The sequence below is a fragment of the Guyparkeria hydrothermalis genome, from assembly GCF_023555385.1.
GTDB lineage: Bacteria > Pseudomonadota > Gammaproteobacteria > Halothiobacillales > Halothiobacillaceae > Guyparkeria > Guyparkeria hydrothermalis_A.
In genome coordinates this window covers 226,904-283,702 of sequence record NZ_JAJSED010000001.1, presented here as the reverse complement: position 1 = coordinate 283,702, position 56,799 = coordinate 226,904, and the positions used below count along the sequence as shown (strand labels likewise).

The window sequence follows — 56,799 nt, the reverse complement described above, 5'->3', positions numbered from 1 at the left end:
CCCCCGGCACCCGCTTCGATGACATCCCCGACGACTGGTACTGCCCGCTCTGCGGCGTCACCAAGGCCGACTTCATGCCCCTGCACGAGTACGCCGCAAAGCGCGCGGCCGAGGCCGACGCTCCGCGTCCCCGTGCGGCCCGCGGCGGTGTCGGTGGTCCGGATGCGGTGGTCATCGTCGGTGCCGGCATTGCGGGCTGGACCGTCGCCGAGGAACTGCGCGCCCGCGATCCCGATCGGCCGATCACCCTGATCAGCAACGACGAGGCGGCCGCCTACACCAAGCCCGGCCTGTCGATGGCGATCGGCCTGGGGCGCGCACCGGCCGAGCTGATCGAACAGAGCGGGCCGGCGAAGGCGGCCGAACTGGGCATCACCCTGCAGCCCAATACCGCCGTGATCTCGCTCAATCTCAAAGGCAAACGCCTGCTGACCACGCGCGGTCCGGTTCACTACGGCGATCTGGTCCTCGCGCTCGGTGCCCGACAGCGCTTCCGCGCCTTCGACGGCGACGCGGTCGGCCGGATCACGCGACTCAACCACCTGGCCGCCTACCGGCGCCTACGCGATCGTCTCGACGGCGAAAGCCGGCACGTGACCCTGATCGGTGCCGGCCTGATCGGCGTGGAGCTGGCCGAGGATCTGACCGCCGGAGGCCATCGGGTCACGCTGCTGGATCTGGGCGAACGGGTCCTCGACCGCCTGGCCCCGGCCACACTGGGAACCGAACTGGGCGATCACCTGGCCGCCAAGGGCGTCGATTTCCGCCCGCACGCCAGCCTCAGACGCCTCGACCATCACGACGGGCGGCTGAAGATCACGCTCACCAACGGCGGCGAACTGATCACCGACGAGGTCATCTCGGCGATGGGGCTGGTGCCCAACACCGATCTCGCCCGACGGGCGGGACTGGTCACCAATCGCGGCATCGTGGCCTCCGCGCAGACGATGCAGACCAGCGACAGCCACGTCTACGCGGTGGGCGACTGCGCCGAGATCGGGGGGCGAAGCTACTTCTTCATCGAGCCGATCCGTCGCATGGCACAGAGCGCGGCGGCCCATCTTGCCGGCGGATCCGAGCCGTTCGACCACCGCCCGGCCGCGATCCGGGTGAAGACCCCGAGCCTGCCGATCATGCTGTGCCCGCCGGATCGCAACCGCGCCGACCTCGGCCACTGGGCGGCACGCCCCGTGGCGGACGGGCAGCGCAACGACTTCTTGAGCCGCGGTGAGCTGATCGGTTACGCCCTTTCCGGCCCGGCGGTCAGTGAACACGAATCGCTTTACCGGGATGTCAGCCGACATGCCGGCCAGTGAGGCCGAATCGCCGACCTCGTCCCTGCCCCGTTGGGGCACCACCATCAGGAGCGCCGCATGAGCAACCCCGTCATCGAACCCACCGAACTACAGCAACTGATCCAGACCACGCCGCATGTCGTGATCGACACACGCAATCCGGAGGCCTATGCCGCCGGGCACCTGCCGGGTGCCGTCAACATCCCGGAAATCTTCACCTTTCTCGCCAACTCGACCCCCGAGGGGCTCGCGGAACTGGAAACACAGTTCAGCGAGAAGTTCGGCGCCGCGGGCCTTGACGGCGAGAAGGTCGCGGTCCTCTACGAGGATGCGATGGACACGGGCTTCGGCCAGTCCTGTCGTGGACTGTTCCTGCTCGAGCATCTCGGGTACCCGAAGGACAAGATCCGCATCCTGCATGGCGGCTTTCAGGGATGGGTCGCCGCGGGGCTGCCAGTGACCGACGACGTCCCCTCACCCACCCCGGCCACGTTCCCGCTGGACACCGGCGCGAGCGACGTGATGCTCGACAAGGATGACGTCCTGGCCGCCCTGTCCTCGGATCACGTCACGCTGCTCGACGTGCGCGACGTCGACGAATGGGTTGCCGAGAGCTCCTCGCCCTACGGCAGGGACTTCTGCCCGCGCAAGGGACGGCTGCCCGAGGCCGTCTGGATCGAGTGGTACCGCTTCATGAAACCGGGCGCGGTCGCCCGCTTCAAATCCCCCACCGAAATCCGGGCCGAGTGCGACAGTGTCGGCATCACGCCGGACTCGGAGGTGTATCTGTACTGCTTCAAGGGCGCGCGGGCGTCGAACACCCTGGTTGCCCTGCGCTCGGCCGGCATCGAGAAGGTCCGCCTCTACTTCGGCTCGTGGAACGAATGGTCGCGCGATCCGAGTCTGCCGATCGAGGAAGGCCTGCCCTACGTGGCCTGACATACCACCTTCCCGTCCTGAGGAGCCCGGCATGCCGGGCTTTTTTTCAGGGCCGCCACGTTTTCGCTTGAACTCGCCTGCGGACTGGAGGACAAACGACTAACGCCGCCACCTCGGAGACTTCATCGTGCATTCGCTCACCCTCTACGACTTCCCGCTATCCGGTAACTGCCACAAGGTGAGGTTGCTGCTCTCGATGCTGGGCATGGACTATCAACGCGTCACGGTCGACGTGGTCAACAACGAAACCGCCTCGCCCGAATTCACCCGCATCAACCCGCGTGGGCAGGTGCCGTTCCTGGTCGATGACGATGTGCGAATCTGGGACTCGATGGCGATCCTGGTCTACCTCGCCCGGCGCTACGGCAGCCGGGACTGGCTGCCAGACGATCCCGCGGACGAGGCGCGCGTGATGCAGTGGGTGGCCGTGGCCGGGGACGAGCTGCTCTACGGGCTGGCGCGGGCACGGGCGGTCTGGCGGCTCAAGCGCCCCTTCAACCGGGAACAGTGCCAGCAGGAAGGTCGCCAGGGACTGGCGCTGATGGAATCGCGGCTGGCTCACGCCGACTGGCTGGCCGGCAAGCGCGCCACCATCGCCGACTTGGCCTGCTACCCCTACGTGGCCCTGGCCGACGAGGCAGGTGTGTCGCTCGAACCCTACCCCGGCGTGCGTGCCTGGCTGTCACGCGTCGAGGCCCTGCCCGGCTGGGTGCCGCTCCTCGACGAGGACGCCGGGTAGCCGCCAAGGGGGCCGGATGCAGCGGTCAGGAACCGTCTAGAAGCTCCTCGGCACGCTCCTTCAACGGCCCGGGAATTGCCGCGGCACGCTCGATGGCCCCGCGCGCGGCCTCGCCCTCCCCGAGCGAACGCAGCAGCAGACCGAGGTTGAGCCAGGCGGCAGCAAATCCCGGATCGGCTTCTGTGGCACGACGGAATGCCGTGACCGCATCGCGCGACTCGCCACTCGCTACCAGGGCATTGCCCAGCCCGAACTGCGCCAGGGCGAGATCAGGACGACGTTCGGCCAACGCCCGCCATGCCGGTAGCGCCTCCTCGCTGCCCTGCACCGACTCGAATGCGGCCACTGCCTGGGCCGCGGGGCGCCCCACCGGGGAGGCGGGGAGCTCGCCCGGTGGCAAGGCGACAAATGCCCAACGATCGGAACGCGCCCAGGTGTTGTCGAAGCGGCCCATCCCCATTTCCATGCGCGGCGTCTCGCCGCTATGCAGGATGAGGCTCTCCTCGTCGAGGTCATAGCCGATGACCACCGCGTAGTGCCACGCGGGCCACCAGGGCAGCGACAGGTTCTGCAGTACGGCAACCGGGTGCCCGGCTGCCGTTTCGGCGATGAGCCAGTCCGTCGTGCCCGGAATGACGTACGGCACCAGCCCGTGCCGGCGCGTCGTCGCCAGCATCTCCGGCTGCACGCTGCCCTCGCGTCCGGGCAGGAAGACCTGCGGGATCAGCTCGTCGACCTCCGCCGGACGGTCAGCCTCCGCCAGCAGCATGGCTAGAGTGGCCGGCCCGCACTGGTAGTCGCGCTGGCCGTGGAACGGCACGTCCTCGATGACGTGGCGCTCGGGCACCGCCGTGCGCGTCTCCTCGGACAACGGCGGCGTCGTGGCACAGCCGCCCAGCAGAGCGGCCATCCCCAGAAATAGGAAAGCGCCCGTCCAGCGGGCGCTTTTGAACAGTCGAGTTCGCATGCTTGCGATAGCCCGTTATCAGTTGGTGAACGGGAAGACGTTGGTCAGGCCCAGCAGGTCGGTGACCAGCAGGATGACGAACACGGCGAACAGAACGCCGACGACGCTGCTCGCGCCGGCAGGCATCTGATCGAGACGTTCGTTCATCTGCTGCACTTCCTGGTCGGAGAGTGCCGCAACACGCTGCTCGACCTCGGCCGGATCGACGCCCTGAGCGACCAGCTGGTTACGCACGTCGTCACGGCTCAGCAACTCGGCGATGCGCTCACGATCGGCAGACGCCTGATCGGCACTCATCGCTTCCTGGGTGGTGACCATCCCGTCGACCACGGCAGACGGTGCGGCCATCGCCGGCATGCTGCCCATGGTGAACGAAGCGATCACGAACGGAGTGACAATTCGAGCAACTCGTTTCATGGTGAAATCCCTCTGGGTTGAAGACAGGTTCGGGCCGACGCCATTGGCGACCGCCGGCCGAGCATGATCGCGACTCACGCGATCAACGGGTGAACGGGAAGACGTGGGTCAGACCAGCGAGGTCAGTCATCAGCAGGATCAGGAACGCCACGAACAGCGCGCCAACCACGGCATTGGCACCGGCGGGCATCTGGTCGAGACGTTCGTTCATCTGGCGCACTTCCTCGTCGGAAAGTGCCGCAACCCGCTGCTCGACCTCGGCCGGAGCGACGCCCTGCGCGACCAACTGATTGCGCACGTCATCACGGTTCAGCAACTCGGCGATGCGCTCGCGGTCGGCGCTTGTCCGGTCGGCGCTCATTGCTTCCTGGGTGGTGACCATCCCATCGACCACGGCAGACGGCGTAGCCATCGCCGGCATGCTGCCCATGGTGAACGAGGCAATCACGAACGGACTGACGATTCTGGCGACTCGTTTCATCACGTATCCCTCTGGTTGGTTCCACATTCGGCCCGGCGAACCGGGCTTTCCTTTGGTTCGTTCTATTGCTGGCCCGGAAGACCGGACTCCCCTTAGTGTAGGCAAGACACTGGAGGTTCAATCGAACCGCTGGATCGAGGGTCGTTGTGGGGCTGCCCGTTTCAGGTGGGTCGCAGGCCGAGCTTGTCCAGCCGATAGCGGAACTGCCGGGGCGTCATGCCCAGCCGGGCGGCCGCCTGCGTCTTGTTGCCGCCGGTCTGATCGAGCGCCTGCAACAGGGCCTCCGACTCGTCCTCTCGCACCCAACGATAGCTCCGTGCCGGGGGCGTTCCCGACCCACCCGACGCCCCGGCGGTGGCCGTACCGGCTTCTCCCCACACGGGCGCATCTGCCGGACGAGGGGCCGGTTCGGCAGCGGGTCGCGGCGCGGCGCCGGCTTCGAGGTGATCGGCCACGTGCGACTCGTGGGTGAGGATCAGTTCGATGTCGGCAACGGTGATCCAGCCGTTCTGTGCGACCAGCACCGCCCGTTTGATCACGTTCTCGAGCTGACGGATGTTCCCCGGCCAATTGTAGGCGGCCAGCCGGTCGAGCACGCCGGCCTCGAAGGCCGCATTGCGGTCGAATTCCTGGCTGGCCACCTGCAGGAAATGCCGGGCGAGCAGCTTCACGTCCCCCTCGCGCTCGCGCAACGGCGGCAGGTGAATGGGGAAGACATTGAGGCGATAGAACAGGTCGATGCGGAAACGGCCCTGATTGACCGCCTCCTGCAGGTTCTTGTGGGTCGCGGCGATGATGCGCACGTCCACGGGAATGTCCTTGGTGCCGCCAACGCGGTGGATGGTCTGCTTCTCCAGCACGTGCAGCAGTTTCGACTGCAGATCGAAGGCGAGATCGCCGATCTCGTCGAGAAACAGCGTGCCGCCCGATGCCAGCTCCACGCTGCCCTTCTTCGCGCTCACCGCACCGGTGAACGCGCCCTTCTCGTGACCGAACAGCTCGGATTCAAGCAGCTGGTCGGGAATGGCCGCGCAGTTGATCGCAATGAACGGCCCGTCGCAGCGCGGGCTGGTCAGGTGCACCATGCGGGCGAAGCGCTCCTTGCCGGTACCCGACTCGCCGTTGAGCAGCACCGTCGCCTGGGTGGGCGAGACGTGCAGCGTCTGGCGCACGGCCTGGCGCAGTGCCGGGCTCTCGCCGAGGATGCCGTGTGCACCCTCCTGGCTGGAAGAAAGCGCCTGGCGCAGCGTCTGGTTTTCCTGCGCCAGCGCGGCGGTCTGCTCGCGGATCAGGTCGTCGACCTTGAGGACACGCGCAATCAGGGCGGCCATGATCCGCAGCAGGGTGATATCGCGGTGCAAAGGCCGGTGACGCTCGCGGATGCGGTGTGCTCCCAGCACGCCCATCGGCTGATCCTCGTTGAGGATTGGCACGGCGAGAAACGCCACCGTCTCCGGCGGCAAGGCATCGCGGTCGACCGCCCGCGTCAGGTAAACCGGCTCCTCATCGATATCCTGGACCACGGCCACCTGGCCGGTACGCATCACCCGCCCGGTCACGCCCTCGCCCACCCGGTAGCGCCCGCGCTCGCGCTCGGCGGCCACCAGGCCGTAGGAATAGCGGATCTCCATGAACTCGCCGCTGGCATCGGGCAGCACCACCCGGCCGCGGTTGAGCCCCGTGATCTGCGAGAGCAGGCGCAGCATGCGGCCGATCACGGTATCGGGATCGTTCATGTGCGAGAGCTGCTGCGTCGCCTCGTGGACGACCAGCAGTTCGGCATCGGCGCTGTCGGCACGCGACGGACTGGCAATGGGGGCGGCTTGGGGCATGGCGGGCACTCCGGTTCGGTGATACCGGCATGACTGCAAGAAGCAGGCCTGCGACTTTGTCTGCCATTGGCGGGCATTGTGCAGCGATCGGCCGCGAACGCGCGCACCAGAAGCGGGACGCATGGCTGCGGCACGCCTCATCGTGGTGCGAAAAGTGGACAATTGCGGCAAATTGGAGCCGATTAAGCAAGAACGCGTGGCATGGCACGGCATCTGCAACTCCATGGTCGTCACTCACCGACCGAGAGCGAAAACCATGTCCGCATTCGATAACCCGTTCGATCCCAACAAATCCCTGCACCGCGGCTGCACCTGCGGCAAGCACGCCAGCCAAGCCGACCACAATGCCGCGCTGGCCGCCAGTCCGAATCCGACGGACGAGGAAGCCGCCCTGAATCGCGCCGTCGAATCCTCGGTCATGCGATCGCTGTTCCCGGAAGACCGGACTCGTCGCAATTTCCTCAAGGCCGTGGGCGTGAGCACCGCGATGGCCGCTGTCTCGACCTTCTTCCCGATGGCCGCCGCCAAGGCCGTGGCCGCCGATCCGGTCGGCCCGCTGGAGAAGAAGAAGCTCAAGGTCGGCTTCATTCCGATCACCTGCGCCACCCCGATCATCATGGCCCACCCGATGGGCTTCTACGAGCGAGAAGGGCTTGATGTCGAGGTGGTCAAGACCGCCGGCTGGGCGCTGATCCGCGACAACGTCGCAAACGGCCAGCTCGACGCCTCGCACATGCTCTCGCCGATGCCGATCTCGGCCTCGCTGGGCATCGGTGCCCGTCAGCAGGACACCTACGTCGCCACCATCCAGAACATCAATGGCCAGGCGATCACGATGCACAACAAGCACAAGGAGAATCGTGACCCGAGCAACTGGAAGGGCATGACCTTCGGCATCCCCTACGACCACTCGATGCACAACCTGCTGCTGCGCTACTACCTGGCCGAGCACGGTGTCGACCCGGACAAGGACGTCAAGCTCAAGGTCATCGCCCCGCCGGAGATGGTCGCCAACCTCAAGGCCGGCAATATCGACGGCTTCCTCGGCCCCGAGCCGTTCAACCAGCGTGCGGTCTACGAGGGCGCCGGCTTCATCCACGTGCTCTCGAAAGACCTCTGGGACGGCCACCCCTGCTGTGCCTTCGGCGCGACGAAGAGCTTCGTCGAGGAGAACCCCAACACCTTCTCCGCGCTGTTCCGCGCCATCGCCAGCGCCACGGTCTACGCGCACAAGAAGGAGAACCGGCCCGAGATCATCGACGCGATCGCGCCGGCCAACTACCTCAACCAGCCGAAGATCGTGCTCGACCAGGTCATGACCGGCCGCTACGCCGACGGCCTGGGCAACATCATCGAGGAGCCGGAGCGCGCCGATTTCGACCCGTTCCCGTGGGAGTCGATGGGCGTGTGGATCCTCACTCAGATGAAGCGCTGGGGCTACATCAAGGAAGACATCGACTACGCCGACATCGCCGAGGACATCTTCCGTGCCACCGACGCCCGCAAGCGTCTGGCCGAGATGGGCCTGCCGGTGCCGGAGGTCAACAGCAAGAAGCACACGATCATGGGCAAGGTCTTCGACCCGACCACCCCGCAGGCCTACCTCGAATCCTTCGAGATCGGGAGGAGCTAAGCCATGAGCCAGTCAATGACCTTCCGGGCCAGCATCGTCTCGATCCTGATCCTGCTGGTCTTCCTCGGCGCCTGGTGGGGGGCCACCCTGCCGACCCAGGTCGACCTCGGCGACATGGATCCCGAGTACGCCAAGATGATGGGCCTGGACACCGTCCAGGAGTCCGACATCCCCACGCCCGGGGATATCGGCTCGGCCATCTGGACGCACCTGTCCGACCCGTTCTACGTCGCCGGCTCCAACGACATGGGCATCGGCATCCAGCTGGCCTACTCGCTCTGGCGGGTGCTGGCCGGCTTCGCGCTCGCCGCGCTGGTCGCCGTGCCGCTGGGGTTCCTGATCGGCATGTCGCCGCTGATGCGCAAGGCCCTCGACCCGTACATCCAGGTGATGAAGCCGATCTCGCCGCTCGCCTGGATGCCGCTGGCCCTGTACATCATCCAGGACGCGTCGATCTCCTCGATCTTCGTGATCTTCATCTGCTCGATCTGGCCGATGCTGGTCAACACCGCCTACGGCGTCGCCGCGGTGCGTGACGACTGGCTCGCGGTCGCCAAGACGCTGGAAGTCGGCCCGCTGCGCAAGGCCTTCAAGGTGATCCTGCCGGCCGCCGCGCCGACCATCCTCACCGGCATGCGCATCTCGATGGGCATCGCCTGGCTGGTCATCGTCGCCGCGGAGATGCTCGTCGGCGGCACCGGCATCGGCTACTTCATCTGGAACGAGTGGAACAACCTCGATCTCGCCAACGTGATCTTCGCCATCCTGCTGATCGGCGTGGTCGGCATGATCCTCGACCTGATCTTCGGCCTGCTCGGCAAGGTCGTCAGCTATAAGGAGGTCTGAGCATGACTACTCCCGCTTTCATCCAGGTCGACAACCTGGAACGGACCTTTCCCGGCCCGATGGGCCAGGATCCGGTCACCGTCTTCCGCAACCTCAACTTCACGATCGAACAGGGCGAGTTCGTCTGCCTGATCGGCCACTCGGGTTGCGGCAAGTCCACCATCCTCAACATCCTCGCCGGGCTGGACGAGGCCTCCGCCGGCTACGTGTTCATGGAGAACAAGGAAGTGACCGGCCCGGGGCTCGAGCGCGGGGTGGTCTTCCAGGGGCACGCCCTGATGCCGTGGCTGACGGTGCGCGAGAACGTCGCCTTCGCGGTCAAGTCGCGCTTCAAGGACAAGTCCCGGGACGAGATCAACGCCCATGTGGAGAAGTTCGTCGACATGGTCGGCCTGTCGCACGCGATCGACAAGAAACCCCATCAGCTCTCCGGCGGCATGCGCCAGCGGGTCGGGATTGCCCGCGCCTTCGCCATCGAGCCGAAGATGCTTCTCATGGACGAGCCGTTCGGGGCGCTGGACGCGCTCACCCGCGGGGTGATCCAGGACGAGCTGCTGGAGATCTGCCGGGCAACCGGCCAGACGGTGTTCATGATCACTCACGACGTCGACGAGGCGATCCTGCTGGCCGACAAGATCCTCTTGATGACCAACGGTCCGCTCGCCGAGGTGGCCGAATGCGCGGAGAACCCGCTCACCAAGCCGCGATCACGCCAGGAGATGCACCACGACGCGCACTACTACCCGTTCCGCAACCACCTGATGGACTTCTTGGTGAACGGGCCGAGCACCGCCTACGCGGACAAGCTCGAGGGCGACGCCCCGCCACCGGTGGAGGCACCCGCCGACGGGCCGCGTCACGTGGTCAACGGCTGACCCCAGCCCCAACACGACACGACAATCCGGCCCCCGCGGCCGGATTTTTTGTGCAAGACGCACTAGCCCTCGCGCACCTGCCGGGCGACGGTCTCGACGGTCTGCTGGTCCTCGGGGCGGTAGACGATCAAACGCACCTGCTTGAGACGGCGCGGCCGGTACGCGGTGATCTCCTCGAGAATCAGGCGCGCGCCGGTGGCCAGGTCGAAGCCGGCCACTCCGCAACCCAGCGGCGGGATCACCAGCGAGCCGCAACCGAGCTCGTCGGCCTTCTCGAGCGTGTTGCGCACCGCGTCACGGATACTATCCTCGGTGGCGCGACCGTCGCCGTAGTGAGGCATCGCCGCGGCATGGATCACCCAGCGGGCCGGGAGGTCGAAGGCGTCGGTCACGGCCACGCCGCCGAGTGGCACCGGGCCCTGTGCCATCGCCTGTTCGTTGATGGGGCCGTTCGCCCCCTCGCGCAGCGCCCCGGCGACTCCGCTGCCCATCGCGAGCGACGTGCCGGCGGCATTGACCAGACAATCCGCTGCCTCGCTGGCGATATCACCTTGTATGATCGTGAAGTCCATGATCCCCTCCGGGATGTGATGTCCCCGGAGTCTGGACCCCGGAAGCCCGGAAGTGAAACCGGAGGGGATCCTTTCGGTCGTATTCGGGTCGAGCCGGCTCGTTTTCGATCCGGTCCCGACGACTCAACTCAACCATCGGTAGCCGACACGCATGCATCGAGGACGCCCCCTGGCGGCGCTTGCCGCCCTGCTCTCCCTGCTGGCCTCACTGGCCGGGCCCAATGCCCTGGCCGCCAACGCGACCACAGACGTCCACGAAGCCACCCTGGACAACGGTCTCAAGGTGCTGGTGCTGCCCGACGACCGGGCGCCAGTCGTCACCCACCAGATCTGGTACAAGGTCGGCTCGGCGGACGAGCCCGGCGGCATTACCGGCATCGCCCACATGTTCGAACACATGATGTTCAAGGGCACCGAAAAGCTCGACCCGGGCGAGTTCTCCGAGATCATCGCGCGCCTCGGGGGCGACGAGAACGCCTTCACCGGCCGGGATTTCACCGCCTACTACCAGACCCTGGCCGCCGGCGAACTCGAAACGATGATGCGCTGGGAGGCCGACCGGATGGCCAACCTCGCCCTCGATGCCGAGGAGTTCGCCCGCGAGAAGGAAGTGGTCAAGGAAGAGTGGCGTTCACGGGTGCGTGACAACCCCACCGCTCGGCTCGACCAGCTTCTCTACGCCACCGCGTTCACCAGCAGCGGCTATCACCACCCAGTGATTGGCTGGAAGACGGACATCGATGCCTACACGATCGACGACCTGCGGAACTGGTACCAAACGCACTACGCGCCCAACAATGCCACGTTGGTCGTCGTCGGCGACGTCGATCCCGAACAGGTAATCGAACTGGCGCGCCGCCACTACGGTCAGGTCGAACAGCGCGACCTGCCGCCGGCCAAGCCGCGCGAGGAGAAGGCCCAGCACGGCACCAAGCGGGCCAGCCTGATCATCCCGGCCAAGCTGCCGCACCTGTCGATGGGCTACAAGGCGCCCTCGCTGGTGACCGCCGAGGATCACAAGACCGCTTACGCACTCGCCGTGGCCGCCGGCATTCTCGCCGGGGATTCCGGAGCCCGCCTGAACAACGACCTGGTCCGCGCCGGCAAGCTCTCGGCCGCCTCGGCGGGCTACAACCTCAACGCGCGGGAGACCACGCTCTTCACCCTCGATGCCACGCCGCGCGAGGGCCAGTCGCTCGACGAGGTCGAGACGCTCCTGCGCGAGCAGATCGAGCGCCTGAAGAACGAGCCGGTCGGCGAGGACGAGCTCGATCGCATCAAGGCCCAGGTGGTCGCCTCGGACATCTACGAGCGTGATTCGCTGTTCTACCAGGGCATGACGCTGGGCATGTACGAGACAACCGGCCTCGACTACCGGCTAGCCGACCAGTTCGTCGAAGGCATCCGCGCGATCACGCCCGCCGACGTGCAGGACGTGGCCCAGACCTATCTGCGGGACGAGACACTCACCGTGACCACTCTCGAACCGCAGGCGAGCGGCGGCCAGCCGGCCGGTTCGACCCCCAGCCAGACCACCGGAGGTGCGACTCGTGACTGACTCCTCCCGCCAGACCCTGCGACTGATCCCGGTTCTCGTCGTCGCCCTGTTCGCCAGCACGAGCGCACACGCCGAGAGCGTGCTGCCGCTGCAAACCTGGGAGACGGACAACGGCGCGCAGGTGCTCTTCTACGCCACCGACACCCTGCCGATGGTCGATGCCCGCGTGATCCTCGATGCCGGCAGCGCCCGCGACCCGGCCGACAAGGCCGGCACCGCGAGTCTGACGGCAAGCCTGCTCGAGGAAGGCACCACCAAGCGTGACGCCAAGGCGATCGCCGACGGCTTCGCCCGCGTTGGCGCGCAGTTCTCCGTCAGCGCCAATCTGGAGTCCACCGCCGTCAGGCTGCGCAGCCTGACCGAGTCGGACTGGCTCTGGCCGGCCGTCGACCTGATGGCGGAGGTGATCGCCGAACCGGCCTTTGCCCCGGACGACGTCGAACGCGAGCGCGAGCGCCAGCTACGAGCAATCGAGGCGCGCCAGCAGTCGGCCTCATCGGTGGCTCACGATGCCCTGCGGCGCGCCGCCTTCGGAGATCATCCCTACGGCCACCCGACCCAGGGCAGCCCGGACAGCGTCAAGGGCATCAACCGTGACGACATGCAGGCCTTCCACGAGCGCCTTTTCGTCGCGCGCAACGCCATCGTGGTGATCGTCGGCGACCTCGACCGCAAACAAGCCGAACGGCTCGGCGAGCGTCTCACCGCCAAACTCCCCGCCGGCGAGGCCCCGGCCGCACTGCCGTCGGTGCCGCCAATCGAAGAATCGAAGACCGTAAGGGTCGACTTCCCGTCCGAACAGTCGACCGTCCTGATGGCCTTCGACGGGATTCCGCGCAAGCACGAGGATTACCAGCCACTGAACGTGGGCAACCATATCCTCGGCGGTAGCGGCTTTGCCTCGCGCTTGATGTCCGAGCTGCGCGAGAAGCGCGGTCTGGCCTACAGCACCTACAGCTACCTGATGCCGTTGCGCGCCGGGGGCCGCTTCGTGATGGGTATCCAGACGCGCAGCGACCAGGTCGAGCATGCCCTGTCACTGATGACCGACGAGTTGAGCGACTTCATCGGGGACGGGCCGGACGAGAAAGAACTCGCCGACGCGCAGGCGAACCTGATCGGTGGTTTCCCGATGCGGCTGAACAGCAACAGCAAGATTACCGAGCAGATCGGCGCCCTTGCTTTTCTCGGCCTGCCGCTCGATTATTTCGATCGCTACACGGATCGCGTACAAGCCGTGGAGGCCGGGGAAATCCAGTCCGCCTTCGACCGGCACATCGAACCCGAAAGGCGCATCGTGGTCATTGTCGGGCCAAAGGGTGAAGAGAATTCGGCCCGGCACGACGACAACTAGCGGGGAACTTGCCCGTAAAACGGCAATCGAAACGCACTGAAACGCCGGAAGAGGAAGCCCCGGCTGACAAACCCATACCGGAGAAACATTCATGTCAGTACGTATTCCAACCCTGTTGGCCGCACTGATTCTGCCTGCCACCGCTGCGATGGGCGGAGACCTGCACAAGGATGCGGCCATTGGTGGCGCTGTCGGCGGTGCACTGGGCGGCGTTGTCGGTGCCGAAGTCGGTGGTCGCGAAGGCGCGATCGTCGGTTCGGGCATCGGTGCGGCTGCCGGCACGGCCGTGACGACCCGCGATTACGACGATCACGATGGCCATCGCTATCGCGAGCGGCACTACCACGAGAACCGTCACTCGCATCCGAGCCGGTTCTGTCCACCGGGACAGGCCAAGAAAGGCCGCTGCTGATCCGGTATCAAGTAAGCGAAAACAGAAACGCCCCCGGACATAACCCGGGGGCGTTTTTCGTTGGTGGGCTATCCCGTCAGTCGTCTTGACGGGATGCCCTGTCGCTTTCCTTCTCGGTGTCCCGCCGTTCCCCGTTTATGACCGGCTTGGCCGACGAGAGCAGGCGCAAACTGACGAACGTCACCACAGAGAGCAGCAGGGCGACCTCGAAGTGATTCCAGGCCACGGCAACGCCAATCCCGCCGGTCGCCCATAGACTGGCCGCCGTGGCCGTGCCGGTGGTGTAGTCCCTGTTCTTCAGGATCGCCCCACCGCCAATGAAACCCATGCCGGTGATGATCCCCTCGAAGACCCGCGCCTCGGCCGTGCTGGATTCGAGCACATTGATCCCCAGCAGCATGTACGCGCAGCTGGCGACTGCCACCAGGGGAAAGGTCCGCAGACCCGCGGAGCGCGAATGCCGCTCGCGTTCGAAGCCCACGGGAAGCGCCAGCACGTAGGCCGCGGCCAGAAAACTTAGGTTCCAGTAGACCGAGGACCAGTCGATGTCGAATGTCATTCGGCAACTCCCCGGTGACTGATTAGAGCGACCCGCTCACTCGATTCGAGCGCTCCCGAAGGAGCTCTTCGGCACGATGCTTCTCGTCCTCGTCGTGAGCGTGAGCGACGACCGTCCACTCGCCGTGCGTCGTCGCGTGCCGGGTCTCAACGACCGACCGCTCATGATCCAGTCGGACAGTGACCACACCGGCACCGATCATGCCGATCAGGCCACCGATCACGGCCAGAATACCGTACACCCAGCCCGGCCGGGTCTGCGCGAAATCGAACCCTGCGCCCACCAGAATGCCGGCCAGGATCAGGCCGACGACCGCACCGATCACGGCAAGCCCTGCGTGGGAACGAAGAAGGGTCCGGAAGATATCGGACGACTCCGGCTCCAGCTTGGCCGCCCACTCGGGGTCGTTCGGCTCGACCACGTCGATCTGCTCATTCGAAAGGCCGCCCTTGGCCGCCAGCGCGATCGCCGCGTCTCGGGCCCCTTGCTCGTCGTGAAAGACGGCATCGACCACGTGAGGAAAACGTTCGCTGATCATTTCGGCATGTCCCATGACTCACCCTCCTCTGTTGCGATCCCAAGTAATACGGATCGAAATAATCCGTATCCACATCGTGGGATAACTACAACAGAGCGTAGTTCAGACACCGCCCTCCTCGCAGGGAGCTGGCTACCGATTGATCAATCGCGCTTGAACCGGCTCACCAGTTCGTGCAATTCCGCGGCGATATGTTCGAGCTGGTGGATGGTTTCGTTGGCCGTTGACGAACGCTCCAGGCTGGAACCGGCCAGCGAGGAGATGTTCTGCACCTGCTGGTCCACCTCGCCGGAGACCGTCGCCTGCTCCTCGACGGCTGCCGCCATCGACGTGGCCATGTCGCGGATCGAATCGACCGCCTCGGCAATGCCGTCGAGCATCTCTTCCGACTCGCGCACTCGCCCCACGCCGTCCGTCGCCGCCTCCCGACCACGCTTCGCCACGGTTACCGAGGCCTCGGCCTGCTCGGTCAGGACGTTGATGATCTCGTGGATGTCGCGGGTGGATTCCTGCGTACGGCGCGCCAGGTGCCGCACCTCTTCGGCCACCACGGCAAAGCCGCGTCCGTGCTCGCCGGCCCGGGCCGCCTCGATGGCCGCGTTCAGGGCCAGCAGATTCGTCTGATCGGCAATCTGATTGATCAACCCGGCTGCCGCAGCGATCTCGGCGGTCTGCCGCGAAACCCCCTCGACGGCATCGCCAATCGCATTGACGGTCTCCTGCAGATCGACGATCGACTCGCGTGTGCGGGTCGAGAGATGACGTCCTTCCTCGACCATCTCGGCGGAGCGGCCCGCCTCGTCCGCGGTCCGCTGCACGTGGCGGGATACCTCGCCAATGGTGGTGGACATCTCGTGCATGGCGGCGGCGACCTGCTCGGTCTCCGTCTGCTGCCGCGCGATTTCCTGCTTCGCCTGGCTCGAGTGGTCCAGCCCCTCGCTCGACTGCCGGTTGACCCGCCAGGAGGCATCCTGGATCCGGGTGAGCACCGTAATCATGCGCGCCTGCTCGCTCTTGATCCCCACCTTGAGGCGCCCCAACCACCCGCTGTCATCCGTGTAGGAGGCAACGGCCAGCGGGTGCTGAAATGCATGCGGAAGTTGCTCGTCCAGCGCACGCACCATGCGTCCGGCCTGCAGACGACTCGTCAGTGCGTAGACCACGCCGGCGCCGCCGAAAGTCACCGCCCCCGGCACGATGCCCCCGGCCAGCAGCGCCACCGCGCTGGCCAGCAGCCCGGCCGCGCCCACGGCGTCGTGACCCTGCAGTTTTCCGGAGCGGGTCGACCGCCCGCGATTGATGCGGCGGTAGAGCTCTTCCGCCCGCCGGACATCGTCGCGCGAGGGACAGGAGCGTACCGATTCGTAGCCGACGATCTCACCACCTTCGGTGATCGGCGTGACGTAGGCATCCACCCAGTAGAAGTCACCGTTCTTGGCGCGGTTCTTCACCAGCCCCATCCACGGCTGGCCCGCCCGGAGGTGCTCCCACATGACCTTGAAGGCTTGCGGCGGCATGTCCGGGTGACGAACGATGTTGTGCGGCTGACCGATCAGCTCGTCGCGGTCATAACCACTAATGGCCACGAACGCATCGTTGCAGTGGGTGATCCGCCCCTTGCGGTCCGTGGTGGATACCAGCCGCTCGCCGGACTGGAAGGTGCGCTCGTTGTCGGTAACGGGCAGGTTCTCGCGCATGTAACGCTTCTCCGTGTACGGCCGCTCCCGGCGGCGGGGCGGCCTCATATCAGTACGCACGGAATACCCGAGCAACGCTCTCAGGATTGACCGTGGCAAAGGAGCGCGGATTCTGCCAGCGAGGCAACCGTGATGCACCAAAAAAGTGCCCGTTCCAACCACGCACCCGACTCACCTGACGCAGAACTGCCACACCAGGACCCGGAACGCTCCGCCGTTCGGCGGAAGTATCGAACCGTGACCCGATCCAACCGTCTATGGTGATGTGGTAATGAAAGGAGCCGATGCGTGATAAAGGGGACGCCCGCACCGAGATTGCTGGTCGTTGTGCTGGCCGCTGTATTGCTGGCTGGCTGCGCGCTGCCGCCGCTGAAACACCGGCCGACCTCGACGGCCATTCCGGTGGAGCAGACACGCTTCACCCCGATCGGCAGTGCGATCGAAGACCAACTTGCTGCCCATCCGGGCAAGGTGGGCGCTTACCTGCTCGCCGACCCGTCGACAACCTTCGCAGCCCTCACCCATCTGGCCCGCAACGCCCAGCGCACCCTCGATGTGCAGTACTACATCTGGTACGACGACCGCTCCGGGACGCTCCTCCTGCGCGAGTTGCTGGATGCCGCCAAGCGAGGCGTGCGCGTCCGCCTGCTACTCGACGATCAGGGCACCCGAGAACTGGACCCCGAACTGGCCGCCCTCAATGACCACCCGAATTTCGAGGTCCGGCTGTTCAATCCCTTCATGGCGCGCAATGCCCGCTGGATCGAGTTCCTCACCCGCTTCGAGCGGTCCAACCGTCGCATGCACAACAAGGTGCTGATTGCCGACAACGCCGCCCTGATCAGCGGTGGGCGCAATATCGGGGACAGCTACTTCGGCTCCACCGAAGGGTTCCTGTTCTCGGATCTGGACATCCTCGCCATCGGCCCGGTGGTCGACAATGTCTCGCGGGGCTTCGACGAATACTGGCAGAGCGAATCCGCCTACCCGGCCGAGCAGATCCTGGATCCCGCGGACGAGGACGTGCTGGAGAAAATGGACTGGGAGGCCGATGCCCTCTCGCTCGCCCCCCACACCCAGGACCTTCTGGTCGCGGTGCGCGAGAACTACGTCATTGGCAACCTGTTCCGGGGGAAGCTGGGTCTGATCTGGGCGCCAACCGACCTGGTGATCGATCCCCCGGCCAAGGGACTCGGAGCCATCGAACTCGAGGACCTGCTCACGCTCGATCTGCGTAAAAAGCTCGGTGTGCCGCAAAAATCAGTCGACATCATCTCGTCGTTCTTCGTCCCCACCCCGACCTTGACCGAGGCCCTGAGCACCCTCGCGCAACGCGGCGTGCGGGTTCGAGTACTCACCAACTCGCTCGACGCCACCGACATGGCCCCCGCCCATTCCGGCTATGCGCGCTACCGCGAACCCTTGCTCGAAGCCGGCGTCGAGCTTTACGAAATGAAACGGGTCGGCGAGAAGGAACCGGACTCCGAAGGCCGGGGTCCGTTCGGCAGTCCGGCCACCACCCTGCACGCCAAGGCAGTGGTCATCGACGGCAAGCGGGTATTCATCGGCTCCTACAATGTCGATCCACGCTCGGTGCTCCTCAATACCGAACTGGGCTTCGTGATCGAGAGTACGGAACTGGCCAGTGCGATCAGCCATACCTTTGACGTGCATGTGCCGGAAGCCGCCTACCGGCTGGAACTCGAGGAGGGCGAGTTGCGCTGGGTCGAGCAGCGTGACGACGAGATCATCCGGCATACGATCGAGCCCGGCGCCGGTCTCAAGAAGCGCGCGACGTCCTGGCTGTTTTCGCTGATGCCGGTCGAGTGGTTGCTGTAGTCACCCCTGCACCAATCCCGGGCACGGCACCCCATCACCGTGCAGACCGTCCCTCGACCCACCTAATGTCCTTTGACACAACAGCCTCGCAACATGCTGTTAATACGAAACATTCCTCCGAACGTAAAATTGGCACCATCCCTGCAATACCGGTAACCGTGACGCGCAAGGAGTCGGGACGTGCGGTTCCGGACACCGTCTACAACATGGATTCAATGGGCGACTAGGGTTCCGATCCGCTACGGCGGGTGACTGGTCCGAGAGTCGCCGACCTCTCCAGCGGAGGGGTTACACGGCGGGACAAAAGCCCGGGAGATCGCACGTGATGCTCCGGCGCGCCGTCCGTAACCCTCAAAGGAGAGAACCATGTCCGGTTTCAAACGCCCGTTCCGTTCGTACCTGACCGCCGCCGCGCTGTCGGCCGCCACACTCGCCGGCTCGTTCGCCGCTCCCCAGGCACTTGCCGAGGAGCGTGACAGCTTCAAGATCGCCTGGAGCATCTACGTGGGCTGGATGCCCTGGGGCTATGGCGAGGCCGAAGGCATCGTCGACAAGTGGGCCGACAAGTACGACATCGAGATCGACGTCGTGCAGATCAACGACTACATCGAGTCGATCAACCTCTACACCGCCGGTTCCTACGACGGCGTAACCGTCACCAACATGGACGCGCTGACCATTCCGGCCGCCGGTGGCGTCGACTCCACTGCCCTGATCATGGGCGACTTCTCCAACGGCAACGACGGCGTCGTGCTCAAGGGCACCGACAAGCTCGAGGATATCGAAGGCAAGTCGGTGCATCTGGTCGAGCTGTCCGTCTCCCACTACCTGCTCGCCCGCGCCCTGGAATCGGTCGACATGAGCGAGCGCGACGTCAAGGTGGTCAACACCTCGGATGCCGACATCGTCGCCGCCTTCTCCTCGCCCGACGTCGAGGCGGTGGTCACCTGGAACCCGCAGCTGGGCGAGCTCAAGAAGCAGGGCGAGGCCAGCGTGGTGTTTGACTCCTCCGAGATCCCCGGCGAGATCATGGACCTCCTGGTCGTGAACACCGAGACCCTCGAGGACAACCCCAAGCTCGGCAAGGCCCTGACCGGCGCCTGGTACGAAATCATGAGCAGCATGCGCGGCGATTCCGAGGCGGCCGTCGAGGCGCGCACCGCGATGGCCGAGGCCGCCGGCACCGATCTGGCCGGCTACGAGGCTCAGCTGGACTCCACCAGCATGTTCTATGACCCGGCCAACGCCGTCTCCTTCCTCGAAAGCGACACCCCTGCGGAGACCATGGAAAGCGTCCGTCAGTTCGCCTTCAAGCACGGTCTGCTGGGCGAGCGCGCCGACAGCCCGGACTTCGTCGGCATCGAGTTCGCCGATGGTTCCGTCCTGGGCAGCGAGTCCAACGTCAAGTTCCGCTTCAACGCCGACTACACGCGCATGGCGCGCGACGGCGAGCTCTGATCCGGCCCGTCGACCCGGACAGGACTAATGCCTGCCCGGGACAACCACCGAGCCAAACGGACCCCAAAAGTGACTAGTCCATGAAGCGTTTGATCAACCAAGCACCGGCTGCCCCATGGCGACTCGCCCTCGGCCTGCTGCCGTTCGTGCTGGTACTGCTGGTCTACCTCTCAGTCTCCGCCAACCGGCTGGCCGAGAACCCGGACGACCCGCTGTTGCCCTCGATCGCGGCGATGGCCGACACCTTCGCCGATGTCGCCACCGAGCCCAACCGGCGCACCGGCGAGCTCACCCTCTGGGTGGACACCTCGGCCAGCCTGATCCGGCTGGGCCTCGGGGTCGGCATCGCCATGGCCATCGGCCTGGTAGTGGGCGTGCTGACCGGGTTGATCCCCTACGCCAACCGGACCTTCTCGCCGTTTGTCTCGGTCCTATCCATGATCCCGCCGCTCGCGGTGCTGCCGATCCTCTTCATCGCCCTGGGCGTTGGCGAGGTCGCCAAGGTGGCACTGATCGTGTTCGGGATCGCCCCGTTCATCATGCGCGACATCCAGCAGCGCGTGGAGGAACTCCCCCGCGAGCTGCTGGTGAAGGCGCAGACCCTGGGTGCCAACACCTGGCAGATCATTCTGCGCCTGGTGCTGCCCCAGGTCATGCCCCGCCTGCTCGACGCCACTCGCCTGGCGCTGGGCTCGGCCTGGCTGTTCCTGATCGCCTCGGAGGCCATCGCCGCCACCGAGGGGCTGGGCTACCGCATCTTCCTGGTGCGCCGCTACCTCGACATGGAACTGATCCTGCCGTACGTCATGTGGATCACGCTGCTGGCGTTCCTCGCCGACGCGATCCTGCGTCTGATCGTGCGCGTCGTCTTCCCCTGGTACCGGGCACGGAGGTCCTGATGAGCACCGTCACGCTCAAGAACGTCTGGAAGGAATACGGTCGCGACGTGGTGCTGGAGAACATCGACCTGCACGTCGAGGCGGGCGAGTTCGTCACCATCGTCGGCGCCTCCGGCTGCGGCAAGAGCACGTTCCTGCGGATGCTGCTCGGCCAGGAGAGCCCGACCCGCGGCGAGATGCAGCTCGACGGCCAGCCGATGCCTGACGAGCCCGGCCCCGATCGCGGCGTGGTGTTCCAGAAGTACTCGGTGTTCCCGCACCTGACCGCCCTGGGCAACGTGCTGGTCGCCGAGGAACTGGGCCGCACCCGCTTCACCGGGCGGTTGTTCGGCCGGCAGCGCCGCGAGGCCCGTGACCGGGCGCTGAAGATGCTTGCCTCCGTCGGCCTCGAGCAGGCGGCGAACAAGTACCCCAGCGAGCTTTCCGGCGGCATGCAGCAACGCCTGGCCATTGCCCAGGCCCTGATGAAGGATCCGAAGATCCTGCTCCTGGACGAGCCGTTCGGCGCGCTGGATCCGGGCATCCGCCAGGACATGCACGAGCTGGTCCGCGAGCTCTGGCAGCGCCAGGGCCTGACCATCTTCATGGTCACCCACGACCTCAAGGAGGCCTTCGAACTCGGCAGCCGCCTGCTGGTGTTCGACAAGGTCCGCCACGACCCGCAGGCCCCCGGGGCCTTCGGGGCCAACATCACCTACGACATCCCGCTGTCCCACGCGACCCCGCACCCGTCGGTCTATCGCGCCGTGGGTCAGCGCCTGGGCGTTGAAGCCCATGTCGTCCCCCATTCATCAACAGCCGAGGAGGACGGATGAACACCACTCCCGAACTCAACACCCCGATCGTGTACCGGGACACCCTGCCCGGCGCACGCTACTGGTCGCTGGTGATCAAGCGCGGCTTTACGCTGCGCCTGGTCGACCGCGACGGCCGCGCGAACGTTTCCACCCTGCTCTACAACCCGACCAACCCGCTGGAGCGCTACAACGCCCCGGACACGCTCAAGGGCCAGCACACCTCCAAGCTGTCACACGGCAACATGCTCTACTCCGACATGGGCCGGGTGATGATGTCGATCGTCGATGACAGCGTCGGCTGGCACGACACCATCGGCGGCATCACCGACGCGTCGATGATCCGCGACAAGTACGGCGAGCACAGCTACCAGGAGTACCGCAACGACTTCTACCGCAGCGGCCGCGAGCTGTTCCTGATCGAGCTGGAGAAATGGAACCTCGGCCAGCGTGACCTGGTGCCCAACCTCAACTTCTTCAGCAAAGTGCACGCCGACGCGGACGGCGGGCTACGATTCGACGAGGACAACAGCCAGGCCGGCGACTACATCGACCTGCGCGCCGAGATGGACACCCTGGTGGTGCTCAACACCGCCCCGCACCCGATGGACCCGGGCCCGTCCTACCGTCCCGGTGACGTGGATATCGTCATCTACCGCTCGGAGCCGGTGGTGCCCGCCTACGACTACTGCGTCAACTTCCGCCCGGAGAATGCGCGCGCCTACGCCAACACCGCAATCCACAACTGTCAGGAGGCGTACTCATGAGCAGCCAGACACTGGTCGAAAGCCCGCTCGACCCGACCAACGCCGTCTACCGCGAGGTGGTCCCGGCAGGCAAACCGTGGATGCACGAGGTAAAGAAGGGCCAGACCTTCCGCATCCTCGATCTCGAAGGAAACCAGGCCGCCGACACGCTCTTCTACAGCCTCGAACGCCCCACCGAGGAGCACTACAGCGCGATTGACACCATTCGCGCCCAGGGCAATGCCTACCTGACCGCCGGCTCGGAGCTGATGTCCAACGAGGGCAACGTGATGCTGACGATCACCGCCGATACCTGCGGCCGTCACGACACCCTGGGCGGCGCCTGCTCGGCCGAGTCCAACCAGGTGCGCTACGCGCTCGACAAGAAGCCGATGCACAACTGCCGTGACAGCTTCCTGACCGCGATCGCCGAGAGCCACTACGGCCTGACCAAGCGCGACATCATCCCGAACATCAACTTCTTCATGAACGTGCCCCTGACCCCCGAGGGCGGCCTGACCTTCGAGGACGGCATCTCGGATGCGGGCAAGTACGTCGAGATGCGCGCGGAGATGGACGTGATCGTGCTGGTCTCCAACTGCCCGCAGCTCAACAATCCCTGCAACGCCTACAACCCCACCCCGGTCGAGATGATCGTCTGGGACTGACCACGGGATCGATCCGACCGCACCGGGGACGACCCCGGGCGATGTTCACCCCGGCGGGACGGCCCGCCCGACTGGTCCCCTGAAAAGCCTGGAATGCCCGACATGTTCGACAAGGTTCTCATCGCCAATCGCGGCGCGATCGCCTGCCGCATCATCCGCACCCTCAAGCGCCTCGGCGTGCGCTCGGTGGCCGTCTACAGCGAGCAGGATCGTCACGCCCTGCACGTCCGTCAGGCCGACGAGGCCGTCTGCATCGGCGAGGCGTCCGCCGCAAGCTCCTACCTGAATGCCGAGCGCATCCTCGAGGTCGCGCGCGAGACCGGCGCCCAGGCCGTCCACCCCGGCTACGGCTTTCTCTCCGAGAATGCCGCCTTCGCCGAGGCCTGCGAGGCGGCCGGGATCGCCTTTATCGGCCCGACGCCACGCCAGATGCGCGAGTTCGGCCTCAAGCACACCGCCCGGGCACTGGCCGAGGCGGCCGACGTGCCGATGCTGCCGGGCACGGGGCTGCTGGACGATGTCGAGCAGGCAAAAGCGGAGGCCGAGCGCATCGGCTATCCGGTCATGCTCAAGAGCACCGCCGGGGGCGGCGGCATCGGCATGCGCCTGTGCGAGAACGCCGCCGAACTCGAGGAGGCCTTCGAATCGGTCCGTCGCCTGTCGCAGAGCAACTTCTCCGACAGTGGCATCTTTCTCGAGAAGTTCGTCCGCCACGCCCGCCACGTCGAGGTGCAGCTGTTCGGCGACGGCAAGGGCCAGGTGATCGCTCTGGGCGAGCGCGACTGCTCGCTACAGCGGCGCAACCAGAAGGTGGTCGAGGAGACGCCCGCGCCCAACCTCACCCCCGAGGTGCGCGAGGAATTGCAGCGCGCCGCCGAGGCGCTCGGTCGCGGCGTGAACTACCGCTCGGCCGGCACCGTCGAGTACATCCTCGACGACGACACCGGCCGCTTCTACTTCCTCGAGGTCAACACCCGCCTGCAGGTGGAGCACGGCGTGACCGAGGAAGTCACCGGTGTGGACCTGGTCGAGTGGATGGTGCGCGGCGCGGCCGATGACCTGCCCGATCTGGAAACCCTCCGCCCGGCAGGCGTCGACGGCCACTCGATCCAGGTGCGCCTGTACGCCGAGGATCCGGGCAAGAACTTCCAGCCCTCCACCGGGCTGCTCACAGAGGTGAGCTGGCCCGCGGACACCCGCATCGAGACCTGGGTGGAGAGCGGCACCGAGATCTCGCCGTTCTACGACCCGATGGTCACCAAGCTGATCGTGCACGCCCCCGACCGGGAGGCCGCCATCGCGAAACTGCGCGAGGCGCTCGATCACACCGCCATCCACGGCCTGGAGACCAACCTGCTCTATCTGCGCCAGGTCGCCACCGATGCCGGCTTCACCGGCGGCCACTACACCACTGCGCACCTGGCCGGCATCGAGTACCGCGCCCCGACGATCGAGGTGATCAAGCCCGGCACGCAGACCACCATCCAGGACTACCCCGGCCGGGTCGGCTACTGGGACATCGGCGTGCCGCCCTCGGGCCCGATGGACATGCTTGCCTTCCGCCAGGCCAATCGTCTGGTCGGCAACCCGGAGGATGTCGCCGGGCTGGAACTGACGGTCAACGGCCCGACGCTGAAGTTCAACACGGACGCCACCATCGCGCTGGCCGGCGCGGCCATGGCGGCCACGCTCGACGACCAGCCGGTGGCCTTCTGGGAGCCCGTGGCCGTCCGTCGTGGCCAGACGCTCAAGATCGGCGCGGTCGAGGGGACCGGTGCGCGCGCGTATCTCGCCTTCCGCGGCGGACTGGACGTCCCGCGGCACATGGGCAGCCGCTCGACCTTCACCCTCGGCCAGATGGGCGGTCACGGCGGGCGCGTACTCTGGCCGGGCGACGTCCTGCACGTGGGCCAGCAGACCGAGGGCGCACCGGCGGCCATGCCGGCGGACTCGGTGCCGACCTACGGCAACGCCTGGGAAGTGCGCACCATCTACGGCCCGCACGGCGCGCCGGACTTCTTCACCGACAACGACATCGAGATGTTCTTCGGCACCGACTGGGAGGTGCACTACAACTCCAGCCGCACCGGCGTTCGCCTGATCGGCCCGAAGCCCGAGTGGGCGCGCGAGGACGGCGGCGAGGCCGGCCTGCACCCGTCGAACATCCACGACAACGCCTACGCCATCGGCACCATCGACTTCACCGGCGACATGCCGGTGATCCTGGGCCCGGACGGACCCAGCCTGGGCGGCTTCGTCTGCCCGGCGACCATCGTCACCGCCGACCTGTGGAAGCTCGGCCAGTTCAAGCCCGGCGACACCATCCGCTTCGTCCCCACCACGCTCGAGGAGGCCAACCGCCTCGAACGCGAGCAGACCGAAGCCGTCGCCCGGCTCGAACCGGCCGAGTGCGAGGCCGAGCCAGCCCCGATCACCACCCCGGTCATCCGTCAACGCCGCGCCGACAAGGGCGAGCACGCTGTGGGCGTGACCTACCGGCCGGCCGGCGACAAGTACCTGCTGGTCGAGTACGGCCCGATCGTGCTCGACCTCTCCCTGCGCTTCCGCGTCCAGGCGCTGCTGGAATGGCTCAACGAGCAGGGCATCGACGGCATCGTCGAGATGACGCCGGGCGTGCGCAGCCTGCAGATCCACTACGAGCCGCGCGCACTCTCCACCGAACGGCTGCTGACGATCCTCGAGCAGGCCGAAAGCGAGCTCAAGAGTCTCGAGGACGTCGAGCTGCCCTCGCGGATCATCCACCTGCCGCTGGCCTGGGACGACAGCCAGACGCAGCTCGCGACCGAGAAGTACATGCAGTCGGTGCGCAAGGATGCACCCTGGTGCCCGCGCAACATCGAGTTCATCCGGCGGATCAACGGGCTGAAGAGCGAGGAGGAGGTCAAGCGGATCGTCTACGACGCCTCGTACCTCGTCATGGGCCTGGGCGACGTCTACCTGTCCGCGCCGCTGGCGACACCGGTCGACCCGCGTCACCGCCTGGTGACCACCAAGTACAACCCGGCGCGCACCTGGACGCCGGAGAACGCGGTGGGCATCGGCGGCTCGTACATGTGTATCTACGGCATGGAGGGCCCGGGCGGCTACCAGTTCGTCGGTCGCACCCTGCCGATCTGGAACCGCTACAAGCAGACCCGCGAGTTCCAGCAGCCGTGGCTGCTGCGCTTCTTCGACCAGATCCGCTACTACGAGGTCAGCGAGGACGAGCTCCTCAAGATGCGCGATGCCTTCCCGCACGGCGGCATCGAGCTCGAGATCGAGGAGACCACCTTCTCGCTGGGGCGCTACAACCGCTTTATCGAGGAGAACGCCGAGGAGATCCGCGCCTTCAAGGAACGCCAGCAGGCCGCCTTCGAGGCCGAGCGCCAGCACTGGATCGCCACCGGGCAGGCCAACTACGAATCCGAGTCCGAACCGGTCGACACCGGCATCGACACCATCGAGCTCGGCGAGGGCCAGACGGCGATCGCCGAGCACGTCCATGGCGTGGTCTGGAAGCTCGAGGTCGACGAGGGCGACCGGGTCGAGGCCGGCCAGACGCTGATGGTGCTCGAGTCGATGAAGATGGAGATCCAGGTCGACAGCGAGACCGCCGGCACCGTGGCCAGCGTGCTCTGCAAGGAAGGCGACCAGGTCAAGCCCGGCCAGACCCTGATCGTCCTCGACGACGCCGAGTGACGGAGGGAGACGCCATGCACACCATCACTGTCACCGACCTGCTCGCCGCCTACCGTAACGGCCGGCTGGACGTCCGCGCCCACCTCGGCGAGGTGATGCGCACGATCCACGCCGCCGATACGCACCATATCTGGATCAGCGTGCTCGACGATGCGCAGCTCGAGCCCTACCTCGCCCGGCTCGAGGCCAGTGACCCGGCCGAGCTGCCGCTCTACGGGGTGCCGTTCGCGATCAAGGACAATATCGATCTCGCCGGCGTGCCCACCACCGCCGCCTGCCCGGACTATGCCTACACGCCCGACCAGTCCGCCTTCGTGGTGCAAAGACTGATCGAGGCCGGCGCGGTGCCGGTGGGGAAGACCAACCTCGACCAGTTCGCCACCGGCCTGGTCGGCACCCGCTCGCCCTACGGGGCCTGCCGCAACGCCTTCGATCCCGACTACCTCTCCGGTGGCTCGAGCTCGGGCTCGGCGGTGGCCGTGGCCCTCGGCCAGGTGGCTTTCTCGCTCGGGACCGACACGGCCGGCTCCGGCCGCGTGCCGGCGATGTTCAACAACCTCGTCGGGGTCAAGCCCACCCGCGGGCTGCTGAGCGCCGGCGGCGTGGTGCCGGCCTGCCGCACGCTGGACACCGTCTCGATCTTTGCCCTGACCGGCGCGGACGCCGAGCGGGTGCTGGATGTCGCCGCCGCCTTCGATCGGGAGGATGCCTACGCCCGCCCCGACCAGGTGCCCGCACTCGGTCATGGCGCCATTCCCGCCAACGGGTTCCGCTTCGGCGTGCCCAAGCGCGAGCAGCTGGCCTTCTTCGATGACGCGGAAAACCCGGCGCGGTTCGAGGCGGCGATTGACCGCCTGGTCGAGCTGGGCGGCACGCAGGTAGAGGTCGACTTCGCGCCGTTCCTCGAGGCCGCGCGCCTGCTCTACGAGGGGCCGTGGGTGGCCGAACGCTATGCCGCAATCGAGACCTTCATCGACGAGTCGGCCGACAGCCTGCACCCGGTCACCCGGCAGATCATCGCCGGCGGCGCCGAGCCGCGAGCGGCCGAGGCGTTCAAGGCGCAATATCGTCTCGCCGAGTTGCGCCGGCAGACGGAAGCGGTCTGGGACGAGGTCGATCTGATCGTCACGCCCACCGCCGGGCGCCACTACCGCATCGACGAGGTCGAGGCCGACCCGGTGCAGAAGAACAGCGATCTCGGCTACTACACCAACTTCATGAACCTGCTCGACTTCGCCGCCCTGGCCGTCCCGGCGGGCTTCCGCAGTGATGGCCTGCCGTTCGGCGTGACCCTGTTCGCCCCGGCCTTCACCGACCGCGACCTGCTCGCGCTGGGCGACCGGCTGCAGCGGGCCAGCGTCGAGCGGCTCGGCGCCACCGACCACCCGCTGCCGCCCGAGGCGGTCACCGCTGGTGGCGAGCACGTGATCCCGGTGGCTGTCTGCGGCGCGCACCTCAGCGGCCTGCCGCTCAACTGGCAACTGACCGAGCGCCGCGGCCGGCTGGCCGAGACCACCACCACGGCGCCGCACTACCGCTTCTACGCCCTGCCCGGCGGACCACCGGAACGTCCGGGTCTCGTGCGCGTCACCGACAATGGTGACGCCATCGACGTCGAGGTCTGGCACGTGCCGGCAAGCCTGTTTGGCTCGTTCGTCGCCGGCATCCCCGCCCCGCTCGGCATCGGCAAGCTCGAGCTTTCCGACGGACGCGAGGTACCGGGCTTCATCGCCGAGCCCATTGCCGTCGAGGGCGCGACCGACATCACCGCGCTCGGCTCCTGGCGACGCTATCTGGATACGCAACCCTAGCCCGACATGACGCGCGCTCAGGTGGGTAATCGCTTCGCCGCATGCCCCGCCGAACACCGTGCCGATGACTCGGCGGGACAGCCCCATTGCTGAACGCCCCATCCTGGTTCTTCTGACCTGAGCGAACTCCGTCGAACCCGCCGGCACAAAGCGCTATCTCCCGATGCGCCTCGAGTCTCGTGATGCCAGCCGCTGGGCACGGGCAGGCGGGATCGAACCGGAACAGGACGATGCCCTCGCCGTCATTCCCGCCGACATCGCACTCGATGCCACCAGCGTGGTCGATCTGATCCCGCTGCGCTGACCCCGTCCCGGCCGCGCCCAGCGGGGCGCAGCCCCACATCGCACCGGACGCATATTTAGCGCCTTGCGCTTTCTATTTGCATTGCCACCGAATCTCGAACAGAATGCGAACCGTTCTCGTTTCAATTGAGGTTTTTTTCATGACACGCATTGCATCCTCATTCGCCATCGCCGCCCTGCTCTCCGTCGGTACTGCCCAGGCAGAAACCAAAGTCTTCGACCTCAACATCAAGGACCACCATTTCCAGCCCGAGGCGGTAACGATCCCGGCCGGCGAGAAGGTGAAGCTGATGGTGCACAACCAGGATGCCACGCCGGAGGAGTTCGAAAGCTACGAGCTCAACCGCGAAAAGATCATCCCCGGCAACAGCAAGGCCGTGATCTTCGTCGGCCCGCTCGAGCCCGGCGAATACCCCTTCTTCGGCGAGTTCAACCAGGCCACCGCCCAGGGCCGCGTCATCGCCGAATAACCCCGGTCGCAGATACCCCACCCAAGCCAACGCACAGGTGACCCATGTTCAGTACGGCAATCATCGTGTTCCGCGAAGTCCTCGAGGCGGCCCTTGTGGTCGCCGTCGTCCTGGCCGCCACACAGGGACTGGCCGGCCGCAGCCGCTGGATCATCGGCGGCATCGCCGGTGGCCTGCTCGGCTCGTTCGTGGTGGCCGGTCTTACCCAGGAAATCTCGATGGCGTTCGAAGGGGTCGGCCAGGAGCTGTTCAACGCGACCATTTTGCTGACCGCAGTGGCCATGCTCGCCTGGCACAACATCTGGATGTCCCGGCACGCCAGCCAGCTGGTCGCCCACCTCAGGCAGGTGGGCAGCAACGTCTCGAGCGGCCAGTTGCCGATCTACTTCCTTGCCACGGCCGTAGGTCTCGCGGTACTGCGCGAAGGATCGGAGGTGGTGCTGTTCACCCAGGGGATGGCCGCCGGCGGCAGTGACAACCTCGCCCTGCTCTGGGGTGGTGTCATCGGGCTGGGCGCCGGCCTGGTGCTGGGCGCGCTGATCTACTTCGGGCTGGTACGCATTCCTACCCGGCACCTATTTACCGTCACCGGCTGGCTGATCCTGCTGCTCGCCGCGGGCATGGCTGCCAGTGCCGCGGGCTTTCTCGCTCAGGCCGGCTGGCTGCCTGTACAGAACCCGCTCTGGAACAGCTCCGACCTGCTCTCGCAGCACTCGGTCCCCGGCGAGATCCTGCACGTGCTCGTGGGCTACCAGGATCGCCCCACCGCCATCCAGCTGAGCTTCTATCTCACCACCCTCGTGCTGATCGCCGCGGGCATGTACCTGTCACGCCAAAGGGCACCGGCCGTCAGCCGAAAACTTCATTCAACCCACTGAAAAACGGGAACCTATCGTATGTGGAAAAAGTCGCTATGCGGCCTCGCCGCCATGACCACCCTTGCTTCCGGCACGGCGCTTGCCGGCGTCGACAAGGTCTATGACCCCTATGTCGAGCAGGGCGAAGTCGAGATCGAAGCCCGCGGCGTGCACGGCCTCGATTCAGGCGAGTACAAGACCAAGTTCGGTATCGGCTACGGCGTAACCTCGCGCTGGTTCGTCGAGGGCTACCTGATCGGCGAAAAGGAAGACGGCGATTTCGAGGTCGAGGAAGCAGAGATCGAGAACAAGTTCCAGCTCACCGAGCAAGGCCAGTATTGGGCCGATCTCGGCCTGCTGGTCGAACTGGAAAAGGCCTTCGACGAGGATGCCTGGGAAACGAAGGTCGGCCCGCTGGTAACGAAGCAGTTCGGCAAGGTGGTCGCGACCGGCAACCTGCTGTTCGAGAAGAAATTTGGCGACGACGTCGCGGAAAGCGAGTGGGAGACGCTCGGCTCCGTCCAGCTGAAGTATCGCCTCAGCCCGAACCTCGAGCCGGGCATCGAGTACTACGGTGACGAAGAGACCCACGCCGTCGGCCCGGTCCTGATCGGCGCCAACCCGTTCGGCATGGAGCGCGTGAAGTGGGAAGCCGGCCTATTGTTTGGTCTCAACGATGAGACCGAAGACACCATCCTGCGCTGGCAGCTCGAATACGAATTCTGAGCGGTCGTCCGCGGCCAGGCTTGAGGCGAGGGCCGTCCGTTGGGGCGGCCTTTCTTTTGTGCCCGGCGATCGAAATCGAGGCGTCGCGCTACTCCGCCGGCCAGCGTGCCAGCAGGCGATAGGGGCCCGGATTGCCGTTGTTGCCGGACTCGATCAGCACGAGCGTGTCGGCGAACCAGTGGATCGGCTCGTCGAGATCCGGCCGTTCCGGCGCTCGGGCAAAGCGACGCAGGCTGACATGCGGTCGGAACGGCCGATCGTCCGTCTCGACACCGCAGGCCAGACACAGGCCGCGGGCTCGCTCAGCGAGCTGTTCGAGCGCATCGGGGCAGCGGCTTGGCCCAACCCATGCCATTCGGGCCCGCTCGAAATGATCCACCCGGTCGAGCACGATCGGGATCGGGTCGAAGTGCAGGCTGGATAGGCGCTCGGCAAGGCAGGTGGCGCGTACCGAATCGACGGTTCCCGGGAACGCGAGCGTCAGGTGCAGGTGAGCCCGCGGCACCGGCCGTCCACCCACCGCCAGCCCGCGCGCCAGGTGGTGCAGCGCGCCGCGCGTGGTTTCGTCCGGCCAGAGGGCGAGGAACACCCGCTTCTTCGCGCTCGTTTCCGGCCTGCCGTTCCGGGTCACGAGGCGTCGGCCTTCGCGGCAATGCGATTCCGCACACCCGCCAGCAACTCGTAGGAACGGCAACGGGCGGCATGGTCGAAGCTCGAGTTGGTGACGATCAGCTCGTCGGCCTCGGTCTCCTTGAGGAATCGCTCGATCTCGCCTTCGACCGTTTCGGGCGAGCCGATCGCCGAACAGGCCATGGTCCGCTCGACCACCATACGCTCGAAACGCCCGACCCGCTCGCGGTAGTTGGCGACCGGCGGCGGAATCGGGCCGGGCCGGCCTTCGCGCAGGGCGACGAACGACTGCTCCATGGAACTGGCATGGAAACGCGCCTCCTCGTCCGTATCCGCCACATAGGCGTTGTAGCCCACCATCGCATACGGCTTTTCCAGAAAGCGCGACGGACGGAACTGCTCGCGGTAGTCCGCCAGTGCCGCCATCAGATCCCCCGGTGCGAAATGCGAGGCGAAGGCATACGGCAGCCCCAGCGAGGCCGCCAGTTGTGCACCGAACCGGCTCGAACCGAGAATCCACACCGGCACGTGGCTTCCCGCGCCGGGGATCGCCCGCACGGCCTGTCCGGGTTCGGGATCGTCCAGCAGCGCCAGCACCTCGGCCACATCGTCGGGGAAACGCTTCGGGTCGCTGCCCTCGCGCCGCAGGGCACGGGCGGTGGTCTGATCGGTGCCCGGCGCACGACCGAGCCCCAGGTCGATTCGCCCCGGAAACAGCGTCTCCAGCGTGCCGAACTGCTCGGACACCACCAGCGGCGAATGATTGGGCAGCATGATGCCGCCGGCGCCGACACGGATGCGCTGGGTGGCAGCGGCCACCTGGCCGATCACCAGCCCCGTGGCCGCGCTCGCGATGCCGGGCATGTTGTGGTGTTCAGCCAGCCAGTAGCGCCGATAACCGAGCGCCTCGGCATGCCCGGCCAGATCGACGCTGTTATCCAGGGCCGTGCGGGCATCCGAGCCGGCGGTGATCGGGGCGAGATCGAGTATCGAGAACGGAATCATGCGGGAGAGTGTAGCGAACCCGGTCAACTCCCTCGCCAACGCGCCCTGCCGCCCGCCGGGCGAGCGTGCCACCCCGGGATTTGCCATACTTCGTCCAGGCTGATGCCGGCTGCGCTCGCGCATCGATCCGATCGACATCACGGATGAATCCATGACCCGTAGCGATCCACCACGTCACGACCACCCCGACGAGGAAGTCTCGCCCGAGAGCCCGTCGTTCTGGAGCTTCGTCCCGATCGGCGAATACCAGGTACCGGGATTGCCCGCCACCAGCGCGATTGCCGATGCCTGGGCCTCGTTCAAGCGCCTGCTGCGCAAGGTGGACCAGTCGTCCCTGCAACCGGCCCGCGACGAGGCCAAGCTGCGCGCGCTCCCCGAGGTACAGCTCGAGCATCTCGCGCCGCCGATCGACCCGACCGAACCGGCCGATGCGCTCGATGCCGCCCTGTATGACTGGCTGGAGAGCGATCATCCCGACTGGCCGGTCCGCTTCGTGGTCAACCAGCCCCATGCGCACCCGGAGCTGTTGCATCTCTGGGCCGTCCGTCACGGGGCGGCTGTGATCGAGCCACCCTCCATCGAGCAGATCCTCGACGGCGATCTCGACTGGCTCGAGCAGTGGCCCGTCGACGGCGGATCGCATCGCTTCTGGGTGCTGCCACGACTGGCGCACTGCTACCTGCGACACACCGATGGCCTCAAGCTGGTGCGCACCCTGCTCGCCCGGGCCGAAGCCGGCGAACTGGGCCGCGGCGTGATCGGCTGCGACAGCTGGGCCTGGGCCTATTTGATGCACCTCTGGCCGGTGCCGCACCCGGGGGCGCTCACCGCCCAGGCCTTCGACGGCCAACGCCTGACCCGGCTGCTGACGCATCAGATACAGCGCCGCCCGCATCGACGCGTGCGCTTTCGCAACGCGAGCACGGGCCATGACATCTTGAGCGTGCCGTCGGACGACACCGAGGTGCATCCGGAGATCGTGCGACTTGCCTCTCACACCCGCGGCAATCCGGGGACCGCGCTGACCTACTGGCGACGCTCCCTGCGTACCGAACCGCACGAGGAGGTCGTCGAGGCGGCCAGCGAACCGATATCCGGCGAGGTCTTCGACGAGGAGGACATCTGGGTCTCGGCACGGCTGGACGAGCCGATGCTGCCCAACGAGGCCGACGAGGACGTCGCGCTGGTGCTGCATGCCTTGCTCTTGCACGACGGCCTGCCGGCGGCGTTGCTGCCCACCCTACTGCCCCTGACGCACGACGGCTGCCTCGCGATCTTGCTACGGCTCAAGCGGGCGCGACTGGTCACCGAGCGTGACGAGCGCTGGGTCGTCACCGCGACGGGGTATTCGAGCGTGCGCTCGATGCTCGCCGGGCGCGACTATCTCACCGATGGATTCTGAGGAAGGCCATGAACGAAAATCTCGCCAGCGCCAGCACCAAGATTTTCCGCGAGATCGACCTGGTCGTCATCGTCGAGATCGCCGCGATAATCATCACGGCCGTGGTGCTGATCATTGCCATGCAGCGGGCGTTGAACTGGCTCGGGCAGCGCCTCTACGGTCAGCGTCGCCTGACCCTGCTAGCGCTGGTGCCGCTGCTGCGCCTGTTGATCGGCGTCAGCGCGGTCATCCTGATCGTGCCGCTGGTGATCGAACCGTCACTGCAGAACATGGTCGCCGTGCTCGGCACCGTCGGCATCGCCTTGGGCTTTGCCTTGAAGGACTACGCCAGCAGCCTGATCGCCGGCGTGGTCGCCATCGGCGAGAAGCCCTATCGCAACGGTGACTGGGTGCAGATCGGGGATCACTACGGCGAGGTCATCCACGTCGGCATGCGTACCGTCGAGCTGGTCACGGCCGATGACGATCGTATCGCCATCCCGCACAACCGGTTGTGGAACGATGCGATCGTCAATTCCAACGACGGCAAGCCGCGCCTGCTGTGCGTGGCGGACTTCTACCTCCACCCCGAGCACGACGCCGATCGGGTCCGTTCGATGCTCAAGGACGTGGCGCTTACCAGTCCCTACCTGCATCTGGATTCGCCGGTGACGGTGATCATCAATGAGCGCCCCTGGGGCACTCACTACCGGCTCAAGGCCTACCCGGTCGACAGCGGTCAGCAGTTCCGCTTCGTCACCGACCTGACCGTTCGCGGCAAGGCCCTCCTCACCCGCCAGGGGGTGCGATTCGCGGCCACCGCGGTCATTCCGGATGCGGGCGCGGCGGCCTAGCGCAGCTGGCTGTCCTTCGAGCCACGCCGGTTGTAGGGCGAGGCGGCGGCCGACTGCTCGTCCTGTTCCGTCTGGCAGCTCACGCACAGGCGCACGCCGGGCACCGCCCGCCGGCGCGCCTCGGGAATAACCTCGTCACACTCCTCGCAATGCTCGAGGCTCTCGCCCTCGGGAATGTCCGCCCGCACCCGGGCGAGCGCATCGTTGACGGTGTCGTCGATCTGCGCCTGTTCGGCGCCGTCCTTTGCCCAGCCTCCGGCCATGGTTACCTCCGGCTCACTTGTCGGTGACGAGGATGTATCGGTGCCCCAACGGTTTTTCAATCGGCCCGCCGATCAGAAGAAGAGCATCTTGATGCCCACCGCGACCAGCAGCACGGCGAACGCGCGCCTCAGGCGGGTCACGTCCAGGCGCTGACAGAGCCGGACGCCCAGCGGGGCGAACAGCATGGTCATCGGCACGATCAGGCCGAAGGCCAGCCAGTTGACGTAGCCGGTCGAACCCGCCGGCAAGCCCGCCGCGCCCCAGCCGGAAAGGATGTAGCCGATGCTCGCCGGGATGGCGACCACCAGCCCCAGGACGGCCGAGGAACCGACGGCCCGGTGGATGGGGAAGTTGAAGAAGTTGAGATACGGCACCACCAGCGTGCCACCGCCGACGCCCAGCAGCGCCGCCAGCCCGCCGATACCGGTCGCCGCGCCCCGCTGGCCCCACTTGCCGGGCAACGTGTCGGTCAGCGCCACCGACCGACCGGCGGTCAGCAGCATGTGGGTGGCGATCAGCGCCATGAACGCGCCGAACAGCACCCGCAACGTCTCCCCGGGAAGGATCGAGCCGAGTGCCGTACCGACCACCACGCCGACCAGCACCGCGGGTATCCAGCGCCGCAGCAGGGGAACGTCGACGTTTCCGCGGGCATGGTGACTGCGCGAGGACATGCTCGCGGTGACCACGATGGTGGCAAGCGATGTCCCCACCGCCAGCGGCATTACCACTGCCGGGTCCACGCCGACATGGATGAAGACGTGATAGAGCATCGGGACGATGACGATGCCACCGCCGACGCCCAGCATGCCCGCCAGCAGGCCGGCGACCACGCCGCAGGCGAGCAGCAGGGGAATCAGGATCAGAAGGGTTTCCATGGGGCGTCCGAGTAAAAGAGGGAAGGATAAGGAAAGTGGGCGGCAAGCAGGCCGGCGGACTCAGAAGCCGGCCACGCCGCCGTTGCCCCGAGGATCGGCCCCGCCGGCAAGTATGCCGTCCGGCGAACGCACGATCATGCCGGCATGACCCATCATCTCGTCGTAGTCGCCGACGACCTCCACTCGATGCCCCATCCCGGCGAGCCGTTGCGGGATGGCCGGATCGAAGCGGGATTCGAGCTTGAGCGAGGTCGAGGCGTTGCCCCAGGTCCGACCCAGCAGCCAGCGCGGCGCGGTGACGGCGGCCTGTGGTTCATCACCGTTCCAGACCTGGCGCGCGAACAGGGCCGTCTGGGTCTGCGGCTGACCATCGCCCCCCATGGTGCCGTACACCATCGTCCGGCCGTCGTCGAAGCAGGCCAGCGGCGGATTGAGGGTGTGAAACGGGCGGCGGCCGCGTTGCAGGCCGCGCGGTGCATCGGGGTCGAGCGAGAAGGCCAGTCCACGATTCTGCCAACAGATGCCGGTCTCGGGCAGGACCACCCCGCTGCCGTACTCGTGGTAAATGCTCTGGATCACCGAGACGGCATTGCCCTGTTCGTCGATCACACCGAACCAGGTGGTATCGCCCGGTTCGCCGGGCTCGCCCCAGGGTTCCGCCTTGTCCGGGTCGACCCGGGCGGCCAGTTCGTCGAGGAACGCCGGATCGAGAAGGTCTTCGACCGGCGTTGGCATCATGTCCGGGTCGTGCAGCGACTCGTCTCGCAGGCGGAAGGCCTGCTTGGTGGCCTCGACGAGTCGGTGGATCGCCTCGGGGCTGTCGACCGGCCAGTCGGGCACGCCCAAGCGTTCAGCCAGCGCCAGGATGATCAGCGAGACCAGTCCCTGGGTCGGCGGGCGACTGTTGTAGACCGTCGCCGAGCCCACGCGGCAGGAGAGCGGCGCACCCTGCTCCACTTGATGTGCGCTCAGGTCATCCGCCGAGACGGGGCTGCCGACTTGTGCCAGGTCGGCGGCGATCGCAGCGGCCAGCTCACCGTCGTAGAAGCCGTCGAGCCCGTCGGCAGCAAGGCAACGCAAGCTGCGCGCGAGCCGTGGCTGGGTCTCGACCGCCCCGACCGCACGGGCTGCGCCGTCCTGGAGGAAGGTGTCCGCGAATCCGGGCAGGTCCGCCAGCTCGTCGCGACGGGCAGCGGTCACGGCGGCCTGGCTGGCCGTGACCGGATAGCCGGACTCGGCATGCCAGATCGCCTCGTCGAGGAGCCGGTCGAGCGGCATGCTGCCACTCCATTCCCGCGCTGACAACGCCAGCGCCGCCGACCACGAGGAAACCGCACCGGCGACGGTCAGCGCCGCATCGGGCCCGCGGGTCGGGATTTGATCCAGCCCGCGCGCGGCGTAGTGATCCGGGTCGGCGCCGGCCGCCCCACAACCGCCGATATAACGGACCGGGCCGTTGGCGGGCTTTGCGATCCAGAACGCATCCCCGCCGATGCCCGTCATGTGCGGGTAGACGACCGCCAGCGTGGAGGCCGTCGCGACTCCCGCCTCGATGGCGTTCCCGCCCTCGCGGAGCACCGCCAACCCGGCCTCCGAGGCCAGCGAATGCGGGGCGACCACCATGCCGCGTCGGGCGCGTGGCGTATGCAGCATCAACGACTCTCCTTCTCGAGTGGCGCGTATCTCACGAGATGGTGGCCTACCAGCCCATGCTCTGCGGCAGCCCGGTAGCCACGCTCGGGAAAATGAACACGATCGCCAGGGTCAGCAACTGCAGCCCGATGAACGGCAGCACGCCGAGATACAGGTGCTTGGTCTTCACTTCCGGTGGCGCCACTCCCTTGAGGAAGAACAGCGCCCAGCCGAAGGGCGGCGTCAGGAACGAGGTCTGCAGCACCAGAGTGACCAGCATCGCCAGCCAGATCACGTCGACGTTGGCCGCCGCGAAGACCGGCAGCATCAGCGGCAGGACGATGTAGGAGATTTCGATCCATTCGAGGAAGAACCCGAGCACGAACAGCACCACCAGCATGAACAGGATCGCCCCGGTGGTGCCGCCGGGCACCCAGCTGAACAGGTCGTTGATCATCTCCTCGCCGCCGAGCAGGCGGAACGACAGGGCGAAGGCCTGCGCGGCGATCAGGACGAGCATGATCATGCCGGTCAGCTTGAGGGTATCGCGCATGGTCTGCATGAGCGTCGCCTTGTCGAGACGACCCATGGCCGCGACGATCGCCATCGCGCCGAGCGCACCCAGGGAGGCCGCCTCGGTGGGCGCGGCCACCCCGCCGATGATCGATCCGAGTACGGAGACGACCAGCAGCACCGGCGGCACCACGGTCTTGATCACCTTGAGCCAAAGCTCACGGCGTGGCATCGCGTCGCGCTCGGCCCGCGGGATCGGCGGGGCGTGCTGCGGCACGAACCGCCCCAGGATGATCAGGTAGACCAGGTACAGCGCCGCGAGCAGCATCGAGGGGACGATCGCGGCGGCGAACAGCTCGCCCACCGACTCGCCCATGATGTCGGCCAGCAGGATGATCAGCAGGCTGGGTGGAATGATCTGCCCGAGCGTGCCTGAGGCGCAGATCGTGCCGCTCGCGAGCGAGGGGTGATAGCCGCGCGAGAGCAATTTGGGCAGCGTGATCAGCCCGACCGCCACCACCGTCGCCCCGACGATGCCGGTCGAGGCCCCCATCAGCACCCCGATGACGATGATGGCGATCGCCATCCCGCCGGGCCGGTCGCCGGCCAGGTGGCCCACCACGTCGATCGCGCTCTCGGCGATGCGCGACTTTTCCAGCAGCACGCCCATGAAGACGAACAGCGGGATCGCCAGCAGCGTGTAGTTGGTGATCACGCCGAAGATCCGCGCCGGCAGCAGGTTGAAGATCATGTCGCCCAGACCGATCAGTCCGAAGACGATCCCGGCCGCGGCGATCGAGAAGGCCACCGGCACCCCGGCGAAGATCAGCACCAGCAGGGCCCCGACCATCATCAGCGCCAGAGAATAGGAATCCATCGGGTCGACTCCGGGTTATTGGGTGGGCGCCGGTTGTTCCGGCGGCATCACCGGCCCAGCCGTCCGCCGTGGGGGCGCGAACACCGCATCCGGGTCGGGGACGAACACGGCCACCGCGTCGCGCAATGCCATTGCCAGTCCCTGGATTGCGATCAGGACGAACCCGACCGGGATCACGGCCTTGACGAGAAACCGGTGCGACAAGCCACCCGGATCCGGGGAGCCCTCGCCCATGTGAAAGGATTTCGTGACGTAGTCGACCGATAGCCAACCGAGCCACAAGGCCATGGGAACTATGATCGCCGCGGCAATCACCGAACCGAACGCCCGCCGCAGCCTGGGTGGATAGCGCTGCCAGAGGACGTCGACACGGACGTGCTCGTCCTGCTGGAGCGTGTAGACCGAACCGAGCATCGCGATCAGGGCCAGCAGGTGCCATTCGAGCTCCTGCAGACCCACCGAGCTGACGTGAAACACGTAACGAAACAGGACGTTCCCGGCCACCAGCAGCACCAGCCCCAGGGTGAGCCATGCGCTCAGGCGGCCGATCAGTCCCACCCCCCGGTCGAGCGACCGGGCCAGTTCGAGGATCGCGGTCTTCATGGCTTAGGCCAGGTCGGTCTGGAGCACGGTCTCGCTGCGGCGCTGCCACAGGTCGTGCTTCTTCTTGAAGGCGAAGTAGCTGTCGTTGACCTTCTTCGCCATCGGATCGGAGGCGGCCAGGTCGCTCAGCGCGTCGGCGGTGGCCTCCTTGAGTCGGGCGATGATCTCCGGCGACAACGTGCCGAGCTTCACGCCCTCGTTCTCCACGAGGTCGGTGAGCGCATCAGCGTTGTTGGCCTCCGACCAGGTATGGCTGATCACGTTGCAGGTCGCGGCCGCCTGGCGAACGATCGCCTGCAGGTCCTCGGGCAACTCCGCCCAGGCGTCCTTGTTGACCAGCAGTTCCGTGACGTTGCACGGCTCGGCCCAGCCGGTGGTGTAGTAGTGCTTGGCGGCCATGTGCAGGCCCAGGCGACGGTCCTGATACGGGCCGACGAATTCGGCGGCATCGATCACGCCGCGCTCGAGCGCCGGGAAGATCTCGCCACCCGGCAGCAGCTTCACGCTCACGCCGAGCTGCTCGTAGACCTTGCCCGCCAGGCCCGGGATGCGCATGCGCAGGCCGTCGAAGTCCTCGACCGACTCGATCGGCTCGCGGAACCAGCCGGTCATCTGCACGCCGGTATTGCCTGCCGGCATGCCCATGACGTTGAACGGCTCGTAGACCTCGTCCCAGAGCTTCTGGCCCTCGCCGTGGTAGATCCAGGCGTTCATGCCCTGGAAGTTCATGCCGAACGGAACCGTGGTGAAGTACTGCGCCGCAGGCGTCTTGCCGGCCCAGTAGTAGGCATTTGCCCAGTTCATCTCAACGATGCCGTTGGAACAGGCATCGAAGCCCTCGAGGGCCGGAAGGAGCTCGCCGGCGGCGTAATGCTTGATCTTGAGCCGCCCGCCGGACATCTCGTCGACCATGCGGCAGAAGTCCTCCGCGCTGCCCGGCCCGGTGGAATAGAACGGCGCGCCCGCCGGGTAGGCGTTGGTCATCTTCCAGACGAACGTCTTGTCCGAGGCGGCGCGGGAGATCATCGGCGCCGAGGCCGCCGCCGTGGCGCCCAGGGCAGCGATACCGGTCTTGATGAAGCTTCTGCGGTTGATCGACATGCGGTTTTCTCCGTTGGAATGAAAGGCAGGCGTTTACATTCGTCTGCAACATCCCAACGATTGCGAGCTTCGTGCCAGCTACCGAAAAGCCGTCTTTTTCCTCTTATTTACATACTGTTAGACAAACATTCGCCAAAACATGGCAAGGCAATCGATGCACCACGCTGGCGCGGCCACCCTCCTCGGCGCACCGCACTTTGTAAGAAAATCGACACCCTTGTGATCGTTTGTCAGCCAGAAGCGGCACAAACGTAGTCAAACCAGCACGCATTCCCACCGCAACGCACCCGAATGTCACCTACTGCGCCCCGAAAGGGCCGATTTGCACCAAACGGGTGCCGAAATACCCACCGCACCCCGACCTTTTCCCACCCGCCGCCTCGAAGCCCGATGGCAGGAAACATGCACGGCATCGGGCAGTTTGCGCTGGAGAAAAACGAGATGAACCGACTGGATACCGAAATCATCGGCATGCTGATCAAGGACGGACGTTTGTCCTATGCAGAAATTGCCCGCCAGCTTGGCGTCACGCGGGCGCACGTCCGAGATCGGGTGCAGGTACTGGTCGATAGCGGCTCGATCGAGCAGTTCACGGCCGTGATCGACCCCGAGAAGCTGGGCAAGTCCGTGTCGGCCTTCCTCGACATCAAGGCCACGCCCGAGACGATCGAGGAGATCGCCCAGTCGCTGGCGGACCAGCCCGAAGTGATCAGCCTCTACATCATGAGCGACATGCGCAGCCTGCACACGCACGCCCTCACCGACTCGCAGGAATCGTTGCTGGCATTCGCCTCGCGCGAGATCTACGGACGGGAGGGTATCGTCAGCGTCGAGTGCCAGACGCTGCTCAAGCGGGTCAAGAACCGGGTCGGCGGCCCCCGGTTGTAAGCACCGCCTCCGGGCGGGAAACCCACTAGGATGAAAGGCAGGATTCACCCCAGACACGCGCAGTCCACCAGCCATGGCCATCCCCCGCTTTCTCTGCGACGAAATGCTCGAGCGTCTCGGCCGCTGGCTGCGAGCCGCCGGCTACGACACGGCGATCGCCACGCCGGGCAGCGACGACCGCGAGTTGGTCGATCAGGCACGTGAAGAGGAACGTTGGATGGTCACCCGTGACCGCCACCTCGCCCGCTTTCGCAACGGCGACGGCCGCATCGTGCTACTGGAGAGCAACGACACCCCCGGCCTGGCGGCCGAGCTGAGCGAACGTTTTCACATCGACTGGCTGCGCCGGCCGTTCTCGCGCTGCCTCGACTGCAACACGCCGCTGCGCCCGGCCACGCCCGAACAAGGGGAACGCGTGCCGCGCACGGCCCGCGCCTTCTCGTCGGAGGCCTGGTACTGCCCGACTTGCGACAAGGTCTACTGGCCGGGGAGCCACGTCCGCCGCATGCGCCACACGCTGGAGAACTTCGCCCACCGACAGTGGGTCGTAGCCGGAGATTGACGTGGACGGTGGCGCCAGCCGCCACCGCGAACTCAATGGGAATGCTACTGTTCTGGGTAACACTCCCCTGTCAAAGGACGATTTCATGCGCGCGAACATGCTTCACTGGCACACCGTCGGATGGCTGGCGGCACTGAGCATCGCCAGTCCGCTGGCGCAGGCCGAAAGCCTGTTCTCGATCAAGACCGAAAACGATGCCTATGTCGGCGCGGGCGACGGTCACTACACCAATGGCTTCGAGATGTCGTGGGCCTACGAGACCGACGCGGATCACTGGAGCCACTCGGTCGCCAACTTTGTCCCGGGCTGGCGGCCGGAAGAGGTGGTCGGCATGTCCTATCGGCTCGGGCATCGCATCTATACGCCCAAGCGCATCACCGTAGCCGCGCCCCAGCCGGATGACCGGCCCTACGCCGGGGTGCTCTACACCGGCGCCTCCGTTCACGGCCAGGACCAACACGACGGCTGGCATGAAACGCATAGCGTGCATGTGGATGCCGGCATCGTTGGCCCCAGCGCCGCTGCCGAGCCGATTCAGGAGCACTTCCACGAGTACATCGCGGGCGAAAAACCCGAGGGCTGGGACTACCAGCTGTCCGACGAGCCGTTCCTCAACATCGGCTACGAGCACGCCTGGATCGACGAGTTCGCCATCGGTCCGCTCGATTTCGAGTACGGGCCGACCGCCGGGTTTGCCGCAGGCAACCTGTACACCTACGGCTCGGGCGGCCTTCTGTTCCGTTTCGGCAGCCATCTGGACAAGAGCTACGGCATTCCGTCGATCGCCCCGGCACAAGGACAGCGCGCATTCTTCCGCCGCGACAAAGGGTTCGGCTGGTACGTGTTTGCCTCCGCCGAGGGCCGGTACATGGCGCACAACATGCTGCTCGACGGCAATACGCACAAGGACGGCCCCTCGGTCGAACGCAAGCCGTGGGTAGCAGACGGCCAGGTCGGCTTCGCCGTGAACTGGGACCGCTGGCAACTCGCCTACACCATGGTCTGGCGCACCAAGGAATTCGAGACGCAGAACACCCGCGACCGCTTCGGTTCGCTCACTCTGTCGATGTGGATATAACCCCGGCCATCACACGAACGAAAGCCGTGCCCCGTCTAGGGACACGGCTTTTTTTATACCCGACCGTGTCGTGACGAAGTCGGCGCCGCTACCGGAAAATCGGAGACACCCCACCTCGACGTCCGACCTTGTTCGCCCCGACGGGCGAAACAGTGTCATTCACGGTACCCTTTTCAGTCACGCGCATCCCACCAAGAAAAGAAGACAACGCATGGACGTGCCGAACCAGGAACAACGCATCCGGGAACTGGAGGCGGCTCTCGAAACGGAGAAGGAGCGCGCCGACGATCTGTACGCGGAGATGTTCACACGCAATGCGGCGCCGAAGCTGCTGATCGCCGCGGACTCCGGCCAAATCGTGGATGCCAACCCGGCGGCCATCTCGTTTTACGGCTATGACCGTGAAACCCTGCTCTCACTCAACATCAGTGACATCAACACCGCGAATCCCGATGAAATCGCCAGCGAGCGGCAACGTGCCGCGCGCGAGGAGCGACGGTACTTCCGTTTCTGCCACCGGCTGGCGAGCGGTGAGGTGCGGGATGTCGAGGTCTACAGCGGCCCCGTGATCATCGAGGGCACACCCTGCCTGCACTCGATCATTCACGACGTCACCGAGACCCGGCGCTACCAGGAACGACTCGAGCACTACCGTGAAATCTTCGAGTCCCTGCCAGTGGGCGTCTACGAGAACGCCCCGGGCGACGACGGCCACTTCTCGGCCGTCAACCCCGCCATGGTCGATATATTCGAGGCCGAGGACGCCGAGGAACTCATGGCCACGCCCACCGCCCGGCTCTACCCCGACCCGGCGGACCGCAAGGCCTTCTCCGACAAGCTGCTTGAGGCCGGGGAGCTACAGGGCGAAGTGCTACACCTGCAGACGCTGAAAGGCCGGCCGATCGAGGTATCGCTGAGCGCCATGGTCCGGCATACGGACGATGGCGATGTCGTTTTCGGCGGCGTGATGTCGGACATCACCGAACAGGAGCAGACCCGCCAACAGCTGATAGAAAGCGAGACGCGCCACTGCAGCATTCTCGATGCCATGGCCGAGGGTGTGATCCTGCAGAATCGCGAAGGTGAAGTCGTCGAGGCCAACGCCTCGGCGCGGCGCATTCTCGGCGTGGACGACTCCGAACTGCTCGGCTGCCGCTCCGACAACCCACGCTGGCAGGCCATTTATCCTGACGGCTCGCCCTTCCCCGGCGACGAACACCCCATTTCGATCAGCCTGCGCGACGGGGTCTCTGTGCGCGAGCAGGAGATGGGCCTGCCGCAGCCGGACGGGCGCACCCGCTGGCTGCGCATCAACAGCGAGCCGCTGTTCCTCGGCGACGACGAGACACCCTCGGCGGCAGTCGCCACGTTCATCGACGTGACCGACCGATTCGAATCACGTCAGCGGCTCGCTCATAACGAATCGCGCTATCGCGACCTGGTGGAAAACCAGCCGCAAATCGTTCACCGCTACCTGCCCGACACCACCATTACCTTCGCCAACGGCGTATTGGCTCGCCTGATGGGCACCGACGCGGAGAATCTGGTCGGTTACCGTTGGATCGGCGCGATCGAGCCCGAGGCCCGCGACGAAATACTGGCCGAACTCAACCGGCTCACGCCGGACAACCCCGTCAACCATTACGAAAATGCGCTGACGATCGCCGACGGCAGCAAACGGTGGATTCACTGGACCAACCGGGCGTTTTTCGACGAAAACGGCAAGCTGGTCGAGCTGCAGGCGGTCGGTGTCGACTTGACCGAGCGGCGCGAACTCGAGGAGAAGCAGAAACAGCTCACCGAGATCATCGACGCCCTCCCCGACCTGGTCGCAATCGCGACGCCGGATGGCGAGCCGTTCTACTACAACCGCGCCGGTCTCAAGATGCTGGGCATCGACTCGATCGAACAGCAGCGGGGGACGAATGCACGCGACCGTCATCCGCCATGGGCAGTCTCGCTGATCGTAAACACGGCGCAACCGATCGCACGCGAGAAGGGCTGGTGGCAAGGGGAAACCGTCTTTATCGACTGGCACGGCAACGAGATCCCGGTGCTGCAGACGATCATCGCCCACTACGATGCGGACGGCGAACTGACGCGCTATTCGACCATGATGCGCGACCTGTCCGAGCAGAAGGCCCGCGAGTATCGCCTGCGCCAGCTCACCGCGATTCTCGAGGCCACCCCCGATTTCATCTCGCTCGCCGATCCGGACGGCAAGGTGCTGTACATCAACCGCGGCGGCCGCCGGCTGCTCGGTCTGAGGGAAGACAGCGACCGCCCGGTTGAAGACGAAGAGCGTCTCACCATGCTTGCGAAAACAGGCGCCTGGGCCCAGCCCGACTGGGCCGCCAAGCTGATCAAGCAACAGGGGATACCGCAGGCGATTCGCGACGGACAATGGGAAGGAGAAACCGCGCTGATTACCGCCTCCGGCGAGGAACTGCCGGTCTCGCAGGTAATCCTGTCGCACCGTGACGACGACGGCCGGCTGCAGCGGCTGTCGACCATCATCCGTGACATCAGCCGGCACAAGCACCTCGAACACGCCCTGGAACGCCGCCAAAGCACGCTCGAGACACTCCAGCGCATCACCGCCTCGAATGACGACCTCGAGACCCGCCTGCACAAGATGCTTGAGCTCGGGGCCGAAACCTTCGGGCTCCCCTACGGCGTCATCAGCCACGTCCGCGGCAACGAGTACTACGTACGCACTGCCATCTCGCCGGGCGACGTGCTCAAGCCGGGCATGCACTTCGATCTCGAGAAGACCTACTGCGTCCACACCCTCGCGGCAAACGCCCCGACCGGGTTCCACGAAGCCGGCAAGTCCTCGATCCGCAACCATCCCTGCTACACCGAACAAGGGCTGGAAGCCTACCTGGGCGCCCCGATCCATGTCGGCAACGCCGTCTTCGGCACGTTGAGCTTCTCCCGCCCCGAACCACACGAGCCATACAGCACCTACGACTGGCAGCTGGTCTCGCTGATGGCGCAGTGGGTGAGCTACGAACTCACACAGGAAGCCGACCGCCGGGCACTCGAATCCGAGCGCAACCGGTTCATCGGTGGCCCGACGGTGGTCGTCGGCTGGCGATGGGAGACCGGCAGCCCGATCACCTACGTCTCGCCCAACGTCGAGGCCGTGTTCGGTCTCAAGCAGACCGATCTCATCGGCCAGCACTACCTCGACCGGATCCACCCCTCGGATCGCGCCGAGTGCCGCCGTCAACTCAAGAAGATCGAATCCGGCGACTTCGACCAGGTCGAGCGCGAATATCGAATGCAGAACGGCCACGGTGATTACCGCTGGGTTCACGACTTCGTCGTGGCCGACCGCGACTCACACGGCGCCGTCGAATCCCTCAACGGCTACCTGCTCGATGCCACCCAGCGCCGGGCGCTGGAAGCAGACCAGCGCCTGCTCGCCGTGGCCTTCCAGACCGGCCAGGCCCTGATGCTGCTCAGCCCCGACTGGTGCATCGAGCGGGTCAACGATGCCTTCACGCGCCTTACCGGATACGCGGCAGACGAAGTGGTCGGCCGTGATCCTCTCTTCCTCGACTCCACCCGAAACTCCGACGACTTCCGGTCGGCGTTTTCGCAGGCCCTGTCACAACAAGGCTGCTGGGAAGGCGAAGTGCATCGCTGCCACAAGGACGGCCACGACGTGCCCTTGTGGGAATCGATCTGCTCGGTCACCGACGGGGCCGGCCAGATCGAGCACTATGTCTCGGTATTCCACGACATCAGCGAACAGAAACGCGTCGAACGTGAGCTCGAACACCTGGCCTCCCATGATCGCCTCACCGGCGCGTTCAACCGGGGCCAGATCTACGAGCTGCTCGACGCCGCCGAAACTGCCCGCCAGCGTTACGGCACGCCGTTCTCAGTGCTGATGTTCGACATCGACCACTTCAAACGCATCAACGACACCTTTGGCCACCAGGCCGGTGATCAGGCACTGGTCGAACTGTCGCGCCGAGTCGACAGTCTCCTGCGAATCACCGACCAGTTCGGCCGCTGGGGCGGGGAGGAATTCCTTGTGATCGCCACCCATACCCCGATCAACGGCGCGATAAAGCTCGCCGAACGCATCCGCGAAACCATCGGCGACACACCGTTCCCCGATATCGGCACGGTCACCGTCAGTATCGGTGTCGCCGAGATGCGTGACGGTTTGACTATCAAGTCGCTGGAAGCACGGGCCGACCACGCGCTTTACGCCGCCAAGGATGGCGGACGAAACCAGGTGCAGATCGCGGCACGATCCTCGTGACCTTCCTTAAAACCAGTACGTTAGTGTCATATGCATAACACCATCCGCATATGACAGGCCTCCATCCGTTCGACTACATGTAGTGAGGACAGCACCGGGCGACCAAAACGGACACCAGCCCGGTCGACTCGCCGACCCAATCGGTGAAACGGTTCTCGGAACGGAGAGGCACGATGCCCATTCCATCTCCCAAGGCCCTGGCCACGCTTGCATCGAGCGTTTCACTGGCCGCCTGCATGACCTCCTCCGCGGTAGCGGACAACACCTTCGGCGAACTCAACGGCGTGCTCGCCTCGGGCGCACCGGTGGTGTTCGTGCCGGTGGGCACCAACGATCGCGGCTGCACGATGTACACCAAAAAGCCGTTGCGCGACGGCATCCTGGTGGACACGGGCATCTGGTATCGCACCGCCCATGACCAGTTCGTGCTCGACGCAGACCGTTGCGTGCCGGACCATCTCGCACCGAAGCGGGAGGACTGACCCATGCGCCCGTCCAGACGTGTCGCGATTGTCTGCGGCTCGGCCGCCATGGCCCTGCTTCTCACCGCCTGCGGGGGTGGTGGCGGTGGCACGGCCCCGCCTCCCAGTGATTCGGGGACCGGCACATATACCTTCACCCCCGTTCAGCCGGCCGAAACCATCACCGAAAGCAACTCGGGCGAGCCGAACCCCTCCGAGGTGATCGCGGTCATCGACACCGGACTGGACCAGAACCACACCGAGTTCCAGGGCGACAACCCCGTCGGCGAGCCGATCGTCGCCTCGACCAGGGACTCCTGTGTGAACGCCGGCGGCTGTACGGATCCCAACGACACCTCCGACGAAACCGGTCATGGCACCGCCGTGGCCTCGCTGATCGCCAGCCGGAATCTGGCCTATTCCGGCAATTCGCAGTTGGCGGTGTACGACATTTCCGATGAAAGCAGCGGGGATGCGGAAGTCGGCTCCATCACACAGGCACTCAGTGACGTCGTCGACAACGGCAACCGCGTCGCCAACCTGAGTTATGCCGTGGACATGATCCGGACGCGGCAGGCCTATGGCGTCCTTACCGACGAGCGGCTACAGATCGACCGCTTCGTCAATTCGGGCGCGGTGCTGATCTCCTCGGCCGGCAACACCGCCGAGAGCTACTCCGATATCGTCGGTTCGAGCTGGGATGCGGACAGCGCCGAACTCAACTCGATGATCGACCAGTATCTGGTCGTCGGCGCGCTTGCCGATGACGAACTGGCCAGCTACTCCAACGTCGCCGGCAGCAATTCGCTGGTCCAGAGCCGCTTTCTGGTCACGCAGGGCTCACACACCGTCGCCATCGCCAACAGCACGCCCGATGCCTATGGGACGGGAACGGGAACGTCGTTCGCCGCACCGATTGTCTCCGCGGCCATGGCGACCATCCTCTCCAAATGGGACCACTTCACGCCCGCGGAGGCCGCGCAACGACTGCTCGACACCACCGACCGGGAATTCGCCAACCGCAACGATTCGTCCAGCGACAACTACGGCGATAGCTCGTGCGGCGCCTCCAACGACACCGACTGCGGGCTGTATACCTACGGTCAGGGTCGGCTCGACATCGAGGCGGCACTGGCCCCCGAGGGCGTGGTTTCCGTTGCCACCACCGCCTCCGTCCCCGACGGCAGCAATCCGGATGCCGGCTCGTCGATCAGCACCTCGGGGCTGGTGCTGCCCGCCGGGCTGGGCGACACGGCGGAGCAAATCGCCACCGCCGCCTCGCGGGTCGAGGTCTTCGACGAGCTGGGCCGAAACTACACCGCCGACCTGTCGAGCATGGTGCAGACCGCCACCGACCCGACCAGCGGGCTCGGCTACCGAATGAGCCGCTTCCTCTCTGCCGGCCTGGGCGGCGAGGCCTTCGGCCATGACCCATCCACCGGCACCACCCAGCGGGTGCGCATCGACGGAGCCGGCCGGTTGAACCTGGCGTCGATCGGCACGGATAGAGACACCCACGGCATCAATGTCGAGGCCTACCACTTCGGTCACGGCAGCTCCGCCCCTGACGCTGAGGGGTCCACGGGGATGGCAATGGTCTTCTACGCCGGCAACACCCCCATGGCCAACCAGATCGACTCGGCCAACGGCATGAGCATCGAACTGCCCATCGCGCCGCGACTCTCACTCACTTCCCGCTACTGGCAGGGCGAGAAGCGCCTGTCGCTCGACCCGACCGGCCAGGCCGACCGCCTAAGCAACCTGGCCTTGGGCCTCAAGGCCGAATTGCTCAAGGGGATCAACCTGACCGCAGGCTATGCCAGCCTGGACGAATCGGCGGGGTTCCTCGGCATGAGCGGCATGGGCGGGTTCTCCACCCGTGCCGGTTCCGACATGGGCCTGATGCAGTTGGGTATCGATGCACGCTTCGGCGGGCTCTCGGCGTTCGCCAGCTTCCAGACCGGCCACGCCGAGGCCGGCTTCGAGCGCAGCCTGATCCGCCGCATCGAAGCCGACGTCGAACAACTCGCCATCGGCGCGGCCTACGCGTTCGACCATGGCCGCAAGCAGATCGCCTTGGTCGCCAGTCAGCCGATGCACCTGACCGGCGGCACCGCCGAGATGAAGCTCGCCACCGATCGCACGCGCGACGGCGACGTCGTCTATCGCCACGAATCCATCCCCCTCTCGGCCGCCCACACCCCGACCAACTACGAGATCGGTTATCGCCAGCGTCTAGGCAAGAAGACCCTGCTGGGCATCAACGCCATGCGGATGGAAAACGCCCCCAGCCAGAGCGACGGCAATGTCGACCACGGGGCAATGGCGATCGTCGGGTATCAGTTCTGACGCCAACGCGCGGGGTTAACAGACCCTAGCGGCGTAGGTCCCGCGTGTCGGTAGCGACTTCGGGCTATTTCACCGCGGAACCGACTTACCCGACATGGCGCCCTCTTCCCGATACCGCCCCGTCGAGGTCGACCGGGCGACTAATGCCGGTCGCAGCATTAGCAAGAACGCCTGCAGGCCAAACAAGGTCGCGGCCCCCAACAGATGGAGCGGCTGCACGGCGATCGGCAGGTCAAAGCCGACCAACGCGCCACCAAGGGTGACCTGCACGGCCAGCAACGCGACAAGCAACATCGCCATGCGTCGCGCCAACTGCCCGCCGCGCGACAGGCGCCACGCCAGCCAGAGATTGGCCAACACGACCAGCGTAGCCACCACCATATGCACGCTCAGGATCGCGCCGATTTGCTCTACCCAGCCGGTCCGAACGTGAAAGTCCGCCGCGGTTGCCGCCACCTGGTCGACCTGCTCGCGCACCTGCGCGCCGAGGCCGGTCTGGATGAGTGTCAGCAAAAGCGCCACCGGCAGCACCGGAAACCACTGGCGCCTCTCGCTCGGATCGATGCGCCATGATGACGGCAACGTGCGAATCACCACGCCCAGCAGCAGGAGAATCACGCCGAACGACAGCATCATGTGCGTCGTGACCACCGCCGCGTGCAGGTTCGTCTCGACCACCACCGCCCCAAGCCAGCCATTGAAACCCACCAGCACGAAGGCGCCGCCGGCCAAGGCCGGCAACCAGCGGTCGGTGCGACGGACCATCACCGCCAGCAGCAGCGTCATCAGGGAGAGAAAACCGATCATCGTGCCGGTCAGGCGGTTGAGGTACTCGGTCCAGGTCCGCACGGGATCGAAGCGCATCTCGTCGTAGCCATAACGCGCATATTGTTGCCGATAGTCGGCGGGCAGATCCGCCTCGCTCATCGGCGGGATCACTTGACCGAAGCAGGTCGGCCAGTCCGGGCAGCCCATGCCTGCGTCCGTCGCACGCACGGTGCTACCGACCCAGATCAGGAACAGGACGGCCACGACCGTCACGATGGCCATCAGGCGCAACTGCTTGAGACGTGGATTCAACGTGATCTCTCCTCTTTCACGGGGCGACCGATACGACCGGCCGGCCGGGCCAACGAACGCCGGCGGAATGCGATCAGCCCCAAGGCCATGGCGACCGGCAGCATCAGAGTGCCCCAGAACCAGACCACGTTGCCGCCCACCCCCAACAAACCGCCGGTATGGACAGCCGCCAGCCAATCGGCCGCCCCCGGGGCCGAGCGCTCGCCACCGGCCTGGTAGGCCAAGCCGAACGGCCCCACGCTGCCGGGCGACCGACAGCGCAACACCGCCCGGCCGTCCTCTCGCCACCAGACCGTCTCGATAGCTGCATCAACACAGGCTTCACTGCTGACCAACGTCTCAACGCCACTGTTGGCGTGCGGGGCCTCACGGCCACTCAGCGAGTAGCCCGCCGCGACGGCCCACAAGCCGGTCAGCGCACTGATCGACCATAACCAGGCGCCCACGGTGACGATACCGCGATGCGATCGCCCCACCCCGCCACCGTGACGGGGCGGGCGCCCTATCCAGCCGGACAGGAACAGGACGAGGAGCCCGGCCGACGACAGGATCACCAGCCACCGCCCCGGCGTCCCGGCAATCAGGCTCGCGTGGATCTCTCCCAGCCACTGCCGCGGGTCCTCATGAGCCGGCCGCTCACCCACCACGGTCTGCCGGTAGGGGTCGATGAATATCTGCCGCGGCTCGCCGCGCGCATCGACAAGCCGCGCCATCGCGGTGTCCTGTAGCCGAGCCGGCATCTCGAGGCGTTGAAGTCGTGCCTCGGGGTGATGTGCTTCGACGAGCGCAATCAGGCGCTCGACCCCGACCGCCTCGACACGGTCCGGTGGCGAGAGCGTCCAAAGCTCCGGGGCCAGTACGCGATCGATCTCGCGAGCGAAGGACAAGCCGGCGCCCGAAATCGCCACCACGGCCAGCGGGATGAGCAGCAGCACGCCTATCCAGGCATGGAGGCGCAACCGCGATCCCCGCCGAAAAGGACTCCCGGACCGTCGTACCGCGTTCACAGCAGGTAACGGTCGAGCAGTAAAGAGCGGAGAACGACCAGATACCCCAACAGGCCGATCCCGAGACGGCCAGCCTGGACCAGAGGCCGGTCGATGGCCGACGGGCAGGCCGGGAGCATCACCATCCTGGGTTTGCCAATCTCCACAATCGAGCACACCGGGCGTTGCAATCCAATTGCGAGTTCTGCCATTCCCAGATCCTTCTCTCCTTCTCCCCCAACCGACCCGAAGGGCCACGCGAGCAGGTTTCACGACCATGTCGCGTCGGAGTAATTCAATCGCTCCATGGTCGTTCCCATTCTGCGGCCGTGCAACCCGTTTTTTCGAGATGAAATTATTCTAATCGCAGTCTCGATTGAGTTTTGATCGGAGAGGGAATCTACCGCCTTGCAGGCGGAGGGGATCAAAGTTCGTCGGTCCCGCCGCGTCGCCCACCTCGCCCGATTTTCAGCAACCGGCCGACCAGCAGGTGCAGCAGCGGCGCGCCCACGATCAGCAGGCCAAAGGCGGAGAGAAACGGATCCACACCACCGAGCACCAGTGCCGCGTAAATGCCGGCCAGCACGATCAGCTCGACAAACAGGGCCATAAACAATCGCATCACTGCCTCCCCGTGACCACGTGGCAAACGGTTACTCGGCCAGCCAGCGCAGCGCCTCGTCCCGCGATTCGAAGAAGCGCGCCTCGCCGGAAATGAACCAGGAGCCGATTTTCGCCGCGACCTCCTGCCAGCGCTTGTCGCCCCAGATGGCGATACGGTCGAACACCGCGCCATGCCGCAGGCCGAGCCGGAAGTCGTCCCACAAGGCCCGCGGCTCCCAGCCCTCGAACTCGGTCGCCTCGACAAGGGCACGCAACCGCGGCTCTTTCACGCCGCTCAGCGCCCCCTCGATAACAGGTGCGATCTGTTCGTAGTCCGCATGGGTGAGGTGCCCGACGGCTCTGAGCACCAGAAGGCTGTATGCCCCGTGACGCTCCACACCGATGGAAAGGCCATGCCGCTTGCCTGTCATATCTCCCTCCGCACTCGGGAATCATCACCTGCCGGAACGGCCGATTGCCGCTACCTACCTAGAACCATAGTCATCACATCGGCATGGTGAACTCAACGGCGTGCTCGCCTCCATCGAAACGATCCTGTTCGTGCCGGTCGGTCCCAACGACCAGGACTGCAAGGGCGTCCACCACACTCAGCCATCTATCCCGAATTCGGTCGGCAACACCTGCCACAATGACAGTAGACAGCCGAACGATTCGGGATGGCATCAAGATGACGTACACCGCGTTGCAACAGGGCGAGGTCAGACTGCTCGACGGAGCGACCGGCACAGAGCTGGAAAAGCGTGGCGTGCCGATGAGCACCAACGCGTGGTGCGGTCGGGCCTCGCTGGACCATGTCGAAACGCTGGAGGCGATCCACCGGGACTACATCGAGGCCGGCGCGGACATCATCACGGCGAATACGTACTCGTCCTCGCGCGCGCTCCTCGCACTCGACGGTCTCAGCGACCAGTTCGAGGAGGTCAACCGCGCGGCGGTCCACGCCGCACTTCGGGCCCGGGAACGGTGCGATCGGCCCGAGGTTATGGTGGCCGGGTCGCTGTCCCATCGCGGGCCGATCGCAACCGGTTCGGCCCGACCGGACAGCGGCGCCATCAGTCTCGACCAGATGGCCACGGCCGTTCGCGAGCAGGCGCTGCTGCTCCGGGACGAAGGCTGCGACCTGGTTCTCCTCGAGATGATGTACGACCCGGCTCGGATGCCGCTCGTCTTCGAGGCGGCCGCGGACAGCGGCCTTCCGGTCTGGGCCGGGTTCTCGGCGCGGCGCAATGAAGCGGGCGACCTGCTCGGGTTCGGACCGGGGGAAGATATCCCCTTCGCGGACATCATCTCGATCCTGGACGACTGGGAGGTCGACGCGGCCGGCATCATGCACACGCCGTCGAACCTGATATCCGATGGCCTGGAGATCCTGCGCAGGCGCTTTGACGGTCCCCTCATGGCCTACCCGGACTCGGGGTATTTCACCTCCCCGCATTGGCAGTTCGAGGACGTGATCGCGCCTCGCGAGCTGCGCCGCTATGCCGAGGGGTGGGTCGAACAGGGCGCGCAGATCATTGGAGGCTGTTGCGGCCTGTCTCCTGAGCACATCGCGGCACTCGCACCGCTGAAACGCGGTCCGACAACGCAATAAACCTCGCGAGCGGCCTTGCTATCTCGGGCGGGCATCTCTTGGCTCGACGTCGTCACTCGACAAAGCAACGCGCGTACCATGCCGCCCCGACCCGCACGATCGACGACCGCGATCAGTGCAGCCACCCGACGCAATCTAACGTCCGTCACCTGGTATAGCCGGAAAACCCCATGACCCAACAACAGAACCAGGACCACTTGTCTAAAACACCCTCCGCCATCTCAAGTCTCGAGGAGCTCGCCGGCGTCGCCGACTACTCACTGATGAGAACGCTGAAACGGGATCCGGACGCGACGAGCAATGGCATCGATCACTCACCGCGACAGGTGTTCTCCGGGCATTACGTACCCGTCAAGCCGACCCCGATCGAAAACCCGGAATACGTCGCCCATGGCCGAGAGCTTTTCCGTGACCTGGGCTTCGACGAGCAACTGGCTCGGTCGGACAGATTCGTTCGCCTGTTCTCCGGCGACCTGGACGTCGTCCCCGAGACGATGAGCCATGTCGGCTGGGCCTCTGGCTATGCCCTTTCCATCTATGGGACGGAGTTCGACCGCCAATGCCCGTTTCAAACCGGAAATGGCTACGGCGACGGTCGAGCGATATCCGTACTCGAGGCCGTGACCCGCGGCCAACGATGGGAGATGCAACTGAAAGGGGCGGGCCGCACACCCTATTGCCGGGGCGCGGATGGGCGAGCGGTATTGCGCTCCAGCGTGCGCGAGTTCCTCGCCCAAGAGCACATGCACGCCCTTGGGATACCCACATCGCGCTCATTGAGCCTGTACGTATCCAAAACCGAAACCGTCGATCGGCCCTGGTATTCGGATGGCAGCAACTCCATGAACCCCGATACGCTGGTGAGGGAACCCGTTGCCATCTCGACCCGCGTGGCGCCCTCTTTCATGCGGGTCGGCCAACTCGAGCTCTTCAGTCGCCGCGTTCGCAAGCAGGCCCACCCGAAAGCCAGGGAAGAACTCGAAGCGATCGTCGCGCACCTGATCGAGCGGGAATATGCCGATATCGTTGATCAAGAGGCGGAGCTCGGCGAGCAAATCGTTTCGCTCGCGCTCGCGTTCCGAGACCGGCTCACCTCACTAGTTGCCGATTGGATCCGCGTTGGCTACTGCCAGGGCAACTTCAATAGCGACAACTGCGCGGCCGGGGGCTTTACGCTCGACTACGGTCCGTTCGGGTTTATCGAGGTGTTCGACCTCTACTTCCAACCGTGGACGGGCGGCGGGCGTCATTTTTGTTTTTCCAACCAGCCTGCCGCAGCGGAGCGAAATTTCCACACCTTCTGCACGGCACTGCGCCCCCTGCTGGATGACGTTCAGGAAGCCAACCAGCAGCTTGACATGATTCAGGACGCATTTGCCAAGGTGATGGGCGAGAAACTGGAACGAATGTGGGCGAGCAAACTGGGCCTAGCATCGGCCAACGCCGAGCTGTTCGCCGAGCTACAGACGTTGATGACAACGACCCCGGTCGACTACACGATCTTCTTCCGTGAGCTTTGCGCTGTTCCCGACAGCATCGAGCCGCTCAAGCAAAGCTTCTATACCGATCTCGAGGCCTCGAGCGTTTCAAGCAAACGGCCTGCGGAAAACACCCAGCCAATCGAAGAGCGCTGGTCGGCCTGGCTGGCCCAGTGGAGATCGCTCATCGGTGTCGACGACGCCACCAAGTCGGACACCGAGTTGGCTCGAACGCGCGCCGAGATCTCGAAAGCCATGAAACGGGTCAACCCGAAATACACGTTGAGAGAGTGGTTCCTCGTGCCCGCGTATCGACAAGCAGCGGCCGGCGATTACTCGCAGATCAGGGAACTGCAGGACGTGATGACACGGCCATACGCCGAGCAGTCAAAAGCGGTGGAGGAAAAATACTACCGCCTGAAGCCCTCATCCCTGTTCCACGTCGGTGGGGTATCCCATTACAGCTGCTCATCGTGACGACAGCGAGGCGCTGAGGTGACAAACCTCCGCGTTCATCCCGCGATTATCTGCCCTCGTCGACGTATCGGTCGCCCCAACCTCAGCGGCTCAAGGCTGAAGTCGAAACGAAGTCTTTTAGCTCACCGGCATCGATCTTGTCCGCCGTGCCCGCAGGCACGGAAGCGATCATCGTGGAGTTGATCACACGGCTAACCGTTTCGTCGGGTGTCAGAATCGTC

At 65.8% G+C, this 56,799-nt stretch carries 53 protein-coding genes and 1 riboswitch (2 of these 54 only partly in view); of the genes, 31 read left to right on the top strand and 22 right to left on the bottom strand.

What is annotated here, in order from left to right; all coding sequences use genetic code 11:
• The 3 genes from LV476_RS01405 to LV476_RS11260 form a co-directional block, all read left to right on the top strand.
• On the top strand, positions 1-1,316 hold the 3' portion of the coding sequence (locus tag LV476_RS01405; protein WP_284047390.1) for an FAD-dependent oxidoreductase. Its footprint begins 91 nt before the window's first position; 1,316 of the gene's 1,407 nt are visible here — the last part of the coding sequence; the start codon falls outside the window, past its left edge; it ends in the stop codon at positions 1,314-1,316.
• 57 nt (positions 1,317-1,373) lie between these two features.
• The gene (locus tag LV476_RS01400) at positions 1,374-2,234 is read left to right on the top strand and encodes a sulfurtransferase (protein WP_250072556.1); all 861 of its coding nucleotides are present in this window, start codon (positions 1,374-1,376) and stop codon (positions 2,232-2,234) included.
• 127 nt (positions 2,235-2,361) lie between these two features.
• Positions 2,362-2,973, top strand: a complete 612-nt coding sequence (locus tag LV476_RS11260; protein ID WP_250072555.1) for a glutathione S-transferase family protein — start codon at positions 2,362-2,364, stop codon at positions 2,971-2,973.
• A gap of 25 nt (positions 2,974-2,998) precedes the next feature.
• Here the strand turns inward: LV476_RS11260 and LV476_RS01390 are convergent, their stop codons facing one another.
• From LV476_RS01390 to LV476_RS01375, 4 genes are all read right to left on the bottom strand, one after another.
• The gene (locus LV476_RS01390) at positions 2,999-3,883 is read right to left on the bottom strand and encodes a PA2778 family cysteine peptidase (RefSeq protein WP_250072553.1); all 885 of its coding nucleotides are present in this window, start codon (positions 3,881-3,883) and stop codon (positions 2,999-3,001) included.
• A 75-nt stretch (positions 3,884-3,958) separates the two neighbouring features.
• On the bottom strand, positions 3,959-4,357 hold the full coding sequence (locus LV476_RS01385) for a PA2779 family protein (protein ID WP_250072551.1): 399 nt from the start codon (positions 4,355-4,357) through the stop codon (positions 3,959-3,961).
• A gap of 82 nt (positions 4,358-4,439) precedes the next feature.
• Positions 4,440-4,838 (bottom strand): PA2779 family protein, encoded by a 399-nt coding sequence (locus LV476_RS01380; RefSeq protein WP_250072549.1) that lies wholly within the window; start codon positions 4,836-4,838, stop codon positions 4,440-4,442.
• Positions 4,839-4,999: 161 nt separating this feature from the next.
• The gene (locus LV476_RS01375; protein WP_250072547.1) at positions 5,000-6,670 is read right to left on the bottom strand and encodes a sigma-54-dependent Fis family transcriptional regulator; all 1,671 of its coding nucleotides are present in this window, start codon (positions 6,668-6,670) and stop codon (positions 5,000-5,002) included.
• Between the two features lie 256 nt (positions 6,671-6,926).
• Between LV476_RS01375 and LV476_RS01370 the strand changes: the two genes are divergently transcribed.
• From LV476_RS01370 to LV476_RS01360, 3 genes are read left to right on the top strand one after another with little or no spacing between them, the layout of a single operon-like run.
• Positions 6,927-8,303 (top strand): ABC transporter substrate-binding protein, encoded by a 1,377-nt coding sequence (locus LV476_RS01370; protein ID WP_250072544.1) that lies wholly within the window; start codon positions 6,927-6,929, stop codon positions 8,301-8,303.
• 3 nt (positions 8,304-8,306) lie between these two features.
• Positions 8,307-9,149: a nitrate ABC transporter permease gene (gene ntrB, locus LV476_RS01365; protein ID WP_250072542.1), complete on the top strand. Its 843-nt coding sequence runs from the start codon at positions 8,307-8,309 to the stop codon at positions 9,147-9,149.
• A 2-nt stretch (positions 9,150-9,151) separates the two neighbouring features.
• Positions 9,152-10,024 carry an ABC transporter ATP-binding protein gene (locus tag LV476_RS01360; RefSeq protein ID WP_250072541.1) on the top strand — a complete coding sequence of 291 codons (873 nt, stop codon included), beginning with the start codon at positions 9,152-9,154 and terminating at the stop codon, positions 10,022-10,024.
• 62 nt (positions 10,025-10,086) lie between these two features.
• Here the strand turns inward: LV476_RS01360 and LV476_RS01355 are convergent, their stop codons facing one another.
• On the bottom strand, positions 10,087-10,596 hold the full coding sequence (locus LV476_RS01355; RefSeq protein ID WP_250072539.1) for a macro domain-containing protein: 510 nt from the start codon (positions 10,594-10,596) through the stop codon (positions 10,087-10,089).
• Between the two features lie 151 nt (positions 10,597-10,747).
• On the opposite strand from LV476_RS01355, the gene LV476_RS01350 reads away from it, so the two are divergent.
• From LV476_RS01350 to LV476_RS01340, 3 genes are all read left to right on the top strand, one after another.
• The gene (locus LV476_RS01350; protein WP_250072536.1) at positions 10,748-12,154 is read left to right on the top strand and encodes a M16 family metallopeptidase; all 1,407 of its coding nucleotides are present in this window, start codon (positions 10,748-10,750) and stop codon (positions 12,152-12,154) included.
• Positions 12,147-13,508 (top strand): M16 family metallopeptidase, encoded by a 1,362-nt coding sequence (locus LV476_RS01345; RefSeq protein ID WP_250072535.1) that lies wholly within the window; start codon positions 12,147-12,149, stop codon positions 13,506-13,508. The genes LV476_RS01350 and LV476_RS01345 overlap by 8 nt, the downstream gene beginning before the upstream one ends.
• Before the next feature lie 91 nt (positions 13,509-13,599).
• Positions 13,600-13,920 carry a hypothetical protein gene (locus LV476_RS01340; protein ID WP_250072530.1) on the top strand — a complete coding sequence of 107 codons (321 nt, stop codon included), beginning with the start codon at positions 13,600-13,602 and terminating at the stop codon, positions 13,918-13,920.
• Between the two features lie 76 nt (positions 13,921-13,996).
• Here the strand turns inward: LV476_RS01340 and LV476_RS01335 are convergent, their stop codons facing one another.
• From LV476_RS01335 to LV476_RS01325, 3 genes are all read right to left on the bottom strand, one after another.
• On the bottom strand, positions 13,997-14,479 hold the full coding sequence (locus tag LV476_RS01335; protein ID WP_250072527.1) for an MgtC/SapB family protein: 483 nt from the start codon (positions 14,477-14,479) through the stop codon (positions 13,997-13,999).
• 22 nt (positions 14,480-14,501) lie between these two features.
• Positions 14,502-15,032, bottom strand: a complete 531-nt coding sequence (locus tag LV476_RS01330; protein WP_250072525.1) for a hypothetical protein — start codon at positions 15,030-15,032, stop codon at positions 14,502-14,504.
• A 128-nt stretch (positions 15,033-15,160) separates the two neighbouring features.
• The gene (locus LV476_RS01325; protein WP_250072524.1) at positions 15,161-16,714 is read right to left on the bottom strand and encodes a methyl-accepting chemotaxis protein; all 1,554 of its coding nucleotides are present in this window, start codon (positions 16,712-16,714) and stop codon (positions 15,161-15,163) included.
• Positions 16,715-17,002: 288 nt separating this feature from the next.
• On the opposite strand from LV476_RS01325, the gene LV476_RS01320 reads away from it, so the two are divergent.
• The 12 genes from LV476_RS01320 to LV476_RS01265 all read left to right on the top strand — a co-directional run bounded on the left by LV476_RS01320 (position 17,003) and on the right by LV476_RS01265 (position 30,984).
• Positions 17,003-18,553: a phospholipase D family protein gene (locus LV476_RS01320; protein WP_250072521.1), complete on the top strand. Its 1,551-nt coding sequence runs from the start codon at positions 17,003-17,005 to the stop codon at positions 18,551-18,553.
• A gap of 212 nt (positions 18,554-18,765) precedes the next feature.
• A riboswitch (guanidine-I (ykkC/yxkD leader) is annotated at positions 18,766-18,870 on the top strand.
• 49 nt (positions 18,871-18,919) lie between these two features.
• Complete coding sequence (locus tag LV476_RS01315) at positions 18,920-20,011, top strand: putative urea ABC transporter substrate-binding protein (protein WP_250072519.1); 1,092 nt, start codon at positions 18,920-18,922, stop codon at positions 20,009-20,011.
• An 80-nt stretch (positions 20,012-20,091) separates the two neighbouring features.
• On the top strand, positions 20,092-20,910 hold the full coding sequence (locus LV476_RS01310; protein ID WP_250072518.1) for an ABC transporter permease: 819 nt from the start codon (positions 20,092-20,094) through the stop codon (positions 20,908-20,910).
• On the top strand, positions 20,910-21,725 hold the full coding sequence (locus LV476_RS01305) for an ABC transporter ATP-binding protein (RefSeq protein WP_250072516.1): 816 nt from the start codon (positions 20,910-20,912) through the stop codon (positions 21,723-21,725). The genes LV476_RS01310 and LV476_RS01305 overlap by 1 nt, the downstream gene beginning before the upstream one ends.
• On the top strand, positions 21,722-22,471 hold the full coding sequence (locus LV476_RS01300) for an urea amidolyase associated protein UAAP1 (protein ID WP_250072515.1): 750 nt from the start codon (positions 21,722-21,724) through the stop codon (positions 22,469-22,471). Before LV476_RS01305 ends, LV476_RS01300 begins: the two co-directional genes overlap by 4 nt.
• On the top strand, positions 22,468-23,118 hold the full coding sequence (locus LV476_RS01295) for an urea amidolyase associated protein UAAP2 (protein WP_250072512.1): 651 nt from the start codon (positions 22,468-22,470) through the stop codon (positions 23,116-23,118). The genes LV476_RS01300 and LV476_RS01295 overlap by 4 nt, the downstream gene beginning before the upstream one ends.
• A gap of 102 nt (positions 23,119-23,220) precedes the next feature.
• Positions 23,221-26,817, top strand: coding sequence for an urea carboxylase (gene uca, locus LV476_RS01290; protein ID WP_250072509.1), 3,597 nt, complete (start codon positions 23,221-23,223; stop codon positions 26,815-26,817).
• Between the two features lie 14 nt (positions 26,818-26,831).
• Entirely contained in the window at positions 26,832-28,628 is a 1,797-nt protein-coding gene (atzF, locus tag LV476_RS01285; RefSeq protein WP_250072507.1) for an allophanate hydrolase, read from the top strand.
• Positions 28,629-28,791: 163 nt separating this feature from the next.
• Positions 28,792-28,932: a hypothetical protein gene (locus LV476_RS01280; RefSeq protein ID WP_250072505.1), complete on the top strand. Its 141-nt coding sequence runs from the start codon at positions 28,792-28,794 to the stop codon at positions 28,930-28,932.
• A 139-nt stretch (positions 28,933-29,071) separates the two neighbouring features.
• Positions 29,072-29,401, top strand: coding sequence for a cupredoxin domain-containing protein (locus LV476_RS01275; protein WP_250072503.1), 330 nt, complete (start codon positions 29,072-29,074; stop codon positions 29,399-29,401).
• Between the two features lie 44 nt (positions 29,402-29,445).
• A complete protein-coding gene (locus tag LV476_RS01270) occupies positions 29,446-30,279 on the top strand; it encodes an FTR1 family iron permease (protein ID WP_250072501.1) in 834 nt (277 codons plus the stop codon).
• 18 nt (positions 30,280-30,297) lie between these two features.
• Positions 30,298-30,984 carry a hypothetical protein gene (locus tag LV476_RS01265; protein WP_250072499.1) on the top strand — a complete coding sequence of 229 codons (687 nt, stop codon included), beginning with the start codon at positions 30,298-30,300 and terminating at the stop codon, positions 30,982-30,984.
• Positions 30,985-31,072: 88 nt separating this feature from the next.
• Here LV476_RS01265 and thpR read toward each other — a convergent pair whose 3' ends face one another.
• Entirely contained in the window at positions 31,073-31,615 is a 543-nt protein-coding gene (thpR, locus tag LV476_RS01260) for an RNA 2',3'-cyclic phosphodiesterase (RefSeq protein ID WP_250072498.1), read from the bottom strand.
• Positions 31,612-32,619 (bottom strand): LLM class flavin-dependent oxidoreductase, encoded by a 1,008-nt coding sequence (locus LV476_RS01255; RefSeq protein WP_250076194.1) that lies wholly within the window; start codon positions 32,617-32,619, stop codon positions 31,612-31,614. The genes thpR and LV476_RS01255 overlap by 4 nt, the downstream gene beginning before the upstream one ends.
• 151 nt (positions 32,620-32,770) lie before the next feature.
• Here LV476_RS01255 and LV476_RS01250 point away from each other — a divergent pair, with 151 nt between their 5' ends.
• Positions 32,771-34,021: a hypothetical protein gene (locus LV476_RS01250; protein WP_250072496.1), complete on the top strand. Its 1,251-nt coding sequence runs from the start codon at positions 32,771-32,773 to the stop codon at positions 34,019-34,021.
• 8 nt (positions 34,022-34,029) lie between these two features.
• Positions 34,030-34,854 carry a mechanosensitive ion channel family protein gene (locus LV476_RS01245; protein ID WP_250072494.1) on the top strand — a complete coding sequence of 275 codons (825 nt, stop codon included), beginning with the start codon at positions 34,030-34,032 and terminating at the stop codon, positions 34,852-34,854.
• On the opposite strand, the gene LV476_RS01240 is transcribed toward LV476_RS01245, so the two are convergent.
• The 6 genes from LV476_RS01240 to LV476_RS01215 form a co-directional block, all read right to left on the bottom strand.
• The gene (locus LV476_RS01240; RefSeq protein WP_250072492.1) at positions 34,851-35,117 is read right to left on the bottom strand and encodes a DksA/TraR family C4-type zinc finger protein; all 267 of its coding nucleotides are present in this window, start codon (positions 35,115-35,117) and stop codon (positions 34,851-34,853) included. The genes LV476_RS01245 and LV476_RS01240 overlap by 4 nt on opposite strands.
• 72 nt (positions 35,118-35,189) lie before the next feature.
• Positions 35,190-35,996 carry a sulfite exporter TauE/SafE family protein gene (locus LV476_RS01235; RefSeq protein WP_250072490.1) on the bottom strand — a complete coding sequence of 269 codons (807 nt, stop codon included), beginning with the start codon at positions 35,994-35,996 and terminating at the stop codon, positions 35,190-35,192.
• A 60-nt stretch (positions 35,997-36,056) separates the two neighbouring features.
• Positions 36,057-37,649: a gamma-glutamyltransferase family protein gene (locus LV476_RS01230; RefSeq protein ID WP_250072488.1), complete on the bottom strand. Its 1,593-nt coding sequence runs from the start codon at positions 37,647-37,649 to the stop codon at positions 36,057-36,059.
• Between the two features lie 46 nt (positions 37,650-37,695).
• Entirely contained in the window at positions 37,696-39,018 is a 1,323-nt protein-coding gene (locus tag LV476_RS01225; RefSeq protein WP_250072486.1) for a TRAP transporter large permease, read from the bottom strand.
• A gap of 15 nt (positions 39,019-39,033) precedes the next feature.
• Positions 39,034-39,621 carry a TRAP transporter small permease subunit gene (locus LV476_RS01220; RefSeq protein ID WP_250072484.1) on the bottom strand — a complete coding sequence of 196 codons (588 nt, stop codon included), beginning with the start codon at positions 39,619-39,621 and terminating at the stop codon, positions 39,034-39,036.
• Positions 39,622-39,624: 3 nt separating this feature from the next.
• The gene (locus tag LV476_RS01215) at positions 39,625-40,722 is read right to left on the bottom strand and encodes a TRAP transporter substrate-binding protein (protein WP_250072482.1); all 1,098 of its coding nucleotides are present in this window, start codon (positions 40,720-40,722) and stop codon (positions 39,625-39,627) included.
• 390 nt (positions 40,723-41,112) lie between these two features.
• Here LV476_RS01215 and LV476_RS01210 point away from each other — a divergent pair, with 390 nt between their 5' ends.
• From LV476_RS01210 to LV476_RS01185, 6 genes are all read left to right on the top strand, one after another.
• Positions 41,113-41,610: an Lrp/AsnC family transcriptional regulator gene (locus tag LV476_RS01210; protein ID WP_250072480.1), complete on the top strand. Its 498-nt coding sequence runs from the start codon at positions 41,113-41,115 to the stop codon at positions 41,608-41,610.
• A gap of 73 nt (positions 41,611-41,683) precedes the next feature.
• Positions 41,684-42,172: a DUF5615 family PIN-like protein gene (locus LV476_RS01205; protein WP_250072479.1), complete on the top strand. Its 489-nt coding sequence runs from the start codon at positions 41,684-41,686 to the stop codon at positions 42,170-42,172.
• A gap of 85 nt (positions 42,173-42,257) precedes the next feature.
• The gene (locus LV476_RS01200; protein ID WP_250072476.1) at positions 42,258-43,250 is read left to right on the top strand and encodes a lipid A deacylase LpxR family protein; all 993 of its coding nucleotides are present in this window, start codon (positions 42,258-42,260) and stop codon (positions 43,248-43,250) included.
• A 211-nt stretch (positions 43,251-43,461) separates the two neighbouring features.
• Positions 43,462-47,532 (top strand): PAS domain S-box protein, encoded by a 4,071-nt coding sequence (locus LV476_RS01195; protein WP_250072473.1) that lies wholly within the window; start codon positions 43,462-43,464, stop codon positions 47,530-47,532.
• A 173-nt stretch (positions 47,533-47,705) separates the two neighbouring features.
• Positions 47,706-48,014 carry a hypothetical protein gene (locus LV476_RS01190; RefSeq protein WP_250072471.1) on the top strand — a complete coding sequence of 103 codons (309 nt, stop codon included), beginning with the start codon at positions 47,706-47,708 and terminating at the stop codon, positions 48,012-48,014.
• 3 nt (positions 48,015-48,017) lie between these two features.
• Positions 48,018-50,342 (top strand): S8 family serine peptidase, encoded by a 2,325-nt coding sequence (locus LV476_RS01185; RefSeq protein ID WP_250072469.1) that lies wholly within the window; start codon positions 48,018-48,020, stop codon positions 50,340-50,342.
• A gap of 69 nt (positions 50,343-50,411) precedes the next feature.
• Here LV476_RS01185 and LV476_RS01180 read toward each other — a convergent pair whose 3' ends face one another.
• The 5 genes from LV476_RS01180 to LV476_RS01160 form a co-directional block, all read right to left on the bottom strand.
• A complete protein-coding gene (locus LV476_RS01180; RefSeq protein WP_250072468.1) occupies positions 50,412-51,422 on the bottom strand; it encodes a COX15/CtaA family protein in 1,011 nt (336 codons plus the stop codon).
• Positions 51,419-52,429, bottom strand: a complete 1,011-nt coding sequence (locus LV476_RS01175; protein WP_349665990.1) for a PepSY-associated TM helix domain-containing protein — start codon at positions 52,427-52,429, stop codon at positions 51,419-51,421. The genes LV476_RS01180 and LV476_RS01175 overlap by 4 nt, the downstream gene beginning before the upstream one ends.
• Positions 52,426-52,620 (bottom strand): hypothetical protein, encoded by a 195-nt coding sequence (locus tag LV476_RS01170; RefSeq protein WP_250072464.1) that lies wholly within the window; start codon positions 52,618-52,620, stop codon positions 52,426-52,428. The genes LV476_RS01175 and LV476_RS01170 overlap by 4 nt, the downstream gene beginning before the upstream one ends.
• A gap of 212 nt (positions 52,621-52,832) precedes the next feature.
• A complete protein-coding gene (locus LV476_RS01165) occupies positions 52,833-53,030 on the bottom strand; it encodes a hypothetical protein (protein ID WP_250072462.1) in 198 nt (65 codons plus the stop codon).
• 31 nt (positions 53,031-53,061) lie between these two features.
• Positions 53,062-53,442, bottom strand: coding sequence for an STAS/SEC14 domain-containing protein (locus LV476_RS01160; protein ID WP_250072459.1), 381 nt, complete (start codon positions 53,440-53,442; stop codon positions 53,062-53,064).
• 257 nt (positions 53,443-53,699) lie between these two features.
• On the opposite strand from LV476_RS01160, the gene LV476_RS01155 reads away from it, so the two are divergent.
• Together LV476_RS01155 and LV476_RS01150 are read left to right on the top strand one after the other, a co-directional pair.
• Entirely contained in the window at positions 53,700-54,623 is a 924-nt protein-coding gene (locus tag LV476_RS01155; RefSeq protein WP_250072458.1) for a homocysteine S-methyltransferase family protein, read from the top strand.
• 170 nt (positions 54,624-54,793) lie between these two features.
• Positions 54,794-56,578, top strand: coding sequence for a protein adenylyltransferase SelO (locus tag LV476_RS01150; protein WP_250072457.1), 1,785 nt, complete (start codon positions 54,794-54,796; stop codon positions 56,576-56,578).
• An 82-nt stretch (positions 56,579-56,660) separates the two neighbouring features.
• On the opposite strand, the gene LV476_RS01145 is transcribed toward LV476_RS01150, so the two are convergent.
• Positions 56,661-56,799: the 3' portion of a hypothetical protein gene (locus LV476_RS01145; protein WP_250072456.1), read on the bottom strand. It continues 584 nt past the right edge of the window; the window shows 139 of its 723 coding nt (coding positions 585-723); the start codon falls outside the window, past its right edge; its stop codon occupies positions 56,661-56,663.

Excerpts from the sequence above, each read along its gene's own strand:
- LV476_RS01400 (WP_250072556.1), top strand. The coding sequence starts at position 1,374 with ATGAGCAACCCCGTCATCGAACCCACCGAACTACAGCAACTGATCCAG.
- LV476_RS01390 (WP_250072553.1), bottom strand. The coding sequence starts at position 3,883 with ATGGCCGCTCTGCTGGGCGGCTGTGCCACGACGCCGCCGTTGTCCGAG.
- LV476_RS01385 (WP_250072551.1), bottom strand. The coding sequence starts at position 4,357 with ATGAAACGAGTTGCTCGAATTGTCACTCCGTTCGTGATCGCTTCGTTC.
- LV476_RS01380 (WP_250072549.1), bottom strand. The coding sequence starts at position 4,838 with ATGAAACGAGTCGCCAGAATCGTCAGTCCGTTCGTGATTGCCTCGTTC.
- LV476_RS01375 (WP_250072547.1), bottom strand. The coding sequence starts at position 6,670 with ATGCCCCAAGCCGCCCCCATTGCCAGTCCGTCGCGTGCCGACAGCGCC.
- LV476_RS01370 (WP_250072544.1), top strand. The coding sequence starts at position 6,927 with ATGTCCGCATTCGATAACCCGTTCGATCCCAACAAATCCCTGCACCGC.
- ntrB (WP_250072542.1), top strand. The coding sequence starts at position 8,307 with ATGAGCCAGTCAATGACCTTCCGGGCCAGCATCGTCTCGATCCTGATC.
- LV476_RS01360 (WP_250072541.1), top strand. The coding sequence starts at position 9,152 with ATGACTACTCCCGCTTTCATCCAGGTCGACAACCTGGAACGGACCTTT.
- LV476_RS01355 (WP_250072539.1), bottom strand. The coding sequence starts at position 10,596 with ATGGACTTCACGATCATACAAGGTGATATCGCCAGCGAGGCAGCGGAT.
- LV476_RS01350 (WP_250072536.1), top strand. The coding sequence starts at position 10,748 with ATGCATCGAGGACGCCCCCTGGCGGCGCTTGCCGCCCTGCTCTCCCTG.
- LV476_RS01340 (WP_250072530.1), top strand. The coding sequence starts at position 13,600 with ATGTCAGTACGTATTCCAACCCTGTTGGCCGCACTGATTCTGCCTGCC.
- LV476_RS01335 (WP_250072527.1), bottom strand. The coding sequence starts at position 14,479 with ATGACATTCGACATCGACTGGTCCTCGGTCTACTGGAACCTAAGTTTT.
- LV476_RS01330 (WP_250072525.1), bottom strand. The coding sequence starts at position 15,032 with ATGGGACATGCCGAAATGATCAGCGAACGTTTTCCTCACGTGGTCGAT.
- LV476_RS01325 (WP_250072524.1), bottom strand. The coding sequence starts at position 16,714 with ATGCGCGAGAACCTGCCCGTTACCGACAACGAGCGCACCTTCCAGTCC.
- LV476_RS01315 (WP_250072519.1), top strand. The coding sequence starts at position 18,920 with ATGTCCGGTTTCAAACGCCCGTTCCGTTCGTACCTGACCGCCGCCGCG.
- LV476_RS01310 (WP_250072518.1), top strand. The coding sequence starts at position 20,092 with ATGAAGCGTTTGATCAACCAAGCACCGGCTGCCCCATGGCGACTCGCC.
- LV476_RS01305 (WP_250072516.1), top strand. The coding sequence starts at position 20,910 with ATGAGCACCGTCACGCTCAAGAACGTCTGGAAGGAATACGGTCGCGAC.
- LV476_RS01300 (WP_250072515.1), top strand. The coding sequence starts at position 21,722 with ATGAACACCACTCCCGAACTCAACACCCCGATCGTGTACCGGGACACC.
- LV476_RS01295 (WP_250072512.1), top strand. The coding sequence starts at position 22,468 with ATGAGCAGCCAGACACTGGTCGAAAGCCCGCTCGACCCGACCAACGCC.
- uca (WP_250072509.1), top strand. The coding sequence starts at position 23,221 with ATGTTCGACAAGGTTCTCATCGCCAATCGCGGCGCGATCGCCTGCCGC.
- atzF (WP_250072507.1), top strand. The coding sequence starts at position 26,832 with ATGCACACCATCACTGTCACCGACCTGCTCGCCGCCTACCGTAACGGC.
- LV476_RS01280 (WP_250072505.1), top strand. The coding sequence starts at position 28,792 with ATGCGCCTCGAGTCTCGTGATGCCAGCCGCTGGGCACGGGCAGGCGGG.
- LV476_RS01275 (WP_250072503.1), top strand. The coding sequence starts at position 29,072 with ATGACACGCATTGCATCCTCATTCGCCATCGCCGCCCTGCTCTCCGTC.
- LV476_RS01270 (WP_250072501.1), top strand. The coding sequence starts at position 29,446 with ATGTTCAGTACGGCAATCATCGTGTTCCGCGAAGTCCTCGAGGCGGCC.
- LV476_RS01265 (WP_250072499.1), top strand. The coding sequence starts at position 30,298 with ATGTGGAAAAAGTCGCTATGCGGCCTCGCCGCCATGACCACCCTTGCT.
- LV476_RS01255 (WP_250076194.1), bottom strand. The coding sequence starts at position 32,619 with ATGATTCCGTTCTCGATACTCGATCTCGCCCCGATCACCGCCGGCTCG.
- LV476_RS01250 (WP_250072496.1), top strand. The coding sequence starts at position 32,771 with ATGACCCGTAGCGATCCACCACGTCACGACCACCCCGACGAGGAAGTC.
- LV476_RS01245 (WP_250072494.1), top strand. The coding sequence starts at position 34,030 with ATGAACGAAAATCTCGCCAGCGCCAGCACCAAGATTTTCCGCGAGATC.
- LV476_RS01240 (WP_250072492.1), bottom strand. The coding sequence starts at position 35,117 with ATGGCCGGAGGCTGGGCAAAGGACGGCGCCGAACAGGCGCAGATCGAC.
- LV476_RS01235 (WP_250072490.1), bottom strand. The coding sequence starts at position 35,996 with ATGGAAACCCTTCTGATCCTGATTCCCCTGCTGCTCGCCTGCGGCGTG.
- LV476_RS01230 (WP_250072488.1), bottom strand. The coding sequence starts at position 37,649 with ATGCTGCATACGCCACGCGCCCGACGCGGCATGGTGGTCGCCCCGCAT.
- LV476_RS01225 (WP_250072486.1), bottom strand. The coding sequence starts at position 39,018 with ATGGATTCCTATTCTCTGGCGCTGATGATGGTCGGGGCCCTGCTGGTG.
- LV476_RS01220 (WP_250072484.1), bottom strand. The coding sequence starts at position 39,621 with ATGAAGACCGCGATCCTCGAACTGGCCCGGTCGCTCGACCGGGGGGTG.
- LV476_RS01215 (WP_250072482.1), bottom strand. The coding sequence starts at position 40,722 with ATGTCGATCAACCGCAGAAGCTTCATCAAGACCGGTATCGCTGCCCTG.
- LV476_RS01210 (WP_250072480.1), top strand. The coding sequence starts at position 41,113 with ATGGCAGGAAACATGCACGGCATCGGGCAGTTTGCGCTGGAGAAAAAC.
- LV476_RS01205 (WP_250072479.1), top strand. The coding sequence starts at position 41,684 with ATGGCCATCCCCCGCTTTCTCTGCGACGAAATGCTCGAGCGTCTCGGC.
- LV476_RS01200 (WP_250072476.1), top strand. The coding sequence starts at position 42,258 with ATGCGCGCGAACATGCTTCACTGGCACACCGTCGGATGGCTGGCGGCA.
- LV476_RS01195 (WP_250072473.1), top strand. The coding sequence starts at position 43,462 with ATGGACGTGCCGAACCAGGAACAACGCATCCGGGAACTGGAGGCGGCT.
- LV476_RS01190 (WP_250072471.1), top strand. The coding sequence starts at position 47,706 with ATGCCCATTCCATCTCCCAAGGCCCTGGCCACGCTTGCATCGAGCGTT.
- LV476_RS01185 (WP_250072469.1), top strand. The coding sequence starts at position 48,018 with ATGCGCCCGTCCAGACGTGTCGCGATTGTCTGCGGCTCGGCCGCCATG.
- LV476_RS01170 (WP_250072464.1), bottom strand. The coding sequence starts at position 52,620 with ATGGCAGAACTCGCAATTGGATTGCAACGCCCGGTGTGCTCGATTGTG.
- LV476_RS01165 (WP_250072462.1), bottom strand. The coding sequence starts at position 53,030 with ATGCGATTGTTTATGGCCCTGTTTGTCGAGCTGATCGTGCTGGCCGGC.
- LV476_RS01160 (WP_250072459.1), bottom strand. The coding sequence starts at position 53,442 with ATGACAGGCAAGCGGCATGGCCTTTCCATCGGTGTGGAGCGTCACGGG.
- LV476_RS01155 (WP_250072458.1), top strand. The coding sequence starts at position 53,700 with ATGACGTACACCGCGTTGCAACAGGGCGAGGTCAGACTGCTCGACGGA.
- LV476_RS01150 (WP_250072457.1), top strand. The coding sequence starts at position 54,794 with ATGACCCAACAACAGAACCAGGACCACTTGTCTAAAACACCCTCCGCC.